The sequence below is a fragment of the Jiella sonneratiae genome (genome assembly GCF_017353515.1).
Taxonomy (GTDB): domain Bacteria; phylum Pseudomonadota; class Alphaproteobacteria; order Rhizobiales; family Rhizobiaceae; genus Jiella; species Jiella sonneratiae.
Genome location: NZ_JAFMPY010000021.1, coordinates 1 through 54,568, shown reverse-complemented (window position 1 = coordinate 54,568; position 54,568 = coordinate 1). Strand labels below are relative to the sequence as shown.

Here is a 54,568-nt window from a genome sequence, read left to right as displayed (position 1 = left end):
AGGCCCGACCGCCATGCTGCTCGCCGATTTCAAGGTGCTGACCTTCGACTGCTACGGCACGCTGATCGACTGGGAGACCGGCATCGTGACGGCGCTGCGGCCGCTGCTCGACCGGCTCGACACCGAGCCCGGCCGCGACAGCGTGCTCGAGCGCCATGCGGTGCACGAATCCGCGCAGCAGGCGCAGACGCCTGCGATGCCCTATTCCCGCCTGCTCGCCACGGTCTATCGAAGCCTGTCGGAAGAGTGGGGCGTGCCGGCCGGCTGGGACGAGTGTCTCGCCTATGGCCGGTCGGTGCCGGACTGGCCGGCCTTCCCGGATTCCGCCGATGCGCTCGCCTATCTGAAGCAGCACTACCGGCTCGTCGTGCTCTCGAATGTCGACAGCGGCAGCTTCGCCGGGTCGAACGCGCGGCTCGGCGTCACCTTCGACGCGGTCTACACGGCCGAGGACATCGGCTCCTACAAGCCGGACCCGCGGAACTTCGCCTACATGCTCGACAAGCTTTCGGGGCTCGGCGTCGAGAAGGCTGATGTGCTACACACGGCGGAGAGCATGTTCCACGACCATGTCCCCGCCAATGCGGCCGGCCTCGCCTCGGCCTGGATCCATCGCCGGCACGGCCGGGAGGGTTACGGGGCGACGATGCATCCGGGCGCCATGCCGCATTACGACTTCCGCTTCACCTCGATGGCGGAGATGGCCGAGGCGCACCGGCGCGAGACCCGCTGATTTCGAGGGACAAGTCGATGCGCGGCGGGGCTCGGCCCCGCCCGCCGGCGAGGCTCAGCGCACGATGGTCAGCCGCTCGGCCGCGCGGGTGATCGCCGTATAAAGCCACCGCTCGCGCGTATCGCGAAAGGCGAAGCTCTCGTCGAACAGCATGACGTCGTTCCACTGCGAGCCCTGGGCCTTGTGGACGGTCAGCGCGTAGCCGAAGTCGAAGTCGTCGAAGCGCTTCTTCGTCGCCCAGGCGATCTCGGCCTCCGGCTCCTCGAACGCCTGCTTCAGAAGCCGGATCTTCGCCGCTCCCTGGTCGATGTCGTCGTCGTCCGGCTTGACGATCAGGTTGACGCCCGGCTTCGTCGTCTCGCGCGAGGCGGTCATCACCTGCCAGAGCGAGCCGTTGAGCAGGCCCTTCGCCGGATCGTTGCGCAGACAGACCAGCTTGTCGCCGGCCATCGGCAGCGGCCCCTCGAAGCCCTTCAGCTCCCGCAGACGCGCGTTGTAGCGGCGGCGCGTCCGATTGGTGCCGACGAGCACCTGGTCGGCGGCGAGCACCTTCTCGGTCTCGACCTCGCGCTTGGAGATCACCTTCGCGGTCCCGTAGTCGCCATACATCAGCTGGCGGCCCTCCCTGACGGCGAGCGCCATCTCGATGATCGGGTTGTCGCGCGCCTGCCGATGGATCTCGGTAAGGAGGAAGTCCGGCTCCGCCTCGGTGAAGAACCCGCCGCCGGAAACCGGCGGCAGTTGCCCGGGATCGCCGAGAACGAGGATCGGCGTGCCGAAGGACATGAGATCGCGGCCGAGCGCCTCGTCGACCATCGAACATTCGTCGACGACGACGAGCTTGGCCTTGGCGACCGGGCTCTGGCGGTTGAGCGAGAAGGTCGGCGAGACGCGCGAGGCGCCGCTCGCCTCGTCCTCCACCGTCTCCTCGCCGCGCGGCCGATAGATCAGCGAGTGGATGGTGCGGGCGGACTTCGCGCCCTTGGTCCTCAGGACCTGGGCGGCCTTGCCGGTGAAGGCCGCAAACTGCACGGCGCCGTCGATGCCCTCGGCGAAGTGCCGGGCGAGCGTCGTCTTGCCGGTGCCCGCATAGCCGAACAGGCGGAACACCGGCCTGTCGGGGTGGTCGAGCCATTCGGCCACCCGGCGAAGCGCCTCGTCCTGTTGCGGCGAAAACTGCAAGAACGTCTCCCCTGAACCGAACCCTCGCCCGGGCTCACGACGCCGGCGACCGCCGTCGATCGACCGGCGCGCTCCTGCCAGCGCCAAAACACCCCCGTGCACCGGGCCGAACCGTCGCCCGGCCCGTGAAGAGGCCGCAAGGCATGGCGGGCGACTCGCGCCCGATCGTCATGGCGTAAATCATCAGGGCGCCGACTGCCAGTCTTCAAGAGCCGGCGACGCGGGAAGGCAGGGTGAGAAACGTCGCGCGGTTGATCCGAGGCGCCGTTGCGGCCGCCGGCTGCCAGTGGATTGAATTTGACGTTCGATACGAGATCCGCTCGATCAGAGCGGGGCTCGTATCAAGCCCGCGCGGCGAATGAGCGTAGTTGTTTCCGGCATCACGAAGTGATCTGCCGGAAACCGTATGAGTCCCGATCGGGTAAGGCGTCGCATCAAATGTCAAATTCGAAAAAGCCACCAGGATCATCATCTTGACCTGGGGTCTTTCGATTCCGACATTTGCTGCGCGGTCTGAACAAGACGGCACCGAATGTCGAAATCGGACCGCTAGGCCATCGCTGCCCCGCCGGTGCCCGCGGTTTCCGCGGCGACCACCGAGGCGATGACGGTGCGCAGATCGCCGAGGCCGAACGGCTTCAAGAGATGGCCCTGCGCGACCCCGTGGGTCGCATCGCCGGGATCGCAATAGCCGCTTGCGAGGATCACCGGCATCGTCGGCCATTCCCGCCGAACCTGACGGGCGAGTTCGACGCCGTCGAGCTGCGGCATCGACTGGTCGGTCACGAGGAGGTCGAAGGCGGAAGGGCCGCTTTCGCCGAGACAGGTGAGCGCCTCGGGGCCTCCGGACGCCATCACCGTCTCGTGGCCGAGATCGTTGAGCATGGCGGCGGTGTGCATCAGAACCAGCGCGTCGTCGTCGACCACGAGGACGCGCAGTTTGCGTTCCGGGGAGCCTTGCATGTTCACCACCTCCGACACGCCATCATCTTCGATCCGGACCATCGTTTCGAGCCGGCAAAGGGTCGCGGGCTCGCGGTCTCGGCGCCGGCCGGGCGGGAGTCGTTCGCTCGGCCAGCCGACATGGTTAACGGCGCAGGGGTCGGGACTGGTTCCCTCTTCGCTGAAGCAAGCTGGAAAAAACTTCGAGATGACGGGGATTTAGCCGTGATGCAACCGCTTCGTGCTGCCGAAGTCGTTAACGCCTCGCGTCGCCGCGCCGCCCCTCTTTCGACCGCGTCTCCCGTGTGCTTTCGAACAGTGAGCGCGGAACCGGCCCGCCGGCTACATCGCTTCCTTGCCGCGCGAGAGGGCGGCAACGCCGGTGCGGCACACCTCGACGAGACCGAGCGGCGCCATCAGGCTGACGAACTTGTCGAGCTTCGACGGCCGCCCGGTGATCTCGAAGACGAAATGCTCGATGGAGGAATCGAGCACCTTGGCCCGGAAGACGTCGGCGAGCCGCAGCGCTTCCACCCGCCGCTCTCCCTGTCCCGCGACCTTGACGATCGCGAGCTCGCGCTCGATCGGCCGGCTCTCGCCGCCGGCACCGGCCGTCGCGGTGAGGTCGACGACCTTGTGGACGGGCACGATCCGGTCGAGCTGGCTCTTCAGCTGCTCGACCACGTGCGGCGCGCCGCGGGTGACGATGGTGATCCGCGACAGATGCTTCTCGTGCTCGGTCTCCGAGACGGTCAGGCTCTCGATGTTGTAGCCGCGGCCGGAGAACATGCCGATCACCCGGGCGAGCACGCCCGGCTCGTTGTCGACGAGGACGGCAAGCGTGCGCGGCTCCGGCGTCTCCTTTTCCGGCGTGATGAAATAGGCCGATGCGGGCGGCTGGACGGCGGAATTGTTCATGGTCGTTTCCGATTGTATCGCAGATTGAATGTCGTCAAAGAAGCCTGACGGCTGGCGGTGTCGGGGCGGCAGCGGCCCTTCGGGCCATGTTCCGGTCGAAGGTGACGAACTCGTCGCAATGCTGCGCCGAAGCGAGATGGAGCGCGTCGGCAAAGTCCATCCCGTCCCGGTAATTGAGCAGAGCCCGGACGACCACGTTTTCGTCGACGACCGCGACGAGATCCATCGCCAACAGGGCCGAGAACGCTTGGTCGATCTGTTTCCGCGAGTACGCGAAGACGCTGCGGAGAATCCACTCCGTCTCCAAGATAACGGTAGGCAGAAGCACCAAGCCTCCCCCGGCCAGCAACGGCAGCAGTTTCGCGAACTGTCGAGGATCGTCCCGCGTGATCAGCCGGACGACGACGTTGGTATCAGCCGCACTTGTCACGCCACCGTCTCTTTGCCTCTTCGGCGAGTCCCGCTTCCATCATCTCGTCCGTCACGAGAGGTCCGTCGTATTTCGGAACCGCGGCGAGGAATTGCTCGAGCGTGATAGGCGGAAACACGGTGCGCCGGAAAGAACGCGGACGAAGCACGACTTCTCCTCCGCGCTCGACCACTTCGAGTTCAGTTCCGCTATCCCATCCCTGCGTAGTACTGACCTCCGACGGCAAAAAGATCTGCCCCTCTTCGGATACGCGCGTCACCGACGTCATTCGACATGCCCTCGATGGAAGACAAGACAAATCTACGTCTCGCCGTCTTGCAAATCAAACCAGCACCCGGTCCTTGGCGTCGATCGCCTTCGCCACGGCCTCGTCGGTCGCCTCTTCCGGCAGCAGGATCTCGTTGTGTGCCTTGCCCGACGGAATCATCGGGAAGCAGTTGGCGAGATTGGCGACGCGGCAGTCGAACAGCACCGGGGCGTCGACGGCCAGCATCGCCTCGATCGCGTCGTCGAGTTCGCCCGGCTTCTCGCAGCGCATGCCGACGGCGCCGTAGGCTTCGGCGAGCTTGACGAAGTCCGGCAGCGCCTCGGTGTAGGAATGCGACAGCCGGTTGCCGTGCAAGAGCTGCTGCCACTGCCGGACCATGCCCATGTACTGGTTGTTGAGGATGAAGATCTTGACGTTCGCCCGGTGCTGAACCGCCGTCGACATCTCCTGCATGTTCATCAGCACCGAGGCGTCGCCGGCGATGCAGAGCGAGACGGCGTCCGGATGGGCGATCGCCGCGCCGATCGAGGCCGGCAGGCCGTAGCCCATCGTGCCGAGGCCGCCGGATGTCAGCCAGCGGTTCGGCGCCTCGAAGCCGTAGAACTGCGCCGCCCACATCTGGTGCTGGCCGACCTCGGTCGAGACGTAGGTCTCGCGATCCTTCGTCGCGGCATAGAGCCGCTCGACGGCGTATTGCGGCATGATGACATCGCGGTGCGGCTTGTAGGCGAGACAGTTGCGCGCCTTCCACGTGGCGATTTCCCGCCACCACTCCCCGAGCGCCTGGCGGTCGACCGCCACACCGGTGTCCTTCCACTCGGCGAGCAGGTCCTTCAGAACATGCGCGACGTCACCGAGGATCGGCAGGTCGACGCGGACGTTCTTGTTGATCGAGGACGGATCGATGTCGATGTGGATCTTCTTCGAGCCCGGCGAGAAGGCGTCGAGCCGGCCGGTGATGCGGTCGTCGAAGCGGGCGCCGATGCACAGCATGACGTCGCAGCCGTGCATGGCGAGGTTCGCCTCGTAGGTGCCGTGCATGCCGAGCATGCCCATCCAGCTCTTGCCGGAAGCCGGATAGGCGCCGAGGCCCATCAGCGTCGAGGTGATCGGAAAGCCGGTGAGGTCGACGAATTCGCGCAGCAGCTTCGACGCTTCGGGGCCGGAGTTCACGACGCCGCCGCCGGAATAGATCATAGGCCGCTTGGCGCCCGCCAGCATCGCCACCGCCGCGGCGATGCGCTCGTGCTCGGGCGCGAGGCGCGGCCGGTAGCTCTCATGGGTGCGGGTCGGCGGCGGCGGCGTGTAGAGGCCGGTCGCGAACTGCACGTCCTTCGGAATGTCGACGACGACGGGTCCGGGCCGCCCCGTGCGGGCGACGAGGAATGCCTCGTGCAGGATGCGCGACAGGTCGGCGACGTCCTTCACCAGCCAGTTGTGCTTGGTGCAGGGCCGGGTGATGCCGACGGTATCGCATTCCTGGAAGGCGTCGGAGCCGATCAGCGTCGTCGGCACTTGGCCGGAAATGCAGACCAGCGGGATCGAATCCATCAGCGCGTCCTGCAGCGCCGTTACGGCGTTGGTCGCGCCCGGGCCCGAGGTGACGAGCATGACGCCGGTCTTGCCGGTGGAGCGGGCGTAGCCTTCCGCCGCATGGCCGGCTCCCTGCTCGTGGCGCACGAGGACGTGGCGGACCTCTTCCTGCTGGAAGAGTTCGTCGTAGATCGGCAGGACCGCTCCGCCCGGATAGCCGAAGATGTCGGTGACGCCGTTGTCGACGAGGGCCCGGACGACCATTCCGGCGCCCGTCATCTCCCGTCCCTCGCTCACAGCCTTGATGTCCATCGTCTCGTCTCTCTCGTCGCCGGCGACCGGTCCGGGCCGGCTCTTCCACCTGAAATTCGGGCAATAAAAAAGGGCCGCTCGGGCCCTTTGTCTCGCGCACACGTGGCTCTCGCCGGGCGGTCCTCAGACCGCCACGCGTGTGCGCAACCTTACGAGAATCAGCTTCGTGATCATGGGCCGCAAGCTATGAGGCAGAGCGGTCCGCGTCAACGGCTTTTTTGCGCCCGAAACGATTCCGACCTCGGTTCACCCGACCTGCGGCATGTTGATCCGGCGATACCATGACTCGGCAAAACAATAGAGCCCGAAGGCGATGAGCCCGAGCCCCGTCAGCGAGAGGAGCAGCCAGCCGAAGCTCCAGCTGGCGATCTCCGCCAGCGCCGCGTCGAGGCCGGGCGTATCGCCGGACTTGTAGCCGGCGGCACCGGTCGCGAGCAGGCCGGCGATGACGACGAAGGTGGTGCCCCGGGCGATCAGCCCGAACTGACAGATCGGCTTCACGGCCCATTGGCGATCGTCCGGGATCGACATGTAGCGCTCGAACCCGGCCTTCACCGCCTTGACGAAATGCGCGATCGCGGCGGCGGCCATGCCGGCGGCCACGGCATAGGTCACCCAGATGCCGAAGCCCTTCTCGTAGGCGTAGGAGATCACGCCCCCGCCGCCACCGCCGTCCCCGCCGCCGGAGCCGAGGCCGGTGAGCAGCGATCCGGCATAGAGCGCGAGCGCGCCGTAGGAAAACGCGCTGACGAGCAGCCCGGCCCGCACGAAGAGGCCCTTGGCGCCGGTGCCGTGCCCGTCGACGTCGAGCGTCACCTGGACCATGCGCCACGCCGCGAATGCCGCGAGGCCGACCACAATCGCCGCAAGCAGAATCGTGCCGAAGACCGAGCCGGCGATCACCTCGATGGCGTCCTTGGTGTCGAGCGTCTGGCCGCTCGCAAAGGCTGCCCGGAATGCGAAATAGCCGACGATGGCGAAAACCAGGCCGCGGGCGAAATAGCCGGCGCGGGCCGCTCCCTTCAGCCACGCCCTGCCGTCGTCCGGTTGGAAACCGCTGCTGATGCTCGACATCAAATCTCCCCTTTTGATGGCAAGACGCGCCAGGGGCGGCGGTGGTTCCGAGGAAGGGTGCCGGCGCGCGTGCCCGAAGATCAGCAGGCGACGCGGTTCCGGCCCGCCTGCTTTGCCAGATAGAGATTGATGTCGGCGCGCTTCGTCAGGCTCGCCGGGTCGTCGTCGGGTCGGACGACGGCAAGGCCGATCGAGGCCGTCACGGCAACGCGCCTGCCGTCGGCGTCGAGCGTCACGCGGGAAATCTCGCCGCGCAGCCGCTCGGCGAAACGCCGCAGGTCGTCGGGGTTGAGATTCGGTGCGATGACGGCGAATTCCTCTCCGCCGATCCGCGCCACCACGTCGTGGAAGCGGGTGAACTCGAACAGGCAGAGCGCCACCGCCTTCAGCACCTTGTCGCCGGTGTCGTGACCGTGGGTGTCGTTGATCGCCTTGAAGTGGTCGAGGTCGATGATGACGATGCCGAGGGGTCGTTCGATCCGCTGGAACTCCTGGACGTATTGTCGAAGGGCCTCGTCGAAGAAGCGGCGGTTGTGGGTGCCGGTCAAAGGATCCGTCAGCGCCTCGGCCTCGAGCTTCTTGGAGCGTTCCTTCAGGAGGCCGGTCAGGGACTGGAGCTTGCCCTGCTCCCGGCTGTGGTAGCGCAGGAGCGGCAGGACGACGAACAGCGCCGAGAAGCCCGCCGCGCCGACGCATCCGAGGCTCAGATAGGTCATCCAGGCGAAGCGGTGGCGGAGCGTCTCGTCCATCATGCCGAGCGAGGAATCGGTCAACAGGAAGTTGAGATAAGTCAGAGTCGCGGCTCCAACCAGGGCGCCGACGAGGAATGCGACCGACAGCTCTGCCCTGGTTAATCTCATCTGACCCCGTTCACCCTGCACATGCGATGCGAGAACTTGTAGCGGGCGCGATCTACCGATGGGTTAAGTCGAAGGCCGGGTCGGAAGAAAAAAGTCGGCCCCTGCGGTCATTCGCCGCCATTCGTCGCCGAGTTGATGCCGAAACCAAGTCTCCTGGCGTTTAGCGTATTGTCGCGTGCGGGTGATCGCAAGTTCGCGCGCCCGCTCATAGTTGAGACTTCCTTTCAGGAATGCTGACAATTCAGCGAGTCCGATGGCCCTGCCGGCGGTGCCGGGCACGCTGCCGAAGCGGGCCTCGAAGGCTTTGACCTCGTCGAGGGCGCCGCCCGCGACCATGCGGTCGAAACGCTCGGCGATCCGCTGGCGCAGCTCTGCCCGGTCCGGGGCGAGCACCAGCATCCGCGCCCGGCCGCGATCGACCAGCGGCCTGCCGCGCCCGGCCTGGAGCGCTGACAGGGGGACGGACCCGGCCTCCAGGATTTCGAGTGCCCTCGCGATGCGCTGTCCGTCGCGCGGGGCGAGCCGCTCCGCCGTCGGCGGGTCCCGGCGCAAGAGCTCGGCGTGGAGCGCCTCCGCCCCCTCCTCCGCGAGACGGCGCCTCAACCTGTCGCGGACCGCCTGCGGGATCTCGGGCATCGGATCGAGGAGCCCGGTGAGAGCCTTGAAATACAGCCCCGTCCCGCCGCAGAAGACCGGCAGCCGCCGGCTCGACCGCAATTCGGCGAGCAGCGGCGCGACGTCCCTGAGATAGGCGCCGGCGGAATAGTCCGAGCCGGGATCGACATGGCCGTAGAGGCGGTGCGGAACGCGTTCGAGGTCGGCGGCCGAGGGCCGCGCGGTGAGGATTTTGAGGCCGTCATAGACCTGCAGCGAATCGGCGTTGACGACGACGCCTCCAAGCCGTTCGGCAAGCTCCGCCGCGAGCTTCGACTTGCCGCTCGCTGTGGGGCCGGCTATCAGGATCGCCTCGATTTCGCCCGTCATCGCCCTCCCCTCATCGGCAGTCCCCAGTACCATGTATGTCGCCACCCTGATCAGCCGTCCGGACGATGCGAAGCTTTCTCCAGCCACGATCAGCGCGATCGCCGAAGGCTTCGGAGTCGAGACCGAAGAGGTGGTATGGCTCGCCGAGAACGTCGCGGCGGATCTTCCGCTCGAAGCGGCGCCGCTTGCGGACCGTCTCGCCGCGGTCCGTGACCTTTCGGAGGCGTTGGATCTCGACCTCGTCGTGCAGGAGGCCGCCGGCCGCCGCAAGCGCTTTCTGATCGCCGACATGGACTCCACCATGATCGAGCAGGAATGCATCGACGAACTGGCGGCCGAAATCGGCATCAAGGACCAGATCGCCGCCATCACCGCGCGGGCGATGAACGGCGAGATCGCCTTCGAGCCCGCCCTGCGGGAACGGGTCGGCCTGCTCGCCGGCCTTGCCGAGAGCGTCGTCGAGAAGGTGATCGCCGAGCGCATCACCCATGCTCGCGGCGGACGCACGCTGATCGCCACGATGCGGGCGAGCGGCGCCCACACCGCGCTCGTCTCCGGCGGCTTCACGGTCTTCACCGGCCCGATCGGCGCGGCGCTCGGCTTTCACGAGACTCGCGCCAACCGGCTGATCGCCGAAGCCGGCAGGCTGACCGGCAGGGTCGCCGAGCCGATCCTCGGGGCCGAAGCCAAGGTGGCGGCCCTCAAGGAGATCGCGGCCGGAAAGGGCCTGACGCCTACCGATGCGATCGCCGTTGGCGACGGGGCGAACGACCTGCCGATGCTCAAGCTCGCCGGAACTGGCGTCGCCCTCCACGCCAAGCCGAAGGTCGCGGCAAGCGCGCCGCATCGCATCGACCGGGGCGACCTCACGGCGCTTCTCTACATCCAGGGCTATCGTCGCAGCGAATTCGCCGGCTGACGCGCAGCGGCGGCAGCAACGCAGCTCGGCAGGCGCCATCTTTCGGCAGCCTCGGTCAGCAGCCGTGGTCGCGCAGCATCGCGTCGAAGATCGCCACGATCCCGTCGGTATCGGCACTGGTTCCGCCGGCCGCGAGCGAGCGGGCGATGTTCGGGTCGGCCTCGGCGAGGCGCTGGCGCTGCGCGCGCATGTCGGCGCAAGCCTGCCGGTGCTGAGAGTTCGAGACGAGAGAGTCGGCTGGATCGACGGTGCCGTTGGCGAGCGCGCCGGCGACCGGGCTCTCGGTCGCCCCCGACGGATCAGTGGTGACCGGCGCCGCCTCGCCGCCGTTGGCTGCTGCTGCGGCGGTCTCGTCGCCGGCCCCGGTCGCGGCGCTTGCCTGCGGCGGTTCGCCGAAACACACCCGCTGCACCGCCGTCGCGACGTTCGCCGCGCAGAGCGCATCCATCTCCGGGCGATGCATCGACTTGACGCCCGCCTTTTTCATGAAGCCGACGACCCGCGCGCCGTCGGCGCCGAGTTCGTCGGCATAGGCCCGCACCTTGTCGTAGACCTCGCTGCGGTCGGCGATCGCCTTGCCACCCGAGGAGATGCGGTGGAAGCCGAGCGTCGGATAGGGCGACCAGATGCGCCGCTCGACGCCGCCGAGGAACACCAGCGAGCAGGCCGATTCGCAGTTGTTGTAGAGTTCGGTGTCGAGCTTCTTCTCGCGGATGAAGCGGCCGGCCTTCACCGCCTCGCCGACATTGCCGCCGGCCGACCCGAGCAGGATGCGCGTCACGCCGGGATTGGCCGCGACGGCGGCCTCAAGCTCCTCGGCGAAGCCCTTCTCGACGTTCCCCAGAACCCGGATCCCGTCGCCGTCGCGCTCGACCAGCGCCCGGCGGTCGCCCTCGCGGATGTAATCACGCCCGGAGATGCCGAATTTTCCGACGCAGTCGAGATTCCAGGCGCGGATGCGCTCGACCTGCGATTCGGCGAGGAAGGTCTTCGCCAGATTGGCCCAGTTGGAGCGGGAATTGCCCTCGACGCCCTCGTCGAAGCCGGGATCGGAGTCCGGCTCGTGCTCGACCTTCGCGACGAGCTTCGGCGTCAGATGCTGCTTGTCGAGAAAGATCGACAGGATGTGGCAGGTGTGGACGTCGACATCGACCTCGTTGAGCGCGGTTCCGACGGCAAACGTTCCCTTCTTGGCCATGACGTCCCAGAGACGGTCGGCATCGGCTTCGGCCCTGGCGATCTCGCCGTTCCACCAGGCCGGATCGTCGAAGGCCGCGGCGGGCCGCGGCGCGGCGAGGAAGCCGGCAAGGAGACAGAGCGCGGCGCCGAGGCGACGGACAGGAGTGACGAACGGCATCGGGACTTCCCTTCCGTTGCTGCTGGGTAGCGTTCGAGACCGTTGATAACCCAACGGAACGTCCGGTCAAACCCCGACGAACCGAAGGCCCGTGCCCTCGTGCAGCCGTCCCGTGCTATGGCTGCCGCGCCTCGTCCCCTTCACCGGAGCCAGCGTCATGGACATGCGCGCGCCGATCGTCACGCCGCGGACGCGCGTCCGTCGATGGCAGGACCGCGATCGCCCCGCCTTCCACCGCCTCAACGCCGACGAAACGGTCATGCGCTTCTTCCCGATGCGGCGGACGCGGCACGAGTCGGACGCGCTGATGGACGACCTCGATGCCCGGCTCGAGCGCGACGGCATCTCCTTCCTCGCTCTCGAAGTCGAGGGCGAGGCGGTCGGCATCCTCGGCATGGCGGTCCTCGACGCGATCATGCCGTGTTCCCCCGGTCACGAGATCGGCTGGCGGCTGCTGCCGGAATTCTGGGGCAAGGGCTACGTCACCGAAGCGGCAGCGGCCTGTCTCGCCCGCGCCTTTGCCGAGCCGGGCGCGCTTGCCGAGGTGACGAGCTTCTGCGTCGAGACGAACGCTGCGTCGGAAGCGGTCATGCTGCGGCTCGGCTTTTCCCGCGGTGCTGATTTCGACCACCCGAGAATTTCGCGGGATACCCATCCGGAGCTGGTGCGTCACCGCCTTTATCGTCTGTCGCGGGCGACCTTCACCGCCCGACGCGCGCCGGGTTGACGGCGCCTGCGGACGAGCGCGCGGCGCCGGTCGGGCGGCAAGTGCCAATTCGACCGAAGCCGCGCCGAGCGCTTGTCATTCGGCCGGCAGGACGTTCGCAGCCGGCGCCAGGATCGAGGTCGGCGAAATCGCCTCGTCCCTCATCGACGAGATATCCGTGCCGCCGAGATCGGCGAAGGCCCTGTCGAGCCAGCCGGCGTCGGGAGCGCTGCCGATCGCCAGCGCCCGCGGGGTCTCGCCGTCCTTCGGCACATGCGCCGAGATCGACGCCCGCCCGCCCGCGACGTCGAAGCGCAGCCAGCCGCCGCCGCGCGCCGCGACGATACCCTTCATGCGGTCGATCTCGCCGGCATGGCCCGCCACCACCTCGGCCAAGATGCCCCGCAAAGCGTCGGCATCGACGCTGCCGGAAAGGCGCCGGCTCCAGGACGAAAGGCCGAGGCCCGGCTCGTCGTGACGGTGATCGTGATGATGCGCGTGGTCGTGATGATGCGCATGCCCGTGATCGTGCCGATGGTCGTGTTTGTGATCGTGATCGTGATCGTGCCCGTCGGCATGGGCAGCATGGTCGTGCGAGTCGTGCCCATGCGCGTGATGCAGGTGCGCATCGTGCAAGCGGCCCTCCCCGCCGGCGCTGCCGTGGTCTTCCGCTCCGCCATCGGCGCGGGTGTGGGTGTGGGTGCGGGTGTGGGCCGCATGCGCATGGCCGGTCCCGGCCGCATGGCTGCGGGCGGCGGCGCGTCCGCTGCCCTGCGCCTGGCCGTCCACCATGTCGGTATCGGGCGCCACCCAGCGCGACAGGGCGATGGCCGGATCGAGCCCGCCCTCGACGATGCCGTAGCGGGCAGCGAGGATCTTCGCCGACGGATTGAGCGCGACGAGCGTCTCGCGGATCGTCTCGATCTCGCCGGCCGAGACGAGATCGGTCTTGTTGACGATGAACACCGGCGCCAGCTTCGCCTGGATGCGGAAGTAGTCCGGCATGCGGGCGAAGTCCTTGAGGAACGCGCCGGCGTCGATCACCGTGTAGAGCCTGAGAGACTTCGTCAGGCTGCGGATCTCCGGCTCGTGCAGGACGCGCAGCAGCGAGGCGACGTCGGCGACGCCGGAGGGCTCGATCAGCACACGCTGCGGCCTGATCTTGGCGACAACCTCGCGCAGCTGCGCCGACAGGTCCTTGCGCAGCGAGCAGCAGATGCAGCCGTTGGAGAGCTCGACCACGTCCGCCCCCTGCCCGTCGAGCAGCGAGCCGTCGATGCCGAGTTCGCCGAAGTCGTTGACGAGGACGACGGTCTTCACGTTCGGATCGGCCTCGGAGAGCATGTGGCGCAGCGTCGTCGTCTTGCCGGCGCCGAGGAAGCCGACGACGATCTCCGCCTCGAAGGGCTGGCTGGTGCCGCGGGACTTCAGCGCCGGCGACCAGATCGCGCCGGCCGGCATCGGCAGGACGAGCATCCAGTGCTCGAGGATCGCCAGAGCCATCAGAACGGCGAGGAAGGTGTAGCCGGCGCGCTCGAAGGCGCCCGCCCCCTCCGCCATGGCCGCGACGACGAGCAGCGCCGTGATCACCGTCGAGATGGTGACGGAGAACGGAAAGAGCAGGTTCATCGACCGCTTGTTGAGGAAGCCCTTCAAAAATTCGAGGTGCTCGGGGAGGAACTCCTCGTTGAGGTTCCGCACGCCGAAGAAGACGTTGAGCTTGGCGCTCTGGTGCATCCACCACAGCACCATGAAGGTCCACATTCCGATCTGGTTGGGCGCGCCCCAGGTGAGCCAGACGACGGCAGCGGCGGCGACGATGATCGCCAGCTCGTGGTAGAGGCTGGTCTGCACGGCATGGACGAAGTGCCTGAAGCCCTTGCAGTTCTCCGGGCAGGGCTGCTTCCGCGGGCCGGTGACGTAGCCCATGTAGAAGCTCATCTCCTGCCAGCCCCAGGCGAGCAGCCCCCAGGTGAAGGCGAGATAGGCGCCGGCGACGCTCGCGTCCTGGGCCGATCGGTAGAGGCCGATCAGCGAGACCACGAAGATCAGCGTCGCGCCGATCATCGAATATTTGAAGGTCCAGCGCTTCAGCCCGTCGAGATAGATGATCAGGACGGTTGAGGCCCACCAGACGAACAGCGCGAACAGCGCCGGATAGAGATATTCGGTCATGACCGTTCTCCTTTGGTGGGCATCGCTGGCGCGATCGAAGCCGGGTGCGATCTGCCGTGTTTGCCGCCGGCATCGAAACGGTCGTCATCCCGGGCTTGACCCGGGATCCATTCCTCTGCGCCGCCAGGGCTCGTTCGATGTCGAAGTTGCATCTTCTCACTGCGCCGTTTCGTCGGCTTCGCCGATTTGGAATGGATCCCGGGTCAAGCCCGGGATGACGAGTTTCGATGGTTCCGCCCGTCCTGTGAGATGGCCGCGCGGCGGCGACCGACGGGCCGCCGACTTCTTCAGCCTCACCACACCGGCTGCAGCCGGCTGTCGGCGGGGATTTCGTTCCGGATCACCGGCAGCGTGTAGAGCCGGGCGAAGGTCAGGGCCGCGGCGGCCTTGCCGCGCCACACCTTCAGCTTTCCGGCGATCCCGCCCTGCCGGGACGCGGCGTCGATGCCGCGGCTGATCTCGACCAGCCGGTCGAGCCCCGCCCGGAAGCGCGGATCGTCGATGTCGAGCATCACCGGAAAGACCTGGCGCGAGATCTCGCTGGTGATCCTGAACACCTTGAAGCCGTAGTCGCTCGGCTCGAGGCCGAGCGCCTCGTGGAAGGCGGGACGGGCATGGTCGCGGACGTACATCGTCGCGAAGACCGCGAGCAGGAAGAAGCGGATCCACAGCTTGTTCCGCCCTTCCAGGGTCTTGCGCTCGGCCCGCATCAGCAGCGAGAAGGCCTCGCCGTGCCGGAACTCGTCGTTGCACCACTTCTCGAACCACTTGAAGATCGGGTGGAAGCGCCGCTCCGGATGCTGTTCGAGATGCCGGAAGATGGTGATGTAGCGGGCGTAGCCGATCTTTTCGGAGAGATAGGTCGCGTAGTAGATGAACTTCGGCTGGAAGAAGGTGTACTTCTTCTCCTTGGTCAGGAAGCCGAGATTGACGCCGATGCCGAACTCCTTCAGCGCGTCGTTGATGAAGCCGGCATGGCGCGCCTCGTCGCGGCTCATGTAGGAGAACAGCTCGCAGATGTCGGGATTCGAGCCGCGCCGCTTCATCTCCTTGTAGAGCACGCAGCCGGAGAATTCCGCGGTCAGCGAGGAGACGAGGAAGTCGACGAACTCCTTGCGCAGCCCCTCGGGCAGGTCGTCGAGCGAGACGTGGTCCCAGTTTTCGTCGCGCCGGAAGTGCCCCTTGTTCGGGTCCGACTTCATCTCGGCGATCAGCGCGTCCCACTCCCGGCGAACCCCCGAGACGTCGACTTTGTCGAGCTTGTCGAAATCCGTGGTGTAGAAGCGGGGGGTGAGCAGCGTGTCCTGCTGGGCGATCTTGGTGGTCTCGTTCGGCGCCTCCCGGACCGGGGCCCCGTGGGAAATTCTCGCATGCGCGTTCATAGCGTTGCCCTTTCCGAGAAGGAGAATTCGCAAAGCTCCATGAATTCGAAATCGCCGGTCGCCCGCGTCCAGGCGCGCTCCAGCCAGCCGGCCCGGCGAATCGTCGCCCGGCGCCTCAGATAGGCGGTCTCGCCATAGGGCACTTCCACCGGCGCCCCGTGGACGAGCACCTCGTCGCCGGGCTCGACGGTGACGCCGCCGTCGAAGCGGACATGGGCGTGCAGGCTGTCGAAGGTGTTCGACACCTCGACGGTGCAGCCGACTTCCTCGGATCGCTTGCCGAGCATTCTCTCGATCATCTCACGCCTCCCCTTGTCGCGGCGTCCGGCGCCGGCAGAAGCCGTGCGAAGGCCATCGCCTGCTTTTCGCCGAATGCCCGCAATTCCACCTGCTGGGACGTCTCGGGATCCTCGACCACCAGCCGTCCGTCGGATTTCAGGGCGAGGACGAAGGCCCCGTCGGCCGACACGCCCTTGCGGACGCGATCCCGCGAAAGGTTGCGCAGCGCCTCGACCGCGAAGGCGCCCTCGCCCGGCCCGACCTCGATCAGCGGCGCACGGCTCTCGCCGTCGACCACCGCGACGGAGCCGTCGGCGCGCTCGTCGAGCCGCAGGTCGCGATGCACGACGGTCTCGACCTGCGGCGTGTCGGCGACGCCCACCCCGGTCGTCCTGCCGCCGGCGATCGCGACCAGCGCCGTCAGCGCCAGGGCGCCGGCGCCGATCAGGATCGGCCTCGGGATCGGACGATCCTGGTCCGGGCTGAGCTTGATCGACCCGTTCCTGATGGCTGCGGCAAGGCCTCGCATCGCAGAACTCCTTTCCTAGACGGCGGCCGGCGTCGCGGCGCCGAAGCCGGCCTTCGCCGGAGTGGTCGTCGCCGGAAGCGCAGCGCGCTTGCCGCCCTGCGAGGCGACCAGCGCGTCGCCGACGAGCCGCGCCACCTCCGCTGCCCGGGGCACGGCGCGCAGCATCGGCTCGGCGGCGCCGAGCTTCCACGGCCGCGCATAGGGCCAGAGTTGGAAGTAGGAGGGCCGCCCCTTCTTCGGCAGCTTCAGCGGCAGGTCGCCGGTGCCGTCGGCATGGATCTTGACGGCGGCGTGGTCGATCTCGGCCAGCGGAATGTTGAGCTGGGCCGGCAGCGCCACGCCGTAGCGCATGACGATGCGGCGGCTGGTCAAAGTGAAGCTCGTCGCCCGGGCCGTCAGGAAGGAAAGCAGCATGATCAGCCCGACCCCGACCCCGAGCGCCGGAAGAAGCGTCGCCGCGTCGGCGAGGCCCGTCGCCCAGGAGCCGGTGTCGTGATGGGTGGCGCCGACCTTCCACAGGGCGAAGGCCAGGAACCAGGCGCCCACCAGCTTCAGCCGGAAGGCGCCGACCGCCAGCCGCCACCAGTCCGGCCGTCCCTGCCACAGGATGGTCTCGCCCGCCGGCAGTTCGCCCGCATCGACCACCGGCTTGATGTCGTCGAATTCTTCCATCACCGCGCTCATGACAGGGCGTCCTCAATCGTCGAGCCGCCGAAGAATCCGCCGCCGGCGAAGTAGCCGTTGATCCGGTCTTCCTCGCGCATGGTGATCTGGTCCATGCTGGCGAGAGCCGGCACGCGCGAGAACTGCGCCCTCGTCAGCGACGAGAAGCGGACGATGCCGCGCTTCTCGGAAATGCTGGCGAAGGCGATCGGCGCAATGACGCGGCGCCCGCCCGCCTCGACGTTCGCTTCGATCTCGAGATAGCGGGGGAAATATTCGTGGGCGTTGATCCACAGGTCGGCAACCCGGCCAACCTCGAACCCGTCCTTCGTGAACACCGGCATGCCGATCGGGTCGAGGCCGGTCGCCTCCAGCCGGTAATGCGGGTGGTTGCGCATCGGCACCAGCTTCAGCGAGCCGTCGGCCGTGAGATCCGGCGTATCGAAACGCATCGCGTAGGAGGCCGGGCCGATGCCGTCGACCAGCGGATCGGCCGCCGGCATGATCGGCGAGCCGGGAAATTCGTAGGCCGAGAAGGCGTTGAGCTCGCGCTCGCCACGCGGACGCGGCACCGTCACCGTGCCGCCGTGCATCAGCCGAAACACCTTCGGCGCCGGCATCGGCGGGAAGCCGACGACGTTCACGCGCCCGGCGGTCCCGAGCGTCCGGTCGCTCTCGAGCGGGTAGCCCTCGCGCTTGTCCTCGCCCCGCAGATAATAGACGAGGCCGAGGAAGAACAGAAAGAAGAGGAGGACGAGCAGCAGCGGAATATCGAACTGCTCCGTGAGTGAATATGCTGGCACGACACCTGCTCCCTTTGCGTTTGGTCAGTTCGGCAGATCGGCGAGGCCGAAACGCCCGGCCGGCGCCGCCCTCGGCTCGACGCGCTGCGGCTTGACGAGCGGGCCGAGGCACGCGAGTGCGGCGAAGACGAGCAAGATTTCGACGCAGTAGACGACGGAATAGCCACTGGCCGGGCTCTCGAAGGCGCGGCCGAGCCATCCGGCCGCGGCAAGGCCCGCGACGGCGTCGCGGGCGAAGCCGCCGAAGGCGACCGCGAGGCCGAGCGCGACCGCCTGCACCGCACTCCAGGCGCCGAGCGCGAGCCCGCCCCGTCCGGACTGCACCATGCCCATCGCCGCGATCAGCATCGAGACGGCGAACAGCCCGCTGCCGAGGCCGATCAGCGCCGTGCCGAACGAAAAGACCGCGACGGAGGCGAAGGGCGCCGCCATGATCACCGCCGCAAAGCCCGGCAGGCCGAGCATCAGGCCGATGCCGGCGACGACGTAGGGGTTGCCGCCCGCCCCCATCAGCCGGGCCGAGACGAAATAGCCGACGAGGCTGCCCGTCGCGAAAAGCGCGGTGAGCAGCGTCGTCGCGCCGACGGCCATGTGCAGCACGGCTCCGCCATAGGGCTCGAGCAGCACGTCCTGCATGCCGAAGGCCGCCGTCCCGATCGCCAGCGCGACGAGCAGGCGATCGAGCCCCTTCTGGCCGCGCAGCGAGCGCAGCGCCGCCCGGAACGACTCCTTCGTCTCGCCGGTGGGAACGAGGTCGCGGCGCCGCGGCTCCTGCTTCCACATGGCGACGACGGTCAGCGCCAGGGTCAGCATCGCCGAGCCCTTCAGCACCTCGATCAGCCGCAGTGGCGAGAAGTCTGACAGCAGCCTGCCGATGACGATCGCCGCGGCGACCATGCCGACGAGGAGCATCGTATAGAGCATCGCGACGACGCGGGGCCGCTTGTCCTCGGGCGCGAGATCCGTCGCCAGCGCGAGGCCGGCGGTCTGGACCGTGTGCAGGCCGAAGCCGGTCATCAGGAAGGCCAGCGTCATGCCGGCCTCGCCGTAGATCACCGTGCCCGGCCGCGCCTCGGCGATGATCAGCAGCGAGATCGGCATCAGCGCCAGGCCGCCGAACTGGATCAGCGCCCCGAACCAGATATAGGGGCCGCGGCGCCAGCCGAGATAGGAACGATGGGTGTCGGAGCGGTGGCCGATCAGCGCCCGCGCCGGCGCCGCCACCAGCGGCAGCGCCATGGCGACGGCGATGATCGACACTGGGATGCCGAGTTCGATCGCCATTACCCGGTTCAAGGTGCCGCCGAGGAGGACCATCGTGATGCCGACGGAGATCTGGAACAGCGACAGCCGCATCAGCCGGCCGAGCGGCAGGTCGGTCGACGCGGCGTCGGCGAAGGGCATCACCATGGTGATGAACTGGCGCGCCCTCGCCCGGGCGAGTGCCTCGGCCTCGGACATCGGCTTGGTTCTCGGCTTTGCCGGCCTGCGTCCAATGAGCCTCATGGCCGCACGAGCTCCATGCCGTGCGACTTGTAGAAGCCGCTCGTCACCCGCCGCTGGTTCCGCACCCGCCATCCCTCGAGATCCCGCGACGCGGCAAGCCGGCCCGCGAAGCGCCCGGTCTCGACCGGCACGATGGCCGGCGCCCGGTCGGAGCGCGGGAACAGCCGGCCGGCACGGTGCATCGCGGCGAGCATCGGCGTCTTCGGCGCGAGGGTGAAGGCGATCGATCCCGACACGCGCGCGGCGAGACGGGCGAGCGCCGCCGCCGCGTCCGCCGCCTCGTAGTGGATGAGGGAATCCATCAGGACGACGTGGTCGAAACGGCCATAGACCGGGGCCAGCATGTCGCCGGCCTCGAAGCGGATGGCGCCGGCGACGCCGCCCTTTTCGGCAAGATCAGATGCGTGGGAAACGAGGGTCGGCGACAGGTCGACGGCGACGACGCTGGCGCCGCGCTGCGCCAGCGCGATCGCCATCGCCCCGGTGCCGCAGCCGGCATCAAGCACGCGGGCGCCGCGAAGATCGGCAGGCAGCAGCGACAGGAGGAAAGCCCGCATCTCCTCGCGGCCGGCTCTGACGCTCGCACGGATCCGGCCGAGCGGCGCGTCCGAGGTGAGCTTCTTCCAGGCCTCGGCGGCGGTGCGATCGAAATAGGTCTCGATCTCGCCGCGCCGGATCTCGTAGGTGGCAGCCTCGCCCATCGCCCGCCTCACTCGAAACCGAGGAAATCGAAAATGTCGCGGTCCTTCATGGACTTGCCGTCCATCGGCTCGACCCCGGCATAGAGCGTCGCGGCGAGCCGCAGATACTCCTCCTGCACCGCCTTCACCTCCGGCCCGTCGCCCATCTCGAACAGCGTCGCCTTCTTCAGCCGGCTCTTGCGGATCGCATCAAGGTCCGGGAAATGCGCCACCCGCGTCAGCCCGGTCGCCGCATTGAATCGGTCGATCTCGTCGGTTCCGGCCGAGCGGTTGGCGATGACGCCGCCGAGCCTGACGTCGTAGTTCTTCGACTTCGCCTGGATCGCCGCGACGATGCGGTTCATCGCGAAGATCGAATCGAAGTCGTTGGCGGTGACGACCAGCGCCCGGTCGGCATGCTGCAGGGGGGCCGCGAAGCCGCCGCAGACGACGTCGCCGAGAACGTCGAAGATCACCACGTCGGTGTCTTCGAGGAGATGATGCTCCTTGAGGAGCTTGACCGTCTGGCCGACGACGTAGCCGCCGCAGCCGGTGCCCGCCGGCGGACCGCCCGCCTCGACGCACATGACGCCGTTGTAGCCCTCGAAGACGAAATCCTCCGGCTGCAGTTCCTCGGCATGGAAGTCGACGGTTTCCAAAACGTCGATCACCGTCGGCTGCAGCCGCTTGGTCAGCGTGAAGGTGGAATCGTGCTTCGGGTCGCAGCCGATCTGCAACACGCGCTTGCCGAGCTTGGAAAAGGCCACGGAAAGGTTCGACGACGTCGTCGACTTGCCGATCCCGCCCTTGCCGTAGATGGCGAAGACCTTGGCGCCGTCGATCTTCGGGCCGGTGTTCATCCTGACCTGCACGGAGCCCTCGCCGTCCTCGCGGCGATAGACGGTGCGCGGCAGCGGGAGAGTGGTCTTGAGAGCGGTCATGCTGCGACGACCTCCTTGGGTGTGATGCCTTCGAGACGATCCTCGAGATCGGCGCCGGCGTCGCGCAGCGCCTCGAGGTCGGCCTCGTCGGGGCTCCAGTAGTGGCGTTCCTCGGCCTCGATCAGCCGGTCGGCCATGCGGGCGGAGGCGGTCGGATTGAGGCTGGCGAGCCGCTCGCGCATTTCGGGATCGAGCACGAAGGTCTCGGCGAGACGCTTGTAGACCCAGGGGCTGACCTGCCCGGTCGTCGCCGACCAGCCGAGCGTGTTGGTCACGTGGCTCTCGATCTGCCGGACGCCCTCGTAGCCGTGGGCGAGCATCGCCTCGATCCATTTCGGATTGAGCATGCGGGTGCGGGTTTCCAGCGCCACCTGCTCCTCGAGCGTGCGGACCTTGCCCTCGCCCCGTGTCTGGTCGCCGATATAGACCGGCACCTTCTCGCCCCGGGCTTCGGACGCGGCCCGGCTGATCCCGCCGAGCGTATCGAAATAGTGGTCGATGGTGGTGACGCCGAGCTCGACGGATTCGAGGTTCTGGTAGGTCATCTCGACCTTGGCGAAGCTCGCCTTCAAAAGCTTCGCCTGTTCCGCCGTCCGGCCCCTGCGGTCGACGGCGAAGCATTTGCGCCGGGTATAGGCCTCGGCGAGCTCGCCCTCCGCCTCCCAGGCGCCGGAATCGATCAGCATGTTGACGTTGGAGCCGTAGGCGCCGTCGGCATTGGAGAAGACGCGCAGCGCCGCCGTCTCCATGTCGCAGCCGGTCTCCTCGGCATAGGCGAGCGCGTGCTTCCTGACGAAGTTCATCTCCTCCGGCTCGTCGGCGGTGGCGGCGAGGAAGGCGGCTTCCGCCAGGAGCTTCGACTGCAGCGGCAACAGGTCGCGGAAGATGCCGGACAGCGTGACCAGCACGTCGATGCGCGGCCGGCCGAGGCGTTTGAGCGGCAGGAGATCGGCGCCGCAGAGCCGGCCGAAACCGTCGAAGCGCGGCGCCGCCCCGATCAGCGCCAGCACCTGGGCGAGAGGCCCGCCCTCGCTCTTCAGATTGTCGGTGCCCCAGAGCACCATCGCGACCTTTTCCGGCAGGCCGTGGCCGCCCGCCGCATGGCGCGCCAGCATCCGTTCGGCCTGGCGCCGGCCGTCGGCGACGGCAAAGGCGCTTGGAATGCGGAAGGGGTCGAAGCCGTGGACGTTGCGCCCCGTCGGGACGATCTGCGGCGTGCGCAACAGGTCGCCGCCCGGCACCGGCCGGATGAACCGCCCGTCGAGCGCCCGCAGCAGCGCCGGCAGTTCGTGGTCGCGGCGCAGATCCGCCTCCAGCCGGACGAGCCCGCCGATCTCTTCGAGCTTTTCGCCGTCCGGAGCGAAGCAGGCCGCGAGCGCCGCGCCGCCGTCGCCGGCGGCCAGCGCCTCGATCGCCCGGCGATCCGCGCCCGCACCGAGCGCGACCTCGGCGGCGACCGCGATGAGATCGGCCCGCTCGGCGTCGCTCACCGCCTCGCCGACGACGTGGAGGCCGTGCGGGATCAGCGTGTCCTCGACCTCCAGCACCGCACGATGCAGTGCCGCGACGTCGACGTCCGGCGCCGGGCCCTCCAGCGAGGCACTCTCCGGAACCGCCAAGAGATCGAGGGCACCCGCCTGGGCGGCGATCGTCACCGCCAGATCGCGGCGTTCCGCCACCGACTCCGGCGCCGTCCTGCGCCAGCGCTCGATCGTCGCCTTCAGATCGGCGAGGCCGCGATAGAGCCCGGCATGGGCGACCGGCGGGGTCAGGTAGGAGACGAGCGTCGCCGCCGCCCGCCGCTTGGCGATCGTGCCCTCCGACGGATTGTTGGCCGCGTAGAGATAGAGGTTCGGCAGGTCGCCGATCAGCCGGTCCGGCCAGCATTCGCCGGAGAGACCGACCTGCTTGCCCGGCATGAATTCCAGCGCCCCGTGAGTGCCGAAGTGAAGCACCGCGTCGGCGGAAAAATCCTCGCGCAGCCAGCGATAGTAGGCCGAGAAGGCGTGGGTCGGGGCGAACCCCTTCTCGAACAGCAGCCGCATCGGGTCACCCTCGTAGCCGAAGGCCGGCTGGACCCCGACGAAGACATTGCCGAACATCGCCCCGAAAACGAAGATCGACGACCCGTCCGACTGCTGGCGGCCGGGCGCAGGGCCCCACTGCGCCTCGATCTCGGCAAGATGCGGTTCGCGCCGCACGTGGTCGTCGGCGGGAATGCGTGCATGAACGTTCGCCTGCGCGCCGAAGCGCCGGGCGTTGCCCTCGATGATCGCCCCGCGCAGCGTGTCGACGCTCTCAGGCAGGTCGACGGCGTAGCCCTCCGCCTTCAGGGCCTTCAGCGTGTTGAACAGCGAGGCGAAGACCGACAGATGCGCCGCGGTGCCGACGGCTCCGGCATTCGGCGGGAAGTTGAAAATCGTCACCGCGATCCGGCGGTCGGCCCTGGGCCGACGGCGGAGCGCGACGAGCTTTTCGACGCGGCGGGCGAGTAGTGCGGCACGGCCCATTTCGGCGGTCATCTCGCGATGGCCGTCGGCGCGCGAGAGCGTCGAGCGGCCGCCGAACAGCATCGGGCCGGCGGCACCGTCGATCTCGGGGATCGCCACCATCATCGTCGCTTCCACCGGCGTCAGCCCGGCCGAGGAAACCCGCCACTCCTCCAGCGACTGGAACTCCACCGCATGGGCCGAGAGGAACGGCACGTCGAGGCTCGCCAGCACCGCCTCGGCGGCGTCGGAGTCGTTGTAGGCCGGGCCGCCGACCAGCGAAAATCCGGTGAGCGAGACCAGAGCGTCGATCGCCGGCCTGCCGTCCTTCACGAAGAACGCCTCGATCGCCGGGCGCGAATCGAGCCCCGCGGCGAAGGCCGGAACCACCCTGAGGCCCCGGGCCTCCATCGCCGCGATCACCCCGTCGTAATGGCCGGTGTCGCCGGAAAGGACGTAGGAGCGCATCACCAGGAGGCCGACCGTGCCCGCCCCGCCGCCCGCGCGGTTCGGCAGCGAATCGATGCGCGTCGCGATCCGGTCCGGCAGCCGGGGATGGTAGAGGCCGACGTCGGGATATTCGACCGGCGCGCGGGTCTGGCGCAGCCGTGCGGCGATCTCCGCGCGCGGCCCCCTGGCGTAGCGCTCGACGAGGAAGCGGATCATGTTGGCGACGTTCTCGTCGGAGCCCGCCAGCCAGTATTGCAGCGTCAGGAAATAGGCGCGCACGTCCTGCGCGGTGCCCGGAATGAAGCGCAGGATCTTCGGCAGGCGCCTGAGCATCGCCATCTGCCGGGCGCCGGAGCCGGTTGCCGGCCGGCCGGCCTTCGAGCCGCCGCGCAGGCGCTTCAGCAGCGCCATGACGCCGCGCGCCTCGCGGTTCATCTCGAAGCCGCCGAGCCGGGTCAGCCGGATCACCTCGCCCGCCGACATCGCGCCGACCATGGCGTCGCAGGCGTTGCGCCTCGCCTGCAGCGCCGGCAGCACCGCCTCGATGTGGTTTTCCATGAACAGCATGTTGGCGAAGACGATGTCGGCGCGGCCGATGTCGCGGAGGCAGCGGGAAAGGCTGTCCGGCTCGCGCTCCCAGTCGGTGGCGGCGTGCAGGGCGACCTCGAGGCCGGGAATCTCGCCCGAAAGCCGGCGCCGCGCGGCGGCGACCGCGCCGGCCATGTGGCCGTCGAGGCTGATCAGCACCACCCGGACCGGCACCGATGCGCCCGGCCCTTCGGTGCCGTCACCGGCTGTAATGGGCCTTTGCATCATAGAGCGTCTCCACGGTGATCTCGGAAAGACCCCGTTCGAGGGCGAATTTTTCGGTGTTGCGGCGGGCTTTACCCCTGACGAAGAAGGGGATCTTCCTCAGCTCGGCTTCGGCGTCGGTGAGCCAGCCGAGGGCGATCGTCTCGCCGTCCGCGGCGGCGGCCGGGAAAGGCGCTGCGGCGGATGCCGGCGCGGCGGATGTTTCGGGCTCGGCGGCGACGCGCGCGCCGGCGCCGAGATGCGAGGGCTTGGCCCCGTCGTTGAATTCGAAGTCGTCCCGGAACATGCCGAGCAGGTGCTCTTCGAGCCCCATGACCAGCGGGTGCACCCAGGTGTCCCAGAGGACGTTCGCCCCCTCGAAGCCCATCTGCGGCGAATGGCGGGCGGGATAGTCCTGGACGTGCACCGGCGCCGAAATGACGGCGCAGGCGATACCGAGGCGCTTGGCGACGTGCCGCTCCATCTGCGTCCCGAGGACGAGTTCCGGCTGGGCCGCGACGATCGCCTGTTCGACGTCGAGATAGTCGTCGGAAATCAGCGGTTCGACGCCGTATTCCCTGGCGGCTGCCCGGATGTCGCGGGCGAACTCCCTGGCATAGGTGCCGAGGCCGCAGAGGGTGAAGCCGAATTCCTCGGTGGCGACGCGCGCGGCGGCGAGCGCGTGGGTGGCATCGCCGAAGACGAAGACGCGCTTGCCGGTCAGATAGGTCGAATCGACCGAGCGCGAGAACCAGGGCAGGTTGGAGCCGGCTTCGGTCGAGGCGCCCTCGCCCTTCTCGCCCTGCCGCTCGTCCGCCTCCGGCAGTCCCGCGAGCCGCCGCACCTCGGCGACGAAGTCCTGCGTCGCGCCGAAACCGATCGGCACCACCGTCGTGAACTCCTGGCCGAAGCTCCGCTTCAGCCACTTCGCCGCGACGCCGGCGATCTCTGGATAGAGGACGACGTTGAAGTCCGCCTCGCCGAGCCGGGCGATGTCGGCGGGCGATGCGCCGAGCGGCGCGACGACGGCGACGTCGATGCCGATCGCGCCGAGAAGCTTCCTGATCTCCACCAGGTCGTCGCGATGCCGGAAGCCGAGCGCCGTCGGGCCGAGGATGTTGCAGGTCGGGCGGCGTACTTCGCGCGGCGCGAAATGCGCGGCTTCGCCGTGTACGTCGGCCGCTGTCTTCTCTGGTTCGGCGGAAGAGTCGATGCCGGCGTCACCCCCCTCTGCCCTGCCGGGCATCTCCCCCACAAGGGGGGAGATCGATCTCGCTCCCGCGGTTCCGCCATCCTCCAATGAGCAACCCTGCAGACGCGGGGACTGAGTCAGCGCCTGCGGTGAGGGGTTGGCCGCGGCATCGAAGCCGCCGATCTCCCCCCTTGCGGGGGAGATGCCGGCAGGCAGAGGGGGGTGTCGCGTCGCCCCCTCCGAGGAGGATGGGTTCCCATCGGCCGCCGCATCCCGGCCGGCCGCCAGCGTCCTCACGATCTGGTAGAAGGTCTCGGCGGCGCCCCAGTTTTCCTTGCGCTGGTAGGACGGCAGCTCCAGCGGGATCACCGGCACCGGCAGGCCGGCCGCCTTGGCGAGACCGGCCGGATCGTCCTGGATCAGCTCGGCGGTGCAGGAGGCGCCGACCAGCACCGCCTCGGGGCGAAACCGCTCATAGGCCTCCCGCAGCGTCGTCTGGAACAGCGCGGCGGTGTCCTTGCCGAGATCGCGCGCCTCGAAGGTCGTGTAGGTCACCGGCGGCCGCCTGTCCCGCCGCTCGATCATGGTGAAGAGGAGATCGGCATAGGTGTCGCCCTGCGGCGCGTGCAGGACGTAGTGCACCCCTTCCATCGCCGTCGCGACGCGCATCGCGCCCACATGCGGCGGCCCCTCATAGGTCCAGACGGTGAGCTGCATCGCCGCCTCCCTCAGACCTTCAGCCGCGTCTTGCGGTCGAGCGGGCGGGCGAACAGCCCGGCGAGATCGCCGGCCTGTTCGTAGCCCTGGATCGGGGTGAAGAGCAGCTCGATCGACCATTTGGTCGTCAGCCCCTCCGCCTCGAGCGGATTGGCGAGGCCGAGGCCGCAGACCGTGATGTCGGGTCGTTCCGCGCGGGCGCGTTCGAGCTGCCGGTCGACGTCCTGGCCCTCCGACAGAAAGACGTCCTCGGGAAGCAGCGCCAGCTCCTCGGCCGCGTGCTGGCGGTGGAGATAGGGCGTGCCGACTTCCGTCAGCGCCATGCCGAGCTCGCGCGACAGCATCCGGGCGAGCGGGATCTCGAGCTGCGAATCCGGAAAGAAGAAGACCGAGCGGCCCGAAAGTTCGGCGCGGTAGGGTTCGAGCGCCCGCTTCGCCCGGGCCTCGGCGGCCGCCGTCGCCGAGCGGAAGCGCATCGGGTCGACCCCGAAGGCATCCGCGGCAGCCTTCAGCCACAGCGTCGTGCCCTCGGCGCCGAGCGGGAACGGCGCGGCGATGCGCCCTGCGCCGCGCTCTTCGAGGCAGCGCGCGGTCTCGCCGAGGAACGGCTGGGCCAGAAGATAGCGGGTCGACGGGCCGACGGGCGGCAGGTCGCGCGCCTTGCGCGGCGGCAGGAAGCGGACGGTCTCGATGCCCATGGCGGAAAACAGCCGCGCGAACTGGTCCTCGACGACGTCGGCGAGCGCCCCGACGACGAGCAGCTGCGGGGATGTCGTCTCGGCTTCGGGCAGCTGCGGGACGAGCGCCGCGAGGCAGTTGTCCTCGCCCTGCGTGAAGGTCGTCTCGATGCCCGAGCCGGAATAGTTGAGGATCCTGACGTCCGGGGCATAGCGTTCGGACAGGCGGGCCGCTGCGCGGGAGAGATCGAGCTTGATCACCTCCGAGGGGCAGGAGCCGACGAGGAACAGCATCCGGATGTCCGGCCGCCGCTCGACGAGGCGGGAGACCGCGGCGTCGAGCTCCTCGTTCGCATCGGCGAGGCCGGCGAGATCGCGCTCCTCCATCACCGCCGTGGCGAAGCGCGGTTCGGCGAAGATCATCACCCCCGCGGCCGACTGCATGAGATGGGCGCAGGTCCTAGAGCCGACGACGAGGAAGAACGCGTCCTGGATCTTGCGGTGCAGCCAGACGATGCCGGTCAGCCCGCAGAACACCTCGCGCTGGCCGCGCTCGCGCAGGATCGGCCGCTCGGCGCAGCCCGCCATCGGCGAAGCGGCCCGGCCTTGCGCCTGCGAAGCGGCCCGGCCCGGATGAACCGCCGCCCCGGTCATGCCGCCGCCCCTGCCGGGCCGGCAGGTTCGACCAAAACGGGGCTCCCCGCAAGGCGCGCCGCCCGAAGCTTCAGGACGAACTGACCGGCATTGACGACATAGGCGGCATAGCCGGCGAGCGCGACGGCGAATTGTTCGCCGGGGGTCCCGAGGCCGGCGACGAGCATCGCCACATAGGCCGTGTGAAGGGCGATGACGCCCATCGACACGAGGTCTTCCCAGAAGAAGGCCGGCGCGAACAACCAGCGGCCGAACACGACCTTCTCCCAGATCGAGCCGGTGACCATGATGGCGTAGAGGGCGAGCGTCTTGACGACGACGGAGACGGCGGCGGCCTCGTATCCCTCGCTCGTCGCGAGGTAACGCACGACCAGCGCCAGGGAAACCAGACAGACCAGAAATTGCAACGGCGCGAGAATGCCCTGCACCAGCGTCCAGACCGTCGTGTCCCGCCGGCGTCGCTCGGCCGGCGTGTAGAGCGCCCTGGCCGGCCCCCCTGCGGTCGTGTCGGAGCGGATGGATCGAAGCGGTTCCATGACGTCGACTCTGCGACTGGCGCCGGCAATGTGTCAAGCCAAATTGACGTCTTGGAATTTTTACATTTTATTCCGCGCCGACGGATTGCAAATCTGCCGGGTTTGGAGGAAGCTTGATGAATAACGATAGCCCAGCCCCTCCTGGCACAGCATTTTCAATGCTTTATGTCGGAGGAAGAGACGGGCGAAGGGATGGGAGGGGCGGTCGATGGCAGCGATCCCCTACGTCGCAGAGTCGTATCGTCGGATCATTCCCCACGAGTCCAAAAGCGGACGGTTGTCAAGCGATATTTACACCCATCACAACGAAGAGTGGAAGAAGCGGCTCTCCGAGGCGATCGTGGCCAAGGTGATCCCCTCGCTCTATGCCGCCCACCGTACGGCCGAGGCGCCCGAGGAGGGTTCGAGGGCCGCCCAGGAAGTTCGCCGGCGGGCCGAGGCCGAGCGCTTTCTCGGGTTGGTGCTGTCGGACGGGCCGGACGCGCAGTGGCGCCATCTTCTCGATCTGCGTGCCTCGGGGATGGATCTCGAGACGCTTCTGACGGACATCATGTCCCCGGCGGTGCGCGAGCTCGGGGCGATGTGGCTGGACGACCGCCTGAGTTTCGTCGAGGTGACGACCAAGTCGGCGCGGCTGCAGCACATGATCCGCTCGCTCGGCCGGGTGGACGCCTGCGAACTCTCGGGCGGCCGGGCGAGCGTCCTTCTGGCCCCCGCCCCCGGCGAGCAGCACACCTTCGGCCTGTTCGTCCTCGCCGAGCTCTTTCTCGCCGCGGGCTGGAGCGTCTCGATCGAGGCGAATGTCAGCCTTCATACCCTCTGCCAACTGGTGGAGACCCGGCGCTACGACGCCATCGGCATCAGCGTCGGCAGCGAGCGGTTCCTGCCCCATGTCGGCGCCCAGGTGGAAGCGCTCCGCCATGCCTCCAGCGCGCATTGCAGCCGCATCTTTCTCGGCGGATGGGCTTTCACTGTGCCGGGACAATCGATAGATGACTACGGAGCAGACCTTGTCGCGACGGACGGGCGCAGTGCGGTGGAGCGGGCGCAGACCCTGCTTCTCGGGCACTGACGCCTCGGCCGCCGCAGCGATGGTCGGTGCAGGGGGGACGGACGAGAGATAGGTGCACTGAGGATGGAACATCCGAGCACTGGCCGGCAATTTTCCGACCCGAGCCGTTCCTTCGCGAATCTCGAAGCGGCCTTCGTCGCGACGATGGTGACCGCCGCGACGGACGTCGCTTTGCTGATCGATCGCGACGGCACCATCGCGGACGTCGCGATTCGCGAACCGGATCTTTTCGGCGAGGCGGAGAAGAGCTGGATCGGCAGAGCCTTCGTCGACGTCGTCACGGTGGAAAGCCGCGGCAAGGTCGAGCGGATGCTCTCCGAGCAGCCGGGTGAGGAATCGCCCGCGCGCCGCGAGATCAACCATCCCATGCCTAACGGTCCGGATCTGCCGGTCAGCTACACCGTCCTGTCGCTGACCCGGAACGGCATGCGCCTCGCCCTCGGTCGCGATATGAGGATCATGGCCACGCTGCAGCAGAATCTGGTCGAGACGCAGCTCGCGCTCGAGACGGATTATGCGCGGCTCCGCAGCACCGAAACCCAGTACCGGGTGCTGTTCGAATCGGCCGCAGAACCGATCCTCCTCGTCGATTCGTCTGCCGGGCGCGTCGTCGAGGCGAATCTGTCGGCGCGCCACCGCCTCGAGCGGGAGGGGCGCCGGCTCGTCGGGGCCCCCTACTCCGCCCTCTTCGCTCCCCAGAGCCAGGCCGAGGCCGACACGCTGGTCGCCGCTGCGCGCCGCTCCGGCGAGACCGAGACGGCGAGCCTCGCGCTCGCGGGCGGCGACAGGAAGACGCCGGTCGCGGCGCGGTTCTATCGCCAGCACGGAGCCGGCCGGATCATCCTGCGCCTCGCCGGCGAGGAAGGCGAGCCGAAGGACCCGATCGGTCTCGACCTCGTCGCCCGCCTCGGACAGACGCTGCCGGACGGGATTGCCGTCATCGGTGCCGACCGGACCATCGTCGACGTCAACGAAAGCTTCCTCGACCTGACTGAGATCGCCAGCCGCGACCAGGTGGTCGGCCGGTCGCTGGAGGAGATCCTCGGCCGCCGCGGCGTCGAACTCGCGATCCTGATCAAGGCGATCGAGACAGATGGTTTCGTACGCAACTTTTCCACCCACATCAATACCCGATATGGCGGCGTCATCGACGTCGAAGTCAGCGGCTCGACCGTCATGCGGGGCGACGAGCGCTTCTTCGGCTTCGCGATCCGGGAAGCGGCGCGCGCGGTCGTGCGCCCGGCGGCTTCCGAGCCGTTCCGCTCGGCGAACGACATGACCGGCCTCGTCGGGCGGGTGCCCTTGCGCGAGATCATCCGCGAAACCGCCGACATCATCGAACAGCTCTGCATCGAGGCGGCGCTCGACCTCACCCGCAACAACCGCGCCTCGGCCGCCGAAATGCTCGGCCTCAGCCGCCAGAGCCTCTATTCGAAGCTGAAGCGCCACGGTATCACCAACACCTATCCGGACCCCGAAGACACCCATTGATCCGGTCGGCGCCGAGGTTATCCGTCCGCCGAGGTCAGAACGACCCGGCGACACGTCGCGGATCGGAGAATTGTCGTGGCCAGGGACCGCCGCCGGCGCGTCGTCCACGGCCCAGCCGGTGCGCGCCACGGCCGCGTCCAGCCGTTCCGACGGCAACTGTCAAATCTGATTGACACTCGATCCTGCCACGCCTAGCCTTCGCCCATGAGCCGCTCGATCGCAGATCCCTCGACCCCGCTTCGGCCCAGCCTCTCGGCGGGAATCGAACTCCTGAAGCCGATCACCTGGTTCGCACCCATGTGGGCTTTCGGCTGCGGCGCCATCTCGGCGCGCGCCATGGCGCGCCCGGGCGACGACACGCTGTGGATCGTGCTCGCCGGAGTCGTTCTCGCCGGACCGCTGCTTTGCGGCGCGAGCCAGGTGGTGAACGACTGGTACGACCGCGACGTCGACGCCATCAACGAGCCGAACCGGCCGATTCCCTCCGGGCGCATGCCCGGCCGCTCGGCGTTTCATCTCGCGCTCTTCTGGACGGGGCTGTCGCTGGCCGTCGCCTTCGCCCTCGGCCCGTGGGTCGGCATCGCCTCGGCGCTCGGCTGCCTCCTCTCCTTCGCCTACAGCGCACCGCCGCTGCGGCTGAAGCGCAACGGCTGGTGGGGCAACGCCGCGGTCGCCTTCGCCTATGAGGGGCTGGCCTGGTTCACCGGCGCCGCCGTCGTCGCCGGCGGTCTGCCGGACGCACGCATCATCTTCGTCGCCTATCTCTACAGCATCGGTGCCCACGGCATCATGACGCTCAACGATTTCAAGGCGATCGAGGGCGACGTGGCACTCGGCGTACGCACCCTGCCGGTCCAGTACGGCGTCGAGGCGGCAGCGCTCATCGCCTGTGCGGTGATGACTGTGCCGCAGCTTCTCGTCACCCTGCTGCTGGTCGCCTGGGGCGCCCCCTGGCACGGCCTCGTCGTCGCGCTGCTCGTCGTGCTGCAGCTCGGGCTGATGCGCCGCTTCGTCGCCGATCCGCGCGGCCGCGCCCCCTGGTACAACGCCACGGGCACCAGCCTCTACGTCCTCGGGATGATGGTCGCCGCCTTCGCCTTCGGCGGCATCCTCGGGGGTTGAGGCGATGGCGGGTCTCGGCTGGCTGCAGATCGTCCGCCTCGCCTTCGTCCAGACCGCGCTCGGCGCGATGCTGGTGCTCACGACCTCGACGATGAACCGCGTCATGGTGGTGGAACTCGCCTTCCCGGCGATCGTCCCCGGCGCCCTCGTCGGCATCCACTACGTCCTGCAGCTGATGCGTCCGGTCTTCGGCCACGGCTCCGACGGCGGCCGGCGCCGCACGCCCTCGATCGTCGCCGGCATGGCGGTGCTCGGGCTCGGGGCGGTCGGCGCATCCGGCGCGACGGCGCTCATGGGCGTTCATCCGGCCGCCGGCATCGCCGCGGCGATCCTCGCCTTCGTCGCGATAGGCGCGGGCGTCGGCGCGGCCGGCACCAATCTCCTCACCCTCGTCGCCACCGAGGTCGCCGAGAGCCGGCGCGGCCCGGCGGCGACGCTGATCTGGATGATGATGATCGCCGGTTTCGCCGTGACCACCGGCCTTGCCGGGCACTTCCTCGATCCCTATTCGCCCGGCCGGCTGGTCCTCGTCACCGTCGTCGTCTGTGTCGTCGCCTTCCTCGTCAGCGTCCTCGCCATCGTCGGCGTCGAGACCGGCAGCGCCGCATCGCAGTCCGGCGCTCCCCCCGCTGCGAAGCCGGCCTTCCGGGCGGCGTTCGCCGAGGTCTGGCGCGAGGCGCAGACCCGCCGATTCACCGTCTTCATCTTCGTCTCGATGCTCGCCTACAGCGCGCAGGACCTCATCCTGGAGCCTTTCGCCGGCATCGTCTTCGCCATGACGCCCGGCCAGACGACCGCGCTTTCGAGCGCCCAGCACGGCGGCACGGTGGTCGGCATGGTGCTCGTCGCGGTGCTGACGCCCGTCCTTCTCCGCCGCCTGCCGGGCGCCGTCACGGTGCTCTGCGTCGCCGGCTGCATCGCCTCGGCGATCGCGCTGGCGATGCTCTCGGCGGAAGGCATCGCGCCCGGCTTCGTGCCGATCACCCCGCTGGTCTTCGCGCTCGGCCTCGGCAACGGCGTCTTCTCCATCGCGGCGATCGCGCGGATGATGGGCCTCGCGCGCGACGGCGCCAGGGACCGCGAAGGCGTGCGCATGGGCATATGGGGCGCGTCCCAGGCGATCGCCTTCGGCCTCGGCGCCTTTCTCGGCACGGTCGCGGTGGATCTGACCGGCCATCTCCTCGGCCCGGGCGGGGCGGCCTACGCCTTCGTCTTCGGCGTCGAAGCGCTGTTCTTCCTCGTCTCCGCAAGGCTCGCGAGCCGCGTCGTCGCCGCCCGCCGGCCGCCGGCGTCGGAGGCGGACGGTGTGCGGACGGAGCATTCCTCCAGCGAAGCGGTGCCCGCATGAAGCCAAGCGACACTCCCTTCTTCGACGTCGTCGTGGTGGGCGGCGGGCCCGCCGGTGCCACCGCGGCCGAGGCGCTGGCGAAGGCCGGCCATTCCGTCGCCCTCCTCGACCGGGCCGGGCGGATCAAGCCCTGCGGCGGCGCCATTCCGCCGCGCCTCGTGCGCGACTTCGACATCGCGCCGGAGCTCCTCGTCGCCCGGATCTCCAGCGCCCAGATGGTCGCGCCGTCGGAACGCCGCGTGCCGATGCCGATCGACAACGGCTATGTCGGGATGGTCGACCGCGAGCATTTCGACGAATGGCTGCGCGAGCGCGCCGCGGCGGCGGGCGCCACCCGCTTCACGGGCCGCTTCCAGGCGATCGAGCGCGACGGCGGCCGCACGCTGGTCCGCTTCCTGCCGGCCGCCCGGAGCGAAGATGGCGGCACGACCGGCGAACACCTGATCGCCACCCGCCTCGTCGTCGGCGCCGACGGCGCGCGCTCGGCCGTCGGCCGGCAGGCCGTTCCCGGCGCCGACAAGGTGCCCTGCGTCTTCGCCTATCACGAGATCGTCCGCGCCGGGCCACAGGCCGCCGGCGCCGACTACGACCCGGTGCGATGCGACGTCTATTACCAGGGCCACATTTCGCCGGACTTCTACGGCTGGGTGTTTCCGCACGGTGCGACGGCCTCGATCGGCACGGGAAGTGCCCTCAAGGGATACGGCCTGAGGCCGGCGGTCGAGCGGCTGCGGGCCGCCGCCGGCCTCGCCGGGGCCGAGACGATCCGGCGGGAAGGCGCGCCGATCCCGATGAAGCCGCTGAAGCGCTGGGACAACGGCCGCGACGTCATCCTCGCCGGCGACGCCGCCGGTGTCGTCGCCCCGGCTTCGGGCGAAGGCATCTACTACGCCATGGTCTCGGCCGAGATGGTCGCCGAGGCGGCGGTGAACTTTCTCGCCACCGGCAATGCGAAGGCGCTTGCCGGCGCCCGCCGCGCCTTCATGCGCGAGCACGGCCGGGTGTTCTGGATCCTCGGCATCATGCAGCGGTTCTGGTATCGCTCCGACGCCCAGCGCGAGCGCTTCGTCGCGATCTGCCGCGACAAGGACGTCCAGCGCCTGACCTGGGAATCCTACATGAACAAGAAGCTGACGCGGCGCGATCCGGCGGCGCATCTGAAGATCTTCTTCAAGGATCTCGCCCACCTCTTCCGGCTCGTCTCGCCCTGACCCGCCACCGCCATCAGGTCGATCCGGCGACGGCAACGACCTGAGGCCCGGTCCAAAAACCGGAACGGATCTCGTCGGGGACGAAGCATCGAGGCGGGGTTTGTCGGCGGCTTCGCCCGGCGGGCTGCAGGATGCATCGGGCGAGCCCGAGTTCGCGGCAGACGACCGCGCCGGCACAGGCCGCCATTGCTGCCGGGCCAGATCCGATCGGTGAGGACGGGTCAGCCCGGTATCGTCACGCCGCGATAGGACGCGATGGCGAGAAGGATCGCGGCGCCGAGCACCGCGCCGATCATCAGCCAGACCAGCGCGATGGCGAACTCGCTGGCCTTCGAGCGTTGCGGCTTTTCTTCCGCCGGCTTCTTCGGCTCGCCGAACCGCAGCGGCTCGGCATCGTCCGCGTCGTGCCGCAGGCTGCGGCCGTGCTGATGAAGCTCGGAGATGCCGATCAGATCGTCGGCGGCATAGGCCTTTTCCCGCTCGACGATGCGGGCGGCGACATAGTCGGTCACGCGGTCCGCGATCACCCGCGGCTCGGTGGATTCGACGAGCACGAGCCGGCCGATCCGCGTCTCGCGGACGAACCGGTAGGTCCGGCGGTCGCGCGCCATCATCACGTGGGCGGTACCGTCGACCCACAGCCGCGGATGGCTGCCGCCCGAAACGGTGAAGTCGAAAAAGTCGTCGCCCGGTTCGATTTCGTTGATGATCGGCTGGAGCTCTTCGGCGAGGATCTCCAGGCGCGCGCGATCCGCCTCGCGGATGTCGACGACGACGTCCGAACGCTGCGCCGCGGCGATCTTCGCCTGGCGGACGGCGTCGGCGAGACGCTTCGTCCCCATCAGCTGCGCAATGTTGTCCCTCGTCTCGCTCATTCCCGCCTCGAATCGCCCCGGTTAACCGGAGATTAACCGTAACGGCGTTTGCGGCGGAAGGAAACCATTGACCCCGCCGGCTGGCGAAATCAGCCGGCCTCGGCCCGCGAGGCCGCGCGGCCTATCGCGGCAAGCGTCTCCCCGGGCGCCTCCAGCATCAGCATGTGGCCGACGCCGGCCAGCCGTGTGACCGCGAAGCCGGCCGGAAGGCCGTCGCTCTGGCGCACCGGCGTGACCGGATCCTCCCTGCCCCACAGCACCTCGATCGGCAGCCCGGTCGCGGCTACCGCATCCAGCGGCAACACGCCCTGGCGGCCGGATCGGAACAGCGCGTCGAAGATCGACCGGATCTCGTCGCGGCCCTCGGGCCAGTTGCTTCCCGAGAAGCCGGCCTCTTCGATCGAAAAGCGCGGCGCGGTCATCGCCTGAAGTCCCGCCTTCAGCTGTTGCGGGTCGGCGGCTTCCATGACCCGGCGGATCGGTTCGGCGCCGATCTCCGGCCCGAATCCGCCGGGGGCAAGCAGGGTCAGCGAGGCGACGCGGGCTGCATCGAACAGGGCAACGAGGCAGGCGACGGCCCCGCCCATGGAGTGGCCGACGACATGCACCTTCCCGATCCCCCGGTCCCGCAGCGCGGCGATCACCGCGCGCGCCGCGACCTTGGGCGGGCCGAAGCCCGGATAGGCGCGCGACCGGCCGTGGCCCGGCAGGTCGAAGGCGAGGCATCGTTCCCCATCGGCGGCGAGGGCCGCCATGACGGGAGCGAAGGCCTCGGCCCGCCCGTCGAAACCGTGCAGGAAGACGAAAGGCGGCCTGTCGCCGCCTCCCGTCTCCTCGGCATGAAGGCGCGCCTCGGGGGACACCGCGGTGCTCACGCAGCGACGATGCGGTTGACTGCCGAAACGATCGCCTCGAGCGAGGCGGTCACGATGTTCTTGTTGATCGCCGCACCGAACAGCCGGCCGCCCGGATGGGCGATTTCCATGTAGCAGATGGCTCGTGCGTCCGATCCGCTGCCGAGGGAATGCTCCGAATAGTCGTAGACGGAGAAGTCGACGCCGAGGTGGCGCTTCAGCGCGTCGACGAAGCCGTCGATCGGGCCGGTGCCGAGGCCCTCGATGGTCACTTCCCTGCCGTCGTCGAGGATGGTGGCCTCGACGATGCGCTCGCCCTTGACGTTCGGATTGGGCTTGGTGAAGTGGTCGACGAATTTCAGCCGTCCGGCCGGCTGCTCGACATAGCGCTCGATGAAGCGCGCATAGATCGCCTTGGCCGGCAGCTCGACGCCGGTCTCGTCGGTGATCCGCTGGATGTCCTCGCGGAACTCGATCTGCAGGTTGCGCGGCAGGTTCAGCCCGTAGTCGGCCTGCAGGATATAGGCGATGCCGCCCTTGCCCGACTGCGAGTTGATGCGGATGATCGCCTCGTAGCTGCGGCCGACGTCCTTCGGGTCGATCGGCAGGTAGGGAACCTCCCAGACCTCGCTGTTCGCCGCCCGCCGCGCCTTCATGCCCTTGTTGATCGCATCCTGATGCGAGCCGGAAAAGGCCGTGTAGACGAGTTCGCCGACATAGGGGTGGCGCTCAGGGATCGCCAGCTTGTTGCAGTATTCGTAGACGTCCTTCAGCCGGTTGATGTCGGAGACGTCGAGGCCCGGGTCGATCCCCTGCGTGTACATATTCAGCGCCAGGGTGACGAGATCGACGTTGCCGGTGCGCTCGCCATTGCCGAACAGCGTGCCCTCGACGCGGTCGGCGCCGGCCATCAGGCCGAGTTCGGTCGCGGCGATCGCCGTCCCCCGGTCGTTGTGGGGATGCAGCGAGACGATGAGGTTCTCGCGGTTGTCGAGATTGCGGCACATCCACTCGATCTGGTCGGCATGGACGTTCGGCGTCGACATCTCGACGGTCGCCGGCAGGTTGAAGATCAGCTTGTTCTCCGGCGTCGGCTGCACGATTTCGGCGACGGCGTTGCAGATCTCGGCGGCGAATTCGAGCTCGGTGCCGGTGAAGCTCTCAGGCGAATATTCGAAGCGGTAGCCGCCGCCGGCCTTCGCCGCCATGTCGGTGATCATCTTCGCCGCGTCGACCGCGATCTGCCGGATCCCGGCACGGTCCTTCTGGAACACGACCCGCCGCTGCAGCTCGCTCGTGGAGTTGTAGAAATGGACGATCGGCCGAACGGCACCCTCGAGCGACTGGAAGGTCTTCTCGATCAGTTCCGGCCGGCACTGGACGAGCACCTGCAAGGACACGTCGTCCGGCGCCCCGCCCTGCTCGACGCACCAGCGCGCGAAGTCGAAATCCGTCTGCGAGGCGGAGGGAAACCCGATCTCGATTTCCTTGAAGTTCATGGCGAGCAGCAGCGCGAAGAAACGCGCCTTGCGATCCTGCCCCATGGGATCGATCAGCGCCTGGTTGCCGTCGCGCAGATCGACCGAACACCAGACCGGCGCCTCGGTGATGGCCTTCGACGGCCATGTGCGGTCGGGCAGGTCGATCATCCCGTAGGGACGGTACTTCTTCGGCGCGTCGGCCATGGTTTTCGGGGCGTCGCTGCGCGACTGTTCCGCCCGGCGCGCCGCCTCGGCGGCAAAGGGCGTGATGGGACTGACGGACATCGGCTTTCACCTCGATCGCTCGGAACGCCCTCGCGAGGGGCCATGACGGCGCCTTCATGCGCGAACGCGTCGAGAATTGCACGGAGATTGTTCAGACGAGGGGCTGGGCGAGGCTGTCGCAGACGCGCGCCGGCCGGTTCGACCGCCGGACGCCCCTTCGATCAACGGGTCCGACGGCCGCCGCTAAGCAGGAGAAGGAGCGGAAGCAGGGCACGCGACGGCAGGGCGCGGGAATTGCGCGCATCGATGGCCGAAATCATGGCTGCCGTCTTGATCATGGGCGCGAATGTAGCCGATCCCGGCCGGATTGCAACGGCCCTTCGCAGGCTTCGCGGCAACAGCTCCGATCCGAAGGCCGGGCGAGACGGACGGCTCGATCTCTTCGCGCGCGGAACACGTCGGCGCCGCGACGACGTGCACTCGCGCCGAGGAAGCGCTCTGCCGCGGGCTCGTGCGCAGCGCTCCGGGATCCGCTTGGGTCGAGGCCCAAATGTTCCGGCGCCCCCTCGCGTAGAGAGCCCGCGAAGCTTGCGCGAAGACGCCCGGACGCACGCGTAGCCGCGAATTTTGTGGCAATCGCCTGCGACATTTCCTATCGCTCGCTGGGGGAAGCGGCCGGGGAGCGGCGATTTGCGATCGGCATTCAAGCGACTGGCGCATCTCGACGTCCCGGATCTGGCATCGGGCGTCATGCCGGTCGTCGCGACTCAGGTGCTTCTCGCCGTCGTTCTCAGCGCCGCGTCGGTCGGGCTGCGCGTCGTCGCCGACCTCTTCATGCCGGGCGCCGGCCCCTTCGCTCTGACGATCCCGGCCGTCCTCGTCGCGACGCTGTTCGGGCGCTGGCTCTGCGGGGCGATCGCCGAAACACTCTCCTCGCTCTATGCTTGGTATTTCGTGCTGCCCATCGTCGGCAGCTTCCAATTCGCGGTGCCGGCCGACGGCCCGCGCGTCCTCGTCAACATGGCGTCGGGCTATTTCGTGGTGGCGCTGGCCGAGCTGTTCCGGCGCGCCATGCGCAACGCACTCGCCGATCGCGACGCGCTGCTCCTCGAATTGCAGCACCGGGTCAAGAACAACTTCGCCTCGATCGCTTCGGTCCTGCGCCTGCAGATCTCGAGCACGCAGAGCGAGGAAGCCAAGGGCGAGCTCGCCGCCGCGATCGGACGCGTCGAGAGCTTCGTCCACGCCTACGAGTTCCTCTACCATGACGCCGACCGCACGGGCGCGGTGGACATGCGGGGCTATCTCGAAGGGCTCTGCCGGGCGCTGGCGGCCTCGCTCGGCTCGACGCGGGACGTCAACCTGCGCTGCGAGGCGGAGCCGGCGGAAATGCCCCGCGACCGGGCCATCCTCGTCGGCCTGCTGGTCAACGAAGTGGTCAACAACAGCGTCAAGCACGCCTTTGCCCCGGCCCAGAAGGGCGAGATCACCGTCAACTTCCGGCGGAGCGAGACCGGCTACGACCTCGCCGTCGCCGACAACGGCAAGGGCATCGGCGTCGAAGGCCGGCCTGGCTCCCTGGGCCTGCGCCTGATCCGCGGCCTCACCGCCCAGGCCGAAGGCACCGTCGCCTCGCAGAGCGACGCCGGCGGCACCCGCTACACCTTCAGCTTCCAGGCCTGACGTTGCGCCTCGTCGCGGCAGCGGCGCGGCCTTCGATCGCAGCAGGTCTGCCGGAGCGCCGGGAGCCATCGTCCTGTCGTCCATGCCGCCGCCGAGACGGCGCGGCGCGTCAGCGCCTGAGGACGAACACCGCCTGTTCGCCGAAGAGGTTCCAGAACCACCACGGCATCTTCATGCCCATCTTCTGGCCCGTCGCGTTCAGCGCGATCGCCGTCTCGACCGTCGCACCGAGTTCTCCGGCGAGTTCGACGAAGTCGCGGATGGTGCAGAAATGGATGTTCGGCGTCTCGTACCAGGAATGCGTCAGGTTGCGGGTCACCGGCATGCGGCCGCGCAGGCCGAGCGCATAACGGATCGACCAGTGGCCGAAATTCGGGAAGGAGACGATGGCGCGCCTGCCGATCCGCAGCAGTTCCGACATCACGACCTTGGGGTTGCGCGTCGCCTGGATCGTCTGGGACAGGATGACGTAGTCGAAGGTGTCGTCCGGATAGTGGACGAGATCGCGGTCGGCGTCGCCCTGGATCACCGACAGGCCGCGCGCCACGCATTCGTTGACGCCGGCCTGGCTCAGCTCGATGCCCCGCCCGTCGACCCGGCGCCGACTCTGAAGGAGGGAGAGCAGCGCACCGTCGCCGCAGCCGATGTCGAGCACCCGCGATTGCGGCTCGACGAGATCGGCGATGACCTCGAGGTCGACGCGGATGCCGGCCGGGATCGCCGCGACCGTGTCGCTGGTCGCCGTCGGCCCGCCGGTGCGCGTATCGGCGGAGAGCGTCACGACGACAGCCCCCTCGCCCGCGCCGCCGACGAGACGAAACCACCGATCGCGGCGAAGAAGTTCGGCTCTTCGAGCAGGAAGGCGTCGTGGCCGCGATCCGTCTCGATCTCGACGAAGGAGACCGAGGCCGCAGCCGCGTTAAGCGCATGCACCACCGCGCGGTTCTCCTCCGTCGGAAACAGCCAGTCGGAAGAGAAGGAGACGAGGCAGAACCTCGTCTTCGAGCCCTGGAACGCCCTGGCGAGGCTGCCGCCGAAATCGGCCGCGATGTCGAAATAGTCCATCGCCCGCGTCATGTAGAGATAGGAGTTGGCGTCGAAGCGGTCGACGAAGGTCATCCCCTGATGGCGCAGATAGCTCTCGATCTGGAAGTCGGCGTCGAAGCCGAATCCGAAGCTCTCGCGGTCCTGCAGGTTGCGGCCGAACTTGCGGTGCAGCGCCATCTCCGAGAGATAGGTGACGTGGGCGGTCATCCGCGCGACCGCGAGCCCCTTCACAGGGCGCTTGCCCATGGCGAAATACCGACCCCCGTGCCAGTCGGGATCGGCCATCACCGCCTGGCGGCCGACCTCGTGGAAGGCGATGTTCTGGGCCGAGTGGCGGGCGCCCGTCGCGATCGGAAGCGCCGCAAACACCTTGTCCGGATAGCTCACCGTCCACTGCAGCACCTGCATGCCGCCCATCGAGCCGCCGATGACCGCGAACAGCGTATCGATGCCGAGGCGCTTCACCAGCATCGCCTGGGCGCGCACCATGTCGCGGATGGTGATCACTGGCAGGTCGAGGCCGTAGGGCTCGCCGGTCTCCGGATTGATCGAGGCCGGGCCGGTCGAGCCGAGACAGCCGCCGATGACGTTCGAGCAGATGACGAAGTACTTGTCGGTGTCGATCGGCTTGCCGGGACCGATGATCGACGACCACCAGCCGGGCCGGCCGGTGACGGGCGAGCGGCTGGCGGCATAGTGATCCCCCGTCAGCGCATGGCAGACCAGGATGGCGTTGGACCGGTCCGCGTTCAGCGTGCCATAGGTGTTGTAGGCGATCTGGAGCGGCGAGAGATCGATGCCGGCGTCGAGAGCCAGCGGTTCGTCATGGCCGAACACCGCCACCGGGTTGGAGGGCTCCAGCGCCTCGCGGTTGCCGGCGGCGGTCGTCGCCGCGGTCTTGGCGATGTCGGCGTTCGGCGTCACGGTCGAAAGCTCGGCCTTCATCTTCCTCAATCCCTGCAGCGCCGGAGGTTGCCGAGGCGACGGCCGCCGCCGGCGACCCCATGCACAGGCGGCGCGAGCCCCCGAAAGAATCGCCCTTCCGGTCCGCCACGACCGCCGGATGCAGCGCCATCGGTCGGGAAAAGCCGTCCGTCTGCGAAAGGCTGGCCTCGGCGTTTCGGCCGATGCCGCAAGGCACCGGCCGCCGAAGCGTTGGGGTCAGCCCTTCAGGATCGCCTCGATGCTCTCCGTCACATCGTCGATCGGCGCCATGCCGTCGATGGAGCGCAGCGTTCCCTTGCAGTGATAGTAGCCGACGAGCGGCGAGGTTTCCTTGTAGTAGGCCCGCAGTCGCGACCGCATGGTCTCGGCGTTGTCGTCGGGCCGGCGCTTGAAGGCGGTCGAACCGCAGGTGTCGCAGACGCCCTCGGCCTTCGGCCTCCGATCCTCGTCGTGATAGACCGTCCCGCATTTGGCGCAGGAGAACCGCCCCGCCACACGCTTGACGAGGATGTCGTCGTCGACCCTCAGCTCGATGACGTGATCGAGATGCTGGCCCCGCGCCTCGAGCAGTTCCTCGAGCGCGTCCGCCTGTCGCAGCGTCCGCGGATAGCCGTCGAGGATGAAGCCGTTCGCACAGTCCGCCTCGGCGAGACGGTCTGCGACAATGGCGTTGACGACCTCGTCCGGCACGAGGTTGCCGGCGTCCATGATCGCCCTGGCCTTCTTGCCCACCTCGGTCTCGGCCGCGACGGCGGCCCGCAGCATGTCTCCCGTCGATAGCTGCGGAATCTCGTGTCGATCGATCAGACGCTGCGCCTGCGTTCCCTTCCCCGCCCCCGGCGGTCCGAGCAATATCAGCTTCATCTTCCTCCGCGTCTCCCCCCTCTGAGCTTGGCTTTCTTGACGAGGCCTTCATACTGGTGAGCCAGGAGATGGCCCTGGATCTGCGCCACCGTGTCCATCGTCACCGAGACGACGATCAGCAGCGACGTTCCACCGAGATAGAACGGCACGCCGGCCGCCGAAATCAGAAATTCCGGCAAAAGGCAGATCAGCACAAGATAGATCGCGCCGATGACCGTGATGCGCGTCAGGACGTAGTCGATATATTCGGCCGTCCGCTCGCCCGGCCGGATGCCCGGGATGAAGCCGCCATGCTTCTTGAGATTGTCCGCGGTGTCCTTCGGATTGAACACGACGGCGGTGTAGAAGAAGGCGAAGAAGCCGATCAGCCCGGCATAGAACAGCATATAGAGCGGCTGGCCGTGGCCGAGCGAGGCGACGATGGCGGTGGCCCAGTCCGGCAGCTTCGAGGTGTCGGCGAAGTTCGCGACCGTCACCGGCAGGAGCAGCAGCGACGAGGCGAAGATCGGCGGGATGACGCCCGCGGTGTTGAGCTTCAGCGGCAGGTGCGACGTGTCGCCCTGGAACATCCGGTTGCCGACCTGTCGCTTCGGATACTGGATCAGCAGCCGGCGCTGCGCCCGCTCCATGAAGACGATGAAGGCGATGCAGGCGACCGCGACGACGATGACCAGCAGGATGACGGCCGTCGACAGCGCGCCGGTGCGGCCGAGCTCGAGGAGGTTCGCGACCGCTGCCGGCAGATGCGCGACGATGCCGGCGAAGATGATCAGCGAGATGCCGTTGCCGATGCCGCGCGAGGTGATCTGCTCGCCGAGCCACATCAGGAACATCGTTCCGCCGACCAGGGTGATCACCGCCGAGACGCGGAAGAACCAGCCCGGGTCGACGACGATGCCGGACTGCGTCTCGAGGCCGGCGGCGATGCCGTAGGCCTGGAAGGTCGCGAGCAGGACCGTGCCGTAGCGGGTATACTGGTTGATGACCTTGCGTCCCTGCTCGCCCTCCTTCTTGAGGTTTTCGAGCGAGGGAACCACCGACGTCATCAGCTGGATGATGATCGAGGCCGAGATGTACGGCATGATGCCGAGGGCGAAGATCGCCATGCGGCCGACGGCGCCGCCGGAGAACATGTTGAACAGGCCGAGAATGCCGGTCGACTGCTGCTGGAACGCCCGCGCCAGGGCGGCGGGGTCGATGCCGGGCATCGGAATGTAGGTCCCGAGGCGGTAGACGAGGAGCGCGCCGAGCGTGAACCAGATGCGCTTCTTCAGGTCCTCGGCCTTGCCGAAGGCCGAAAAATTCAGGTTTGCGGCCAGTTGTTCCGCTGCCGATGCCATGTCGAGGAGCTCCCCGGGGTTGTCCCGCAGACGGCCGAGAAGCGCATCAGGCGCCCGACCGGACTCGGGCTAGGAAGACGGACCTTTCCCGAGACCCGTCAGATAAGCGGGAGCGGTTTGCCACGCAAGCGCCCAATTTGCCCGGATCGGGCGACGGCGCGTTCAGTGGCCCACTCCCGCCGCGCGTCGGTCGGCAGCCGGCCGACGCGTCGCGGCGACGCCGATCAGGCGGCGCCGGTCTCGTCGGACTTGCGGACGACGGTCGCGGTGACCGAGCCGCCGGCCTTCTCGACCTTCTCGACAGCCGACTTCGAAGCACCGGCGACGGTGAGCGTCAGCTTCGCCGAGAGTTCGCCGTCGCCGAGCAGGCGCACGCCGTCCTTGGCGCGCCGCACGACGCCCGCCGCGATCAGCGCCGCGACGTCGACCGGCGCCGAGGCGTCGAGCTTGCCGGCGTCGACGGCCTGCTGCAGGCGGCCGACGGAGACGGTGTTGTACTTCTTGGCGAAGATGTTGACGAAGCCGCGCTTCGGCAGGCGGCGGTAGAGCGGCATCTGGCCGCCCTCGAAGGCGTTGACGGCGACGCCCGAGCGGGACTTCTGGCCCTTGACGCCGCGCCCGCCGGTCTTGCCCTTGCCCGAACCGATACCCCGGCCCACGCGCTTGCGCGAATGGGTGGCGCCCTCGATGTCGGAAAGCTCGTTGAGTTTCATTGGTCTCGTCTCCTCGGCAGCGGCGCGAGCCGGATTGGGGCTCGAGCGGCGCCGCCTTGCGAAAGGGGTTGGAACCCGCGCCCTCACGCGCGGGTCGCTCCGTCGGAAGCGCTCAGGCCTCGTCGACGATCCGCACCATGTGCGCCACCTTGGCGATCATCCCGCGGACGGCGGGCGTGTCGACCAGGGTGCGACGGCGGTTCATCTTGTTGAGGCCGAGGCCGATCAGCGTCTGGCGCTGATCCTTCGGGCGGCGGATCGGGCTGCCGATCTGCTCGACGGTCACCGTCTTGCCGGCGGTCTTTGCATTGGCCATGGTCAGGCTCCTTCAAACGATGGCACGAAGGCCGGCCAGGTCACTCGGCGGCGGCGGCTTCTTCGGCAGCGGCCGGGGCCGCGCCGCGATGTTCCTGGCGCCTTGCCTGCAGCGTCGAATACTTGATGCCGCGGCGGGCAGCGACGTCCTTCGGATGGGTCGCGTTCTTCAGCGCGTCGAAGGTGGCGCGGACCATGTTGTAGGGGTTCGACGAGCCGAGCGACTTGGCGACGACGTCGTGCATGCCGACCGCCTCGAAGACGGCGCGCATCGGGCCGCCGGCGATGATGCCGGTACCGGCTTCCGCGGTGCGCAGCAGCACCTTGCCCGCGCCATGACGCCCGGAGGCGTCGTGATGCAGCGTGCGGCCGTCGCGCAGCGGCACGAAGATCAGGTCGCGCTTGGCGGCTTCCGTCGCCTTGCGGATGGCCTCCGGCACCTCGCGGGCCTTGCCGTGGCCGAAGCCGACGCGGCCTTTCAGGTCGCCGACGACGACGAGGGCGGCGAAGCCGAAGCGCCGACCGCCCTTCACCACCTTGGCGACGCGGTTGATGTGGACGAGCTTGTCGACGAAGCCGTCGTCGTGATCGTCGCGACGGTCGTTGCGGTCATTGCGAGGCGCCATATCCTAGTCCTTGTTCTTTTCCGGTGGCGTCCATGGGAACGGCCGCCATTGGCGGCCGGGCGAAGCGACCGCCCCAAAGGGCGGCCGCGAGCTGTGAGGCGGGGTCCTCAGAAGTTGAGGCCGGCCTCGCGGGCGGAGTCGGCAAGCGCCTTGACCCGGCCGTGATAGATGAAGGCGCCGCGATCGAAGACGACGTCGGTGACGCCGGCTTCCTTGGCGCGCTCGGCGACGAGCTTGCCGACCGCCGTCGCCGCGGCGACGTCGGCACCGGTCTTCAGGTCCTTGCGCAGCGCCGCCTCGAGCGTCGAGGCGGAAGCGAGCGTGCGGCCCGCCTCGTCGTCGATGATCTGGGCGTAGATGTTCTTGGACGAACGGTGCACCGACAGGCGCGGGCGGCCGTTCGAGACCTTCTTCAGCGAGCGGCGGATCCGCGAAGCACGGCGCCGCAGCGATTCTTTAGCAGTAGCCATGACGGGACCTTACTTCTTCTTGCCTTCCTTGCGGACGATCTTCTCGGCCGCGTACTTCACGCCCTTGCCCTTGTAGGGCTCGGGTCCGCGATACTCGCGGATCTCGGCCGCGACCTGCCCGACCTTCTGCTTGTCGATGCCGGTGACGACGATCTCCGTCGGCTTCGGCACCTGGATCTGGATGCCCTCGGGCGTCTGGTAGACGACCTCGTGCGAGAAGCCGAGCGACAGCTGCAGGTTCTTGCCCTGCATCGCCGCGCGATAGCCGACGCCGTTGATCTCGAGCTTCTTCTCGAAGCCGGACTTCACGCCGTCGAGGATGTTGGAGATCATCGTGCGCGACATGCCCCACTTGGAGCGCGCTTCCTTCGACTGATCCCGCGGATCGACCTTGATGCCACCGTCCTCGAGCTTCACCAGCACCTCGTCGTTGACGACGAAGGCGAGCTCGCCCTTCGGACCCTTGGCCTTGACCGTCTGACCGTCGACCGTGGCGGTCACGCCATCGGGCACCGTCACCGGCTTCTTACCAATACGAGACATTTCGAAACCCTGTCCGTTTCGTGCATGGCTGCCATCTGCCCTTTCAGAGGCGACACGCGCATGCGTTTTGTCGAAATGCCGAAGGGCGGCATGCGGTGCGCCTCTCGGCGCGGCTGCCGCCCTATGGCACAGTTTTCGCCAGATCAGAAGACCCGGCAGAGCACCTCGCCGCCGACGTTCTGTTCGCGGGCGCTGTGGTCGGCCATCACGCCCTTGGGCGTGGAAAGCACCGAAATGCCGAGGCCGTTGGCGACCTGCGGGATCGTCTTCGCCGAAACGTAGACGCGACGGCCGGGCTTGGAGACGCGCGCGATCTCGCGGATCACCGGCTGGTTCTCGTAGTACTTCAGCTCGATCTCGAACTCCGACTTGCCGTTGCCGAAGTCGGTGAGCGTGTAGCCACGGATGTAGCCTTCGCTCTTCAGGACGTCGAGCACGCGGCCGCGCAGCTTCGAAGCCGGCGTCGAGACCGACGACTTGTTGCGCATGACGGCGTTGCGGATGCGGGTCAGCATGTCGCCGAGCGGATCAGACATCGACATGACGTATCCTCCTTACCAGCTCGACTTCACGATGCCGGGGATCTGGCCGTTGTTGCCGAGTTCCCGGAGCGCGATACGGCTCATCTTGAGCTTGCGATAGTAGGCGCGCGGACGGCCCGTCACCTCGCAGCGGTTGCGGATGCGCACCTTCGAGCCGTTGCGCGGCAGCTCGGCGAGCTGCAGCTGCGCCTTGAACCGGTCTTCCATCGGAGCGTCGGCATTCTTGGTGATCGCCTTCAGAGCAGCCCGCTTGGCGGCGTATTTCGCCACCAACTGCTGGCGGTGCTTGTTCTGCTCGATCATGCCCTTCTTGGCCATTTTCTCGTCCTTTGCTCGTCTGCCGTTACGGGCGTCAGTTCTGGCGGAACGGGAAGTTGAAGCCCTTGAGAAGGGCCCGCGCTTCGTCGTCCGACTTCGCCGTCGTACAAACGATGATGTCCATGCCCCACATTTGATCGACCTTGTCGTAGTTGATCTCGGGGAACACGATGTGCTCCTTGATGCCCATGGCGAAGTTGCCACGGCCGTCGAAGCTCTTCGGATTGAGCCCGCGGAAGTCGCGGACCCGGGGCAGTGCGATCTGGATCAGCCGATCCAGGAACTCGTACATCTTCTCGCGGCGCAGCGTCACCTTGCAGCCGATCGGCATGCCCTCGCGCACCTTGAAACCGGCGATCGACTTCGTCGCGCGGGTGATGACCGGCCGCTGGCCGGCGATCCTGGCGAGATCCTCGGCAGCGACGGAGGGCTTCTTCGAATCGCCCGTCGCTTCGCCGACGCCCATGTTGATGACGATCTTGTCGAGCCGCGGCAGCTGCATGTCGTTCTCGTAGGAGAACTGCTCCTGCAGCGCCTTGCGGATGTCCTCGCGATAGATGCGCTTCAGACGGGGCTCGTAGTTGGCGGCTTCAGCCATTGATCTCTTCCCCCGAACGCTTGGCGACGCGCACCTTGGTGCCGTCCTCGAGAGTCTTGAAACCGATACGCGTCGCCTTGCCGTCCTTCGGGTCGGCGACGGCGAGGTTCGACAGGTGGATCGGCGCCTCCTTGGCGACGATGCCGGCCTCTTGGGCCGCGGTCTGGCGCTGATGGCGCTTGACCATGTTGACGCCGCGCACCAGAGCGCGGTCGTCCTTCGGCATCACCTGGATGACTTCGCCCGACCGGCCCTTGTCCTTGCCGGCGAGCACGACGACGGTGTCGCCCTTACGGATCTTCTGCATCGTCCGCTCTCCTCTTAAAGAACTTCCGGGGCGAGCGACACGATCTTCATGTGGTTCTTGCCGCGAAGCTCGCGGGGAACCGGGCCGAAGATACGGGTGCCGATCGGCTCTTTCTTGTTGTCGATCAGGACGGCGGCGTTCCGGTCGAACCGGATCACCGAGCCGTCGGCGCGGCGGATGTCCTTGGCGGTTCTCACCACCACGGCCTTCATCACGTCGCCCTTCTTCACGCGGCCGCGCGGGATCGCCTCCTTGACGGACACGACGATGACGTCGCCGACCGAGGCATACTTCCGCTTCGAGCCGCCCAGCACCTTGATGCACATGACACGACGGGCCCCGGAATTGTCGGCGACGTCGAGGTTTGTTTGCATCTGAATCATGTCAGGACGCCTTCAAAAGCTTTGCATCGGATGCGCCGAGACGGCGCCGTCCGACGGTAATGTTCAACTTGCTGCCTGGCTCGCCGCGTTCTCGACGACGACCCAGCTCTTGTCCTTCGAGATCGGCCGCGACTCCTCGATGAAGACGACGTCGCCCACCTTGCAGTGGTTCGTCTCGTCGTGCGCCTTGTACTTCTTCGACCGGCGCACGGTCTTCTTCAGGAGCGGATGGGCGAAGCGGCGTTCCACCAGCACCACGACCGTCTTGTCGTTCTTGTCGGAGACCACCGTCCCCTGCAGAATGCGTTTCGGCATGTTCTCGTCCTTCAGGCCTTGGCCGTTGCCGACTTCTGGCGGGCGATCGTCTTGATCCGCGCGATGTCGCGGCGGACCTGGCGCACCCGCGCCGTGTTCTCGAGCTGACCCGTGGCCCGCTGGAAACGCAGGTTGAACTGCTCTTTCTTCAGCTTGGCGAGCTCGTCGGTGAGTTCGTCCTGGGTCATCGTTCTGACGTCGGAAGCTTTCACGTCAAACTCTCCTGTTATTCCGCAATGCGCTGGATGAAGCGCGTGCGCACCGGCAGCTTCGCCGCGCCGAGGCGCAGCGCCTCGCGGGCGATGTCCTCGGGAACGCCGTCGATCTCGAACATCACGCGGCCGGGATGGACGCGCGCTGCCCAGTAGTCGACGCCGCCCTTGCCCTTGCCCATGCGGACTTCCGTCGGCTTCGAGGTGACCGGCAGGTCCGGGAAGATCCGGATCCAGACGCGGCCCTGACGCTTCATCTGACGGGTGATCGCGCGGCGGGCCGCCTCGATCTGCCGGGCGGTAACCCGCTCCGGCTCCAGCGCCTTCAGACCGAAGGCGCCGAAATTGAGGGCCGTCCCCCCCTTGGCGGTACCGTGGATGCGTCCCTTGAACGCCTTCCGGTACTTCGTACGCTTTGGCTGCAGCATCTCATCAACTCCGAATTCTCAAACGGCCTCAGGCGTGTTCACGGCGACGACCGCCGCCGTGACCCTCGCCCTCGACCGCGCGGCGCTCAGAGGCCATCGGATCGTGCTCGAGGATCTCACCCTTGAAGATCCAGACCTTGACGCCGCAGATGCCGTAGGCCGTCTCGGCCTCGGCGGTGCCGTAGTCGATGTCGGCGCGCAGCGTGTGCAGCGGCACCCGGCCCTCGCGGTACCATTCGGTCCGGGCGATCTCGGCGCCGCCGAGACGGCCGCCGCAATTGATGCGGATGCCCTCGGCGCCGAGCCGCATGGCCGACTGGACGGCCCGCTTCATCGCCCGGCGGAACGCCACGCGGCGCTCCAGCTGCTGGGCGATCGACTGGGCGACCAGCGTCGCGTCGATCTCGGGCTTCCTGACCTCAACGATGTTGATGTGCGTCTCGGCATTGGTCATCGAGGAGAGCTTGCGGCGCAGCTTCTCGATGTCGGCGCCCTTCTTGCCGATCACGATGCCCGGACGCGCCGAGTGGATCGTGATGCGGCACTTCTTGTGCGGCCGCTCGATGACGATCTTGGAGACCGCCGCCTGCTTCAGCTCGTCCATCAGATAGCGTCGGATCTTCAGATCCTCGTGGAGCAGCTTGCCGTATTCGCCCTTGTTGGCGAACCAGCGCGAATCCCACGTCCGGTTGATCCCGAGCCTGAGGCCGGTCGGATTGATTTTCTGACCCATTATGCGGCCTCCTCGATTTCCTCGACCTCGCGCACGACGATCGTCAGGTGCGCGAAGGGCTTCTCGACCCGGCTCGCACGGCCACGGCCGCGGGCGTGGAAGCGCTTCATCACGATCGACTTGCCGACATAGGCCTCGGCGACGACGAGCGCGTCGACATCGAGGTCATGGTTGTTCTCGGCGTTCGCGATGGCGCTTTCCAGCGTCTTCTTGACCGTCTCGGCGATGCGCTTGCGCGAGAAGGTGAGATCGGCGAGCGCGCGATCGACCTTCTTGCCGCGGATCAGCTGAGCCACGAGATTGAGTTTCTGCGGGCTGACGCGGATCGAGCGGGCCACCGCCCTCGCCTCGTTCTCCGCAAGCCGACGCTCGGCTTTCGCCTTGCCCATGGTTACTTCCTCTTCGCCTTCTTGTCGGCGCCGTGGCCGTAATAGGTGCGGGTCGGGGCGAACTCGCCGAACTTGTGTCCGACCATGTCCTCGTTGACCGAAACCGGAATGTGCTTCGAGCCGTTGTAGACGCCGAAGGTCAGACCGACGAACTGCGGCAGGATGGTCGACCGCCGGGTCCAGATCTTGATGACGTCGTTGCGACCGCTCGAACGGGCCTTGTCGGCCTTCTTCAGAAGAAAGCCATCGACGAACGGGCCCTTCCAGACAGAACGTGCCATTGAAAGTTTCCCTTACTTCTTGCGCTGATGGCGCGAGCGCATGATGAACTTGTCGGTCGCCTTGTTCTGGCGCGTGCGCTTGCCCTTGGTCGGCTTGCCCCACGGGGTGACCGGGTGCCGGCCGCCCGAGGTACGGCCTTCGCCGCCGCCATGCGGATGGTCGACCGGGTTCATCGCGACGCCGCGAACGTGCGGGCGCTTGCCGAGCCAGCGCGAGCGGCCGGCCTTGCCGAGATTGATGTTGCCGTGGTCGGGGTTCGACACGGCACCGATCGAGGCGAAGCACGCCGACGGAACGAGGCGCTGCTCGCCGGAATTCAGCCGCAGGATCGCCATGCCCTGGTCGCGGCCGACGAGCTGCGCGTAGGACCCGGCCGAGCGGGCGATCTGGCCGCCCTTCTCCGGCTTCATCTCCACATTGTGGATGATGGTGCCGACCGGGATCGCCGACAGCGGCATGGCGTTGCCCGGCTTGACGTCGACGCCGGAGAGCCCGGCGACGACCTGGTCGCCGACCGCCAGACGCTGCGGCGCCAGGATGTAGGCGAGTTCGCCGTCCTCGTAGCGGATCAGCGCGATGAAGGCGGTCCGGTTCGGATCGTATTCGAGCCGCTCCACCGTACCGGCGACGTCGAGCTTGCGACGCTTGAAGTCGACCATGCGGTAGGTCCGCTTGTGACCGCCGCCCTGGTAGCGCGCGGTGACGCGCCCGGTGTTGTTGCGGCCGCCCTTCTGCGTCAGACCCTCGGTGAGGTGCTTGACCGGCTTGCCCTTGTAGAGGCCCGAACGGTCGACGATGACCAGCTGGCGCTGGCTCGGCGTGTTCGGCTTGAAGTTCTTCAGTGCCATCTCTTGCTTCCTCCGGTCCCGCTCAGAGTCCGGTCGACACGTCGATCGAATGGCCCTCGGCCAGCGTCACGACGGCTTTCTTCTGATCGCTCTGGCGGCCGACGCGGCCCTTGAAGCGCTTCACCTTGCCCTTGCGGACGATGGTGTTGACCGCGGCGACCTTGACGTTGAACAGGTTCTCGACGGCGGCCTTGATCTCAGGCTTCGTCGCCGTCCCCGGCACGTTGAACACCACCTGGTTCGATTCCGACAGGAGCGTCGACTTCTCGGTGATCACCGGCGAGGTGATCACGTCGTAATGGCGCAGATCGGTCATTTGAACCGCTCCTCGAGAGCCTCGACTGCGGCCTTGGACAGGACCAGCGTCTGCCGGCGCAGAATGTCGTAAACGTTGATGCCCTGCACCGGCAGGACGTCGATATGGGCGACGTTGCGGGCCGAGCGCGAGAAGTTCTCGTCGAGCTCGGCGCCGTCGACGATCAGCGCGTTGGCGAGGCCGAGATCGGCGAAGCGCTTGACCGCCGCCTTGGTCTTGGCGTCCTCGGCCTTCAACGCGTCGACGACGATCAGGCCGCCGGACTTCGCCTTGGCCGACAGCGCATGCTTCAGCGCCAGGGCACGGAACTTCTTCGGCAGATCGTGCGAGTGATCGCGCGAGACCGGTCCGTGGGCCTTGCCGCCGCCGCGGAACTGCGGCGCGCGGGCCGAGCCGTGGCGAGCCCGGCCGGTGCCCTTCTGGCGATAGAGCTTGGCGCCGGTGCGGGCGATCTCGGCACGGCCGAGCGACTGGTGCGTGCCCTGCTGGCGCTTGGCGAGCTGCCAGCGGACCATGCGCTGGAGGATGTCCTCGCGCGGCTCGAGGCCGAAGATCTCGTCGGCCAGCGTCACCTTGCCGGCGTCGGATCCGTCGAGGCTCTTGATCGTGATGTCCATTACTCAGCCCCCTCGGTGGCGCTCGCTTCCGCCGGCGCGGCGTCGTTCGCCGCGGCGCGCAGCGCGGCCGGCTTCGGCGCATTGTCCGGCAGCGACGCCTTCACCGCGTCGCGGATCTCGATCCAGCCGCCCTTCGAGCCCGGCACGGCGCCGCGCACGAGGATCAGACCCTTCTCAGGGTCGGTCCTGACGATCTCGAGGTTCTGGGTGGTCACCCGAACCTGACCCATGTGACCGGCCATCTTCTTGTTCTTGAAGACGCGGCCCGGATCCTGGCGGTTACCCGTCGAACCGTGCGAGCGGTGCGACACCGACACGCCGTGCGTCGCGCGCAGGCCGCCGAAGTTGTGGCGCTTCATCGCGCCGGCGAACCCCTTGCCGATCGAGGTGCCGGTGACGTCGACCATCTGCCCGGCCACGAAGTGGTCGGCGGTGATCTCGGCACCGACGTCGATCATGTTGTCTTCCGAGACGCGGAACTCGACGAGCTTGCGCTTCGGTTCGACGGAAGCCTGCGCGAAGACGCCGCGCATGGCCTTGGACGTGTTCTTCACCTTGGCGAGACCGGCGCCGAGCTGGACGGCGCTGTAGCCGTTCTTCTCGCGGGTCCGCTGGGCGACGACCTGCAGGTTCTCGACCTTCAGGACGGTGACCGGAACATGCTCGCCGGCGTCGTTGTAGACGCGGGTCATTCCGACCTTCTGTGCAATCACACCTGAACGCATGGGCGTTATCCTTCCCGTGCTCGGATCAGAGCTTGATCTCGACGTCGACGCCGGCGGCGAGGTCGAGCTTCATCAGCGCATCGACCGTCTGCGGCGTCGGATCGACGATGTCGAGAAGCCGCTTGTGGGTGCGCATTTCGAACTGCTCGCGCGACTTCTTGTCGATGTGCGGCGAGCGGTTGACGGTGAACTTCTCGATGCGCGTCGGCAGCGGGATCGGCCCGCGCACATTCGCGCCCGTGCGCTTGGCCGTCGACACGATCTCGCGCGTCGAAGCGTCGAGGACCCGGTGGTCGAACGCCTTCAGACGGATGCGGATATTCTGGCCGTTCATGTTCTATTGTCCTCTGTCGGAGGCGACCGGCACGCCGGCCCTTTTCCGAGCGCTAGTCATTCTCAAATCAGCCAATGTCTGCGCGGGCAGTCCTCACGCCCGCCCCTTCGCGAACGAAGGGACGAAACGGCCGGCGCCTGCGATCCGATGGGGACCGCGCCGCGCCGGCCGACGACGCGCCTTTACTACTCGACGATCGCGGCGACGATGCCGGCGCCGACGGTGCGGCCGCCTTCGCGGATGGCGAAGCGCAGGCGCTCCTCCATGGCGATCGGCACGATCAGCGTCACGTCCATCGTCACGTTGTCGCCCG

The 54,568-nt window shown here is 67.9% G+C and carries 62 protein-coding genes; 9 read left to right on the top strand and 53 right to left on the bottom strand.

All coding sequences use genetic code 11. The features are described from left to right. Window positions 1-13: 13 nt before the first annotated feature. Window positions 14-733, top strand: coding sequence for a haloacid dehalogenase type II (locus J1C47_RS17400; protein WP_207352053.1), 720 nt, complete (start codon window positions 14-16; stop codon window positions 731-733). Between the two features lie 54 nt (window positions 734-787). On the opposite strand, the gene J1C47_RS17395 is transcribed toward J1C47_RS17400, so the two are convergent. From J1C47_RS17395 to miaA, 10 genes are all read right to left on the bottom strand, one after another. After that, the gene (locus tag J1C47_RS17395; protein ID WP_207352052.1) at window positions 788-1,915 is read right to left on the bottom strand and encodes an ATP-dependent DNA helicase; all 1,128 of its coding nucleotides are present in this window, start codon (window positions 1,913-1,915) and stop codon (window positions 788-790) included. 205 nt (window positions 1,916-2,120) lie between these two features. Next, window positions 2,121-2,387, bottom strand: coding sequence for a hypothetical protein (locus J1C47_RS17390; protein ID WP_207352051.1), 267 nt, complete (start codon window positions 2,385-2,387; stop codon window positions 2,121-2,123). Between the two features lie 77 nt (window positions 2,388-2,464). Further along, the gene (locus J1C47_RS17385) at window positions 2,465-2,878 is read right to left on the bottom strand and encodes a response regulator (protein ID WP_207352050.1); all 414 of its coding nucleotides are present in this window, start codon (window positions 2,876-2,878) and stop codon (window positions 2,465-2,467) included. A gap of 321 nt (window positions 2,879-3,199) precedes the next feature. Further along, complete coding sequence (gene ilvN / locus J1C47_RS17380; RefSeq protein WP_207352049.1) at window positions 3,200-3,775, bottom strand: acetolactate synthase small subunit; 576 nt, start codon at window positions 3,773-3,775, stop codon at window positions 3,200-3,202. A 34-nt stretch (window positions 3,776-3,809) separates the two neighbouring features. Beyond that, window positions 3,810-4,205: a PIN domain-containing protein gene (locus J1C47_RS17375; RefSeq protein ID WP_207352048.1), complete on the bottom strand. Its 396-nt coding sequence runs from the start codon at window positions 4,203-4,205 to the stop codon at window positions 3,810-3,812. Continuing rightward, entirely contained in the window at window positions 4,189-4,473 is a 285-nt protein-coding gene (locus tag J1C47_RS17370; protein ID WP_207352047.1) for an AbrB/MazE/SpoVT family DNA-binding domain-containing protein, read from the bottom strand. The genes J1C47_RS17375 and J1C47_RS17370 overlap by 17 nt, the downstream gene beginning before the upstream one ends. 54 nt (window positions 4,474-4,527) lie before the next feature. Beyond that, the gene (locus J1C47_RS17365) at window positions 4,528-6,318 is read right to left on the bottom strand and encodes an acetolactate synthase 3 large subunit (protein ID WP_281065546.1); all 1,791 of its coding nucleotides are present in this window, start codon (window positions 6,316-6,318) and stop codon (window positions 4,528-4,530) included. A 246-nt stretch (window positions 6,319-6,564) separates the two neighbouring features. Further along, on the bottom strand, window positions 6,565-7,392 hold the full coding sequence (locus tag J1C47_RS17360; RefSeq protein WP_207352046.1) for a DUF1206 domain-containing protein: 828 nt from the start codon (window positions 7,390-7,392) through the stop codon (window positions 6,565-6,567). 80 nt (window positions 7,393-7,472) lie between these two features. Then, window positions 7,473-8,252, bottom strand: a complete 780-nt coding sequence (locus tag J1C47_RS17355; RefSeq protein ID WP_245396642.1) for a GGDEF domain-containing protein — start codon at window positions 8,250-8,252, stop codon at window positions 7,473-7,475. Between the two features lie 63 nt (window positions 8,253-8,315). Then, a complete protein-coding gene (miaA, locus tag J1C47_RS17350) occupies window positions 8,316-9,236 on the bottom strand; it encodes a tRNA (adenosine(37)-N6)-dimethylallyltransferase MiaA (RefSeq protein WP_207352045.1) in 921 nt (306 codons plus the stop codon). 31 nt (window positions 9,237-9,267) lie between these two features. Between miaA and serB the strand changes: the two genes are divergently transcribed. Further along, on the top strand, window positions 9,268-10,155 hold the full coding sequence (serB, locus tag J1C47_RS17345; protein ID WP_207352044.1) for a phosphoserine phosphatase SerB: 888 nt from the start codon (window positions 9,268-9,270) through the stop codon (window positions 10,153-10,155). Window positions 10,156-10,210: 55 nt separating this feature from the next. On the opposite strand, the gene J1C47_RS17340 is transcribed toward serB, so the two are convergent. Then, window positions 10,211-11,512 carry a hypothetical protein gene (locus J1C47_RS17340; protein WP_207352043.1) on the bottom strand — a complete coding sequence of 434 codons (1,302 nt, stop codon included), beginning with the start codon at window positions 11,510-11,512 and terminating at the stop codon, window positions 10,211-10,213. Window positions 11,513-11,669: 157 nt separating this feature from the next. On the opposite strand from J1C47_RS17340, the gene J1C47_RS17335 reads away from it, so the two are divergent. After that, window positions 11,670-12,239 (top strand): GNAT family N-acetyltransferase, encoded by a 570-nt coding sequence (locus J1C47_RS17335; protein ID WP_245396641.1) that lies wholly within the window; start codon window positions 11,670-11,672, stop codon window positions 12,237-12,239. 75 nt (window positions 12,240-12,314) lie between these two features. Here J1C47_RS17335 and puhE read toward each other — a convergent pair whose 3' ends face one another. The 13 genes from puhE to bchF form a co-directional block, all read right to left on the bottom strand. Next, window positions 12,315-14,393, bottom strand: coding sequence for a putative photosynthetic complex assembly protein PuhE (gene puhE / locus J1C47_RS24045; protein WP_207352042.1), 2,079 nt, complete (start codon window positions 14,391-14,393; stop codon window positions 12,315-12,317). A 293-nt stretch (window positions 14,394-14,686) separates the two neighbouring features. Then, a complete protein-coding gene (acsF, locus tag J1C47_RS17325; RefSeq protein ID WP_207352041.1) occupies window positions 14,687-15,775 on the bottom strand; it encodes a magnesium-protoporphyrin IX monomethyl ester (oxidative) cyclase in 1,089 nt (362 codons plus the stop codon). Continuing rightward, on the bottom strand, window positions 15,772-16,074 hold the full coding sequence (locus tag J1C47_RS17320; RefSeq protein ID WP_207352040.1) for a hypothetical protein: 303 nt from the start codon (window positions 16,072-16,074) through the stop codon (window positions 15,772-15,774). The genes acsF and J1C47_RS17320 overlap by 4 nt, the downstream gene beginning before the upstream one ends. Continuing rightward, window positions 16,071-16,583 carry a photosynthetic complex assembly protein PuhC gene (gene puhC, locus J1C47_RS17315; protein WP_207352039.1) on the bottom strand — a complete coding sequence of 171 codons (513 nt, stop codon included), beginning with the start codon at window positions 16,581-16,583 and terminating at the stop codon, window positions 16,071-16,073. Before puhC ends, J1C47_RS17320 begins: the two co-directional genes overlap by 4 nt. A gap of 15 nt (window positions 16,584-16,598) precedes the next feature. Continuing rightward, window positions 16,599-17,267, bottom strand: a complete 669-nt coding sequence (puhB, locus tag J1C47_RS17310; protein WP_207352038.1) for a photosynthetic complex putative assembly protein PuhB — start codon at window positions 17,265-17,267, stop codon at window positions 16,599-16,601. Then, window positions 17,264-18,049, bottom strand: coding sequence for a photosynthetic reaction center subunit H (gene puhA / locus J1C47_RS17305; protein ID WP_207352037.1), 786 nt, complete (start codon window positions 18,047-18,049; stop codon window positions 17,264-17,266). The genes puhB and puhA overlap by 4 nt, the downstream gene beginning before the upstream one ends. 24 nt (window positions 18,050-18,073) lie before the next feature. Beyond that, a complete protein-coding gene (locus tag J1C47_RS17300) occupies window positions 18,074-19,510 on the bottom strand; it encodes a BCD family MFS transporter (RefSeq protein WP_207352036.1) in 1,437 nt (478 codons plus the stop codon). A gap of 41 nt (window positions 19,511-19,551) precedes the next feature. Beyond that, window positions 19,552-20,256, bottom strand: a complete 705-nt coding sequence (gene bchM / locus J1C47_RS17295; protein WP_207352035.1) for a magnesium protoporphyrin IX methyltransferase — start codon at window positions 20,254-20,256, stop codon at window positions 19,552-19,554. An 8-nt stretch (window positions 20,257-20,264) separates the two neighbouring features. Beyond that, window positions 20,265-21,176, bottom strand: a complete 912-nt coding sequence (gene bchL, locus J1C47_RS17290; RefSeq protein WP_207352034.1) for a ferredoxin:protochlorophyllide reductase (ATP-dependent) iron-sulfur ATP-binding protein — start codon at window positions 21,174-21,176, stop codon at window positions 20,265-20,267. Further along, a complete protein-coding gene (locus J1C47_RS17285) occupies window positions 21,173-24,928 on the bottom strand; it encodes a magnesium chelatase subunit H (protein WP_207352105.1) in 3,756 nt (1,251 codons plus the stop codon). Before J1C47_RS17285 ends, bchL begins: the two co-directional genes overlap by 4 nt. Continuing rightward, on the bottom strand, window positions 24,903-26,816 hold the full coding sequence (locus J1C47_RS17280; protein WP_207352033.1) for a ferredoxin:protochlorophyllide reductase (ATP-dependent) subunit B: 1,914 nt from the start codon (window positions 26,814-26,816) through the stop codon (window positions 24,903-24,905). The genes J1C47_RS17285 and J1C47_RS17280 overlap by 26 nt, the downstream gene beginning before the upstream one ends. Window positions 26,817-26,827: 11 nt before the next feature. After that, window positions 26,828-28,081, bottom strand: a complete 1,254-nt coding sequence (locus J1C47_RS17275; protein WP_245396640.1) for a ferredoxin:protochlorophyllide reductase (ATP-dependent) subunit N — start codon at window positions 28,079-28,081, stop codon at window positions 26,828-26,830. Between the two features lie 62 nt (window positions 28,082-28,143). Continuing rightward, window positions 28,144-28,683: a 2-vinyl bacteriochlorophyllide hydratase gene (gene bchF / locus J1C47_RS17270; protein ID WP_207352031.1), complete on the bottom strand. Its 540-nt coding sequence runs from the start codon at window positions 28,681-28,683 to the stop codon at window positions 28,144-28,146. 208 nt (window positions 28,684-28,891) lie between these two features. Between bchF and J1C47_RS17265 the strand changes: the two genes are divergently transcribed. The 5 genes from J1C47_RS17265 to J1C47_RS17245 all read left to right on the top strand — a co-directional run bounded on the left by J1C47_RS17265 (window position 28,892) and on the right by J1C47_RS17245 (window position 34,927). Further along, window positions 28,892-29,755: a cobalamin B12-binding domain-containing protein gene (locus J1C47_RS17265; RefSeq protein WP_207352030.1), complete on the top strand. Its 864-nt coding sequence runs from the start codon at window positions 28,892-28,894 to the stop codon at window positions 29,753-29,755. 63 nt (window positions 29,756-29,818) lie between these two features. Continuing rightward, entirely contained in the window at window positions 29,819-31,246 is a 1,428-nt protein-coding gene (gene ppsR, locus J1C47_RS17260) for a transcriptional regulator PpsR (protein ID WP_207352029.1), read from the top strand. Window positions 31,247-31,450: 204 nt separating this feature from the next. Next, window positions 31,451-32,368: a chlorophyll synthase ChlG gene (gene chlG, locus J1C47_RS17255; protein WP_207352028.1), complete on the top strand. Its 918-nt coding sequence runs from the start codon at window positions 31,451-31,453 to the stop codon at window positions 32,366-32,368. Window positions 32,369-32,372: 4 nt separating this feature from the next. Further along, a complete protein-coding gene (locus J1C47_RS17250) occupies window positions 32,373-33,716 on the top strand; it encodes a BCD family MFS transporter (RefSeq protein ID WP_207352027.1) in 1,344 nt (447 codons plus the stop codon). After that, window positions 33,713-34,927 carry a geranylgeranyl diphosphate reductase gene (locus J1C47_RS17245; protein ID WP_207352026.1) on the top strand — a complete coding sequence of 405 codons (1,215 nt, stop codon included), beginning with the start codon at window positions 33,713-33,715 and terminating at the stop codon, window positions 34,925-34,927. The genes J1C47_RS17250 and J1C47_RS17245 overlap by 4 nt, the downstream gene beginning before the upstream one ends. A gap of 221 nt (window positions 34,928-35,148) precedes the next feature. On the opposite strand, the gene J1C47_RS17240 is transcribed toward J1C47_RS17245, so the two are convergent. From J1C47_RS17240 to leuA, 3 genes are all read right to left on the bottom strand, one after another. Then, window positions 35,149-35,802 carry a hypothetical protein gene (locus tag J1C47_RS17240; protein ID WP_207352025.1) on the bottom strand — a complete coding sequence of 218 codons (654 nt, stop codon included), beginning with the start codon at window positions 35,800-35,802 and terminating at the stop codon, window positions 35,149-35,151. Window positions 35,803-35,891: 89 nt separating this feature from the next. Beyond that, window positions 35,892-36,677 carry an alpha/beta fold hydrolase gene (locus tag J1C47_RS17235; protein ID WP_207352024.1) on the bottom strand — a complete coding sequence of 262 codons (786 nt, stop codon included), beginning with the start codon at window positions 36,675-36,677 and terminating at the stop codon, window positions 35,892-35,894. Beyond that, the gene (leuA, locus tag J1C47_RS17230; RefSeq protein WP_207352104.1) at window positions 36,674-38,341 is read right to left on the bottom strand and encodes a 2-isopropylmalate synthase; all 1,668 of its coding nucleotides are present in this window, start codon (window positions 38,339-38,341) and stop codon (window positions 36,674-36,676) included. The genes J1C47_RS17235 and leuA overlap by 4 nt, the downstream gene beginning before the upstream one ends. A gap of 711 nt (window positions 38,342-39,052) precedes the next feature. On the opposite strand from leuA, the gene J1C47_RS17225 reads away from it, so the two are divergent. Continuing rightward, complete coding sequence (locus J1C47_RS17225; protein WP_207352023.1) at window positions 39,053-40,045, top strand: sensor histidine kinase; 993 nt, start codon at window positions 39,053-39,055, stop codon at window positions 40,043-40,045. 109 nt (window positions 40,046-40,154) lie between these two features. Here J1C47_RS17225 and metW read toward each other — a convergent pair whose 3' ends face one another. The 26 genes from metW to J1C47_RS17095 form a co-directional block, all read right to left on the bottom strand. Further along, on the bottom strand, window positions 40,155-40,763 hold the full coding sequence (gene metW / locus J1C47_RS17220) for a methionine biosynthesis protein MetW (RefSeq protein WP_207352103.1): 609 nt from the start codon (window positions 40,761-40,763) through the stop codon (window positions 40,155-40,157). A gap of 59 nt (window positions 40,764-40,822) precedes the next feature. Continuing rightward, window positions 40,823-42,037 carry a homoserine O-acetyltransferase MetX gene (gene metX, locus J1C47_RS17215; protein ID WP_207352022.1) on the bottom strand — a complete coding sequence of 405 codons (1,215 nt, stop codon included), beginning with the start codon at window positions 42,035-42,037 and terminating at the stop codon, window positions 40,823-40,825. A gap of 216 nt (window positions 42,038-42,253) precedes the next feature. Next, window positions 42,254-42,901 carry an adenylate kinase gene (locus J1C47_RS17210; protein ID WP_207352021.1) on the bottom strand — a complete coding sequence of 216 codons (648 nt, stop codon included), beginning with the start codon at window positions 42,899-42,901 and terminating at the stop codon, window positions 42,254-42,256. Then, window positions 42,898-44,241 carry a preprotein translocase subunit SecY gene (gene secY / locus J1C47_RS17205; protein ID WP_207352020.1) on the bottom strand — a complete coding sequence of 448 codons (1,344 nt, stop codon included), beginning with the start codon at window positions 44,239-44,241 and terminating at the stop codon, window positions 42,898-42,900. The genes J1C47_RS17210 and secY overlap by 4 nt, the downstream gene beginning before the upstream one ends. Window positions 44,242-44,465: 224 nt before the next feature. Next, complete coding sequence (rplO, locus tag J1C47_RS17200; RefSeq protein ID WP_207352019.1) at window positions 44,466-44,954, bottom strand: 50S ribosomal protein L15; 489 nt, start codon at window positions 44,952-44,954, stop codon at window positions 44,466-44,468. Window positions 44,955-45,066: 112 nt separating this feature from the next. Then, window positions 45,067-45,270 (bottom strand): 50S ribosomal protein L30, encoded by a 204-nt coding sequence (rpmD, locus tag J1C47_RS17195; protein WP_207352018.1) that lies wholly within the window; start codon window positions 45,268-45,270, stop codon window positions 45,067-45,069. A gap of 40 nt (window positions 45,271-45,310) precedes the next feature. Next, on the bottom strand, window positions 45,311-45,895 hold the full coding sequence (gene rpsE / locus J1C47_RS17190) for a 30S ribosomal protein S5 (RefSeq protein ID WP_207352017.1): 585 nt from the start codon (window positions 45,893-45,895) through the stop codon (window positions 45,311-45,313). 107 nt (window positions 45,896-46,002) lie between these two features. Next, complete coding sequence (rplR, locus tag J1C47_RS17185; RefSeq protein WP_207352016.1) at window positions 46,003-46,365, bottom strand: 50S ribosomal protein L18; 363 nt, start codon at window positions 46,363-46,365, stop codon at window positions 46,003-46,005. Window positions 46,366-46,374: 9 nt separating this feature from the next. After that, complete coding sequence (gene rplF / locus J1C47_RS17180; RefSeq protein ID WP_207352015.1) at window positions 46,375-46,908, bottom strand: 50S ribosomal protein L6; 534 nt, start codon at window positions 46,906-46,908, stop codon at window positions 46,375-46,377. 143 nt (window positions 46,909-47,051) lie between these two features. Further along, window positions 47,052-47,450 (bottom strand): 30S ribosomal protein S8, encoded by a 399-nt coding sequence (gene rpsH, locus J1C47_RS17175; RefSeq protein WP_207352014.1) that lies wholly within the window; start codon window positions 47,448-47,450, stop codon window positions 47,052-47,054. Between the two features lie 12 nt (window positions 47,451-47,462). After that, entirely contained in the window at window positions 47,463-47,768 is a 306-nt protein-coding gene (rpsN, locus tag J1C47_RS17170) for a 30S ribosomal protein S14 (protein WP_207352013.1), read from the bottom strand. A 34-nt stretch (window positions 47,769-47,802) separates the two neighbouring features. Next, on the bottom strand, window positions 47,803-48,366 hold the full coding sequence (gene rplE / locus J1C47_RS17165) for a 50S ribosomal protein L5 (RefSeq protein WP_207352012.1): 564 nt from the start codon (window positions 48,364-48,366) through the stop codon (window positions 47,803-47,805). Beyond that, window positions 48,359-48,673, bottom strand: coding sequence for a 50S ribosomal protein L24 (rplX, locus tag J1C47_RS17160; protein ID WP_207352011.1), 315 nt, complete (start codon window positions 48,671-48,673; stop codon window positions 48,359-48,361). Before rplX ends, rplE begins: the two co-directional genes overlap by 8 nt. 14 nt (window positions 48,674-48,687) lie before the next feature. Further along, window positions 48,688-49,056: a 50S ribosomal protein L14 gene (gene rplN / locus J1C47_RS17155; protein WP_163461331.1), complete on the bottom strand. Its 369-nt coding sequence runs from the start codon at window positions 49,054-49,056 to the stop codon at window positions 48,688-48,690. A 63-nt stretch (window positions 49,057-49,119) separates the two neighbouring features. Continuing rightward, window positions 49,120-49,371 carry a 30S ribosomal protein S17 gene (gene rpsQ, locus J1C47_RS17150; RefSeq protein ID WP_207352010.1) on the bottom strand — a complete coding sequence of 84 codons (252 nt, stop codon included), beginning with the start codon at window positions 49,369-49,371 and terminating at the stop codon, window positions 49,120-49,122. A gap of 11 nt (window positions 49,372-49,382) precedes the next feature. Further along, the gene (rpmC, locus tag J1C47_RS17145) at window positions 49,383-49,583 is read right to left on the bottom strand and encodes a 50S ribosomal protein L29 (protein ID WP_207352009.1); all 201 of its coding nucleotides are present in this window, start codon (window positions 49,581-49,583) and stop codon (window positions 49,383-49,385) included. A 14-nt stretch (window positions 49,584-49,597) separates the two neighbouring features. Then, entirely contained in the window at window positions 49,598-50,011 is a 414-nt protein-coding gene (rplP, locus tag J1C47_RS17140) for a 50S ribosomal protein L16 (protein ID WP_207352008.1), read from the bottom strand. A gap of 28 nt (window positions 50,012-50,039) precedes the next feature. Continuing rightward, a complete protein-coding gene (gene rpsC, locus J1C47_RS17135; RefSeq protein WP_207352007.1) occupies window positions 50,040-50,744 on the bottom strand; it encodes a 30S ribosomal protein S3 in 705 nt (234 codons plus the stop codon). Then, window positions 50,744-51,133, bottom strand: a complete 390-nt coding sequence (rplV, locus tag J1C47_RS17130) for a 50S ribosomal protein L22 (RefSeq protein WP_207352006.1) — start codon at window positions 51,131-51,133, stop codon at window positions 50,744-50,746. The genes rpsC and rplV overlap by 1 nt, the downstream gene beginning before the upstream one ends. Window positions 51,134-51,135: 2 nt before the next feature. Next, a complete protein-coding gene (gene rpsS, locus J1C47_RS17125) occupies window positions 51,136-51,414 on the bottom strand; it encodes a 30S ribosomal protein S19 (RefSeq protein WP_207352005.1) in 279 nt (92 codons plus the stop codon). 12 nt (window positions 51,415-51,426) lie between these two features. Beyond that, window positions 51,427-52,263 carry a 50S ribosomal protein L2 gene (rplB, locus tag J1C47_RS17120; RefSeq protein ID WP_207352004.1) on the bottom strand — a complete coding sequence of 279 codons (837 nt, stop codon included), beginning with the start codon at window positions 52,261-52,263 and terminating at the stop codon, window positions 51,427-51,429. 22 nt (window positions 52,264-52,285) lie between these two features. Beyond that, a complete protein-coding gene (locus J1C47_RS17115; protein ID WP_207352003.1) occupies window positions 52,286-52,579 on the bottom strand; it encodes a 50S ribosomal protein L23 in 294 nt (97 codons plus the stop codon). Further along, entirely contained in the window at window positions 52,576-53,196 is a 621-nt protein-coding gene (rplD, locus tag J1C47_RS17110) for a 50S ribosomal protein L4 (protein WP_207352002.1), read from the bottom strand. The genes J1C47_RS17115 and rplD overlap by 4 nt, the downstream gene beginning before the upstream one ends. Beyond that, a complete protein-coding gene (gene rplC, locus J1C47_RS17105) occupies window positions 53,196-53,921 on the bottom strand; it encodes a 50S ribosomal protein L3 (protein ID WP_207352001.1) in 726 nt (241 codons plus the stop codon). The genes rplD and rplC overlap by 1 nt, the downstream gene beginning before the upstream one ends. Window positions 53,922-53,946: 25 nt before the next feature. Further along, a complete protein-coding gene (rpsJ, locus tag J1C47_RS17100; protein WP_007066362.1) occupies window positions 53,947-54,255 on the bottom strand; it encodes a 30S ribosomal protein S10 in 309 nt (102 codons plus the stop codon). Between the two features lie 185 nt (window positions 54,256-54,440). Beyond that, the coding region (locus J1C47_RS17095) for an EF-Tu C-terminal domain-related protein (protein WP_446685272.1) at window positions 54,441-54,568 on the bottom strand (128 nt) is incomplete at its 5' end.

Coding starts and splice junctions, on each gene's coding strand:
- J1C47_RS17400 (WP_207352053.1), top strand. CDS start 14: ATGCTGCTCGCCGATTTCAAGGTGCTGACCTTCGACTGCTACGGCACG.
- J1C47_RS17390 (WP_207352051.1), bottom strand. CDS start 2,387: ATGATGATCCTGGTGGCTTTTTCGAATTTGACATTTGATGCGACGCCT.
- J1C47_RS17385 (WP_207352050.1), bottom strand. CDS start 2,878: ATGCAAGGCTCCCCGGAACGCAAACTGCGCGTCCTCGTGGTCGACGAC.
- ilvN (WP_207352049.1), bottom strand. CDS start 3,775: ATGAACAATTCCGCCGTCCAGCCGCCCGCATCGGCCTATTTCATCACG.
- J1C47_RS17370 (WP_207352047.1), bottom strand. CDS start 4,473: ATGACGTCGGTGACGCGCGTATCCGAAGAGGGGCAGATCTTTTTGCCG.
- J1C47_RS17365 (WP_281065546.1), bottom strand. CDS start 6,318: ATGGACATCAAGGCTGTGAGCGAGGGACGGGAGATGACGGGCGCCGGA.
- J1C47_RS17360 (WP_207352046.1), bottom strand. CDS start 7,392: ATGTCGAGCATCAGCAGCGGTTTCCAACCGGACGACGGCAGGGCGTGG.
- J1C47_RS17355 (WP_245396642.1), bottom strand. CDS start 8,252: ATGAGATTAACCAGGGCAGAGCTGTCGGTCGCATTCCTCGTCGGCGCC.
- miaA (WP_207352045.1), bottom strand. CDS start 9,236: ATGACGGGCGAAATCGAGGCGATCCTGATAGCCGGCCCCACAGCGAGC.
- serB (WP_207352044.1), top strand. CDS start 9,268: ATGTATGTCGCCACCCTGATCAGCCGTCCGGACGATGCGAAGCTTTCT.
- J1C47_RS17340 (WP_207352043.1), bottom strand. CDS start 11,512: ATGCCGTTCGTCACTCCTGTCCGTCGCCTCGGCGCCGCGCTCTGTCTC.
- J1C47_RS17335 (WP_245396641.1), top strand. CDS start 11,670: ATGGACATGCGCGCGCCGATCGTCACGCCGCGGACGCGCGTCCGTCGA.
- puhE (WP_207352042.1), bottom strand. CDS start 14,393: ATGACCGAATATCTCTATCCGGCGCTGTTCGCGCTGTTCGTCTGGTGG.
- acsF (WP_207352041.1), bottom strand. CDS start 15,775: ATGAACGCGCATGCGAGAATTTCCCACGGGGCCCCGGTCCGGGAGGCG.
- J1C47_RS17320 (WP_207352040.1), bottom strand. CDS start 16,074: ATGATCGAGAGAATGCTCGGCAAGCGATCCGAGGAAGTCGGCTGCACC.
- puhC (WP_207352039.1), bottom strand. CDS start 16,583: ATGCGAGGCCTTGCCGCAGCCATCAGGAACGGGTCGATCAAGCTCAGC.
- puhB (WP_207352038.1), bottom strand. CDS start 17,267: ATGAGCGCGGTGATGGAAGAATTCGACGACATCAAGCCGGTGGTCGAT.
- J1C47_RS17300 (WP_207352036.1), bottom strand. CDS start 19,510: ATGTCCGAGGCCGAGGCACTCGCCCGGGCGAGGGCGCGCCAGTTCATC.
- bchM (WP_207352035.1), bottom strand. CDS start 20,256: ATGGGCGAGGCTGCCACCTACGAGATCCGGCGCGGCGAGATCGAGACC.
- bchL (WP_207352034.1), bottom strand. CDS start 21,176: ATGACCGCTCTCAAGACCACTCTCCCGCTGCCGCGCACCGTCTATCGC.
- J1C47_RS17285 (WP_207352105.1), bottom strand. CDS start 24,928: ATGCAAAGGCCCATTACAGCCGGTGACGGCACCGAAGGGCCGGGCGCA.
- J1C47_RS17280 (WP_207352033.1), bottom strand. CDS start 26,816: ATGCAGCTCACCGTCTGGACCTATGAGGGGCCGCCGCATGTGGGCGCG.
- J1C47_RS17275 (WP_245396640.1), bottom strand. CDS start 28,081: ATGGCGGGCTGCGCCGAGCGGCCGATCCTGCGCGAGCGCGGCCAGCGC.
- bchF (WP_207352031.1), bottom strand. CDS start 28,683: ATGGAACCGCTTCGATCCATCCGCTCCGACACGACCGCAGGGGGGCCG.
- J1C47_RS17265 (WP_207352030.1), top strand. CDS start 28,892: ATGGCAGCGATCCCCTACGTCGCAGAGTCGTATCGTCGGATCATTCCC.
- ppsR (WP_207352029.1), top strand. CDS start 29,819: ATGGAACATCCGAGCACTGGCCGGCAATTTTCCGACCCGAGCCGTTCC.
- chlG (WP_207352028.1), top strand. CDS start 31,451: ATGAGCCGCTCGATCGCAGATCCCTCGACCCCGCTTCGGCCCAGCCTC.
- J1C47_RS17250 (WP_207352027.1), top strand. CDS start 32,373: ATGGCGGGTCTCGGCTGGCTGCAGATCGTCCGCCTCGCCTTCGTCCAG.
- J1C47_RS17245 (WP_207352026.1), top strand. CDS start 33,713: ATGAAGCCAAGCGACACTCCCTTCTTCGACGTCGTCGTGGTGGGCGGC.
- J1C47_RS17240 (WP_207352025.1), bottom strand. CDS start 35,802: ATGAGCGAGACGAGGGACAACATTGCGCAGCTGATGGGGACGAAGCGT.
- leuA (WP_207352104.1), bottom strand. CDS start 38,341: ATGGCCGACGCGCCGAAGAAGTACCGTCCCTACGGGATGATCGACCTG.
- metX (WP_207352022.1), bottom strand. CDS start 42,037: ATGAAGGCCGAGCTTTCGACCGTGACGCCGAACGCCGACATCGCCAAG.
- J1C47_RS17210 (WP_207352021.1), bottom strand. CDS start 42,901: ATGAAGCTGATATTGCTCGGACCGCCGGGGGCGGGGAAGGGAACGCAG.
- secY (WP_207352020.1), bottom strand. CDS start 44,241: ATGGCATCGGCAGCGGAACAACTGGCCGCAAACCTGAATTTTTCGGCC.
- rplO (WP_207352019.1), bottom strand. CDS start 44,954: ATGAAACTCAACGAGCTTTCCGACATCGAGGGCGCCACCCATTCGCGC.
- rpmD (WP_207352018.1), bottom strand. CDS start 45,270: ATGGCCAATGCAAAGACCGCCGGCAAGACGGTGACCGTCGAGCAGATC.
- rpsE (WP_207352017.1), bottom strand. CDS start 45,895: ATGGCGCCTCGCAATGACCGCAACGACCGTCGCGACGATCACGACGAC.
- rplR (WP_207352016.1), bottom strand. CDS start 46,365: ATGGCTACTGCTAAAGAATCGCTGCGGCGCCGTGCTTCGCGGATCCGC.
- rplF (WP_207352015.1), bottom strand. CDS start 46,908: ATGTCTCGTATTGGTAAGAAGCCGGTGACGGTGCCCGATGGCGTGACC.
- rpsH (WP_207352014.1), bottom strand. CDS start 47,450: ATGTCGATGTCTGATCCGCTCGGCGACATGCTGACCCGCATCCGCAAC.
- rpsN (WP_207352013.1), bottom strand. CDS start 47,768: ATGGCCAAGAAGGGCATGATCGAGCAGAACAAGCACCGCCAGCAGTTG.
- rplE (WP_207352012.1), bottom strand. CDS start 48,366: ATGGCTGAAGCCGCCAACTACGAGCCCCGTCTGAAGCGCATCTATCGC.
- rplX (WP_207352011.1), bottom strand. CDS start 48,673: ATGCAGAAGATCCGTAAGGGCGACACCGTCGTCGTGCTCGCCGGCAAG.
- rplN (WP_163461331.1), bottom strand. CDS start 49,056: ATGATTCAGATGCAAACAAACCTCGACGTCGCCGACAATTCCGGGGCC.
- rpsQ (WP_207352010.1), bottom strand. CDS start 49,371: ATGCCGAAACGCATTCTGCAGGGGACGGTGGTCTCCGACAAGAACGAC.
- rplP (WP_207352008.1), bottom strand. CDS start 50,011: ATGCTGCAGCCAAAGCGTACGAAGTACCGGAAGGCGTTCAAGGGACGC.
- rpsC (WP_207352007.1), bottom strand. CDS start 50,744: ATGGGTCAGAAAATCAATCCGACCGGCCTCAGGCTCGGGATCAACCGG.
- rplV (WP_207352006.1), bottom strand. CDS start 51,133: ATGGGCAAGGCGAAAGCCGAGCGTCGGCTTGCGGAGAACGAGGCGAGG.
- rpsS (WP_207352005.1), bottom strand. CDS start 51,414: ATGGCACGTTCTGTCTGGAAGGGCCCGTTCGTCGATGGCTTTCTTCTG.
- rplB (WP_207352004.1), bottom strand. CDS start 52,263: ATGGCACTGAAGAACTTCAAGCCGAACACGCCGAGCCAGCGCCAGCTG.
- J1C47_RS17115 (WP_207352003.1), bottom strand. CDS start 52,579: ATGACCGATCTGCGCCATTACGACGTGATCACCTCGCCGGTGATCACC.
- rplD (WP_207352002.1), bottom strand. CDS start 53,196: ATGGACATCACGATCAAGAGCCTCGACGGATCCGACGCCGGCAAGGTG.
- rplC (WP_207352001.1), bottom strand. CDS start 53,921: ATGCGTTCAGGTGTGATTGCACAGAAGGTCGGAATGACCCGCGTCTAC.
- rpsJ (WP_007066362.1), bottom strand. CDS start 54,255: ATGAACGGCCAGAATATCCGCATCCGTCTGAAGGCGTTCGACCACCGG.